This window comes from Azospirillum sp. FG154, assembly GCF_057809575.1.
On the sequence record NZ_JBMDKF010000005.1, the window covers coordinates 223089 to 276453 of the forward strand.

The 53365-nt window shown below is 64.9% G+C and carries 52 protein-coding genes and 1 tRNA gene (1 of these 53 running past the window's edge); 26 read left to right on the plus strand and 27 right to left on the minus strand.

What is annotated here, in order from left to right; genetic code table 11:
• Together ACODS4_RS08330 and ACODS4_RS08335 are read right to left on the minus strand one after the other, a co-directional pair.
• A protein-coding gene (locus ACODS4_RS08330) for a tetratricopeptide repeat protein (protein ID WP_488862563.1) crosses the window boundary here: on the minus strand, positions 1 to 934 show its 5' portion. 32 nt of this gene lie to the left of the window's left edge; 934 of the gene's 966 nt are visible here — the first part of the coding sequence; the start codon lies at positions 932 to 934; its stop codon lies beyond the left edge, outside the window.
• A gap of 96 nt (positions 935 to 1030) precedes the next feature.
• Positions 1031 to 1594, minus strand: coding sequence for a prolyl-tRNA synthetase associated domain-containing protein (locus tag ACODS4_RS08335; RefSeq protein WP_488862565.1), 564 nt, complete (start codon positions 1592 to 1594; stop codon positions 1031 to 1033).
• Positions 1595 to 1756: 162 nt separating this feature from the next.
• On the opposite strand from ACODS4_RS08335, the gene ACODS4_RS08340 reads away from it, so the two are divergent.
• Positions 1757 to 1831: transfer RNA gene (locus tag ACODS4_RS08340), tRNA-Gly, on the plus strand.
• Between the two features lie 187 nt (positions 1832 to 2018).
• Here ACODS4_RS08340 and ACODS4_RS08345 read toward each other — a convergent pair.
• From ACODS4_RS08345 to ACODS4_RS08360, 4 genes are all read right to left on the minus strand, one after another.
• Positions 2019 to 2954 carry an Hsp33 family molecular chaperone gene (locus ACODS4_RS08345; RefSeq protein WP_488862567.1) on the minus strand — a complete coding sequence of 312 codons (936 nt, stop codon included), beginning with the start codon at positions 2952 to 2954 and terminating at the stop codon, positions 2019 to 2021.
• A gap of 307 nt (positions 2955 to 3261) precedes the next feature.
• Positions 3262 to 4179, minus strand: a complete 918-nt coding sequence (argF, locus tag ACODS4_RS08350; RefSeq protein WP_488862569.1) for an ornithine carbamoyltransferase — start codon at positions 4177 to 4179, stop codon at positions 3262 to 3264.
• Positions 4176 to 5333, minus strand: coding sequence for an aspartate aminotransferase family protein (locus tag ACODS4_RS08355; protein ID WP_488862660.1), 1158 nt, complete (start codon positions 5331 to 5333; stop codon positions 4176 to 4178). The genes argF and ACODS4_RS08355 overlap by 4 nt, the downstream gene beginning before the upstream one ends.
• Before the next feature lie 141 nt (positions 5334 to 5474).
• On the minus strand, positions 5475 to 6278 hold the full coding sequence (locus ACODS4_RS08360) for an ABC transporter permease (RefSeq protein WP_488862571.1): 804 nt from the start codon (positions 6276 to 6278) through the stop codon (positions 5475 to 5477).
• 80 nt (positions 6279 to 6358) lie between these two features.
• On the opposite strand from ACODS4_RS08360, the gene ACODS4_RS08365 reads away from it, so the two are divergent.
• Entirely contained in the window at positions 6359 to 6943 is a 585-nt protein-coding gene (locus ACODS4_RS08365; protein ID WP_488862573.1) for a regulatory protein RecX, read from the plus strand.
• A gap of 165 nt (positions 6944 to 7108) precedes the next feature.
• Here the strand turns inward: ACODS4_RS08365 and rpmB are convergent, their stop codons facing one another.
• The 4 genes from rpmB to ACODS4_RS08385 form a co-directional block, all read right to left on the minus strand.
• Complete coding sequence (rpmB, locus tag ACODS4_RS08370; RefSeq protein ID WP_488862575.1) at positions 7109 to 7408, minus strand: 50S ribosomal protein L28; 300 nt, start codon at positions 7406 to 7408, stop codon at positions 7109 to 7111.
• A 202-nt stretch (positions 7409 to 7610) separates the two neighbouring features.
• Positions 7611 to 8336 (minus strand): phasin family protein, encoded by a 726-nt coding sequence (locus tag ACODS4_RS08375; protein WP_488862577.1) that lies wholly within the window; start codon positions 8334 to 8336, stop codon positions 7611 to 7613.
• Between the two features lie 218 nt (positions 8337 to 8554).
• On the minus strand, positions 8555 to 9553 hold the full coding sequence (meaB, locus tag ACODS4_RS08380) for a methylmalonyl Co-A mutase-associated GTPase MeaB (RefSeq protein WP_488862662.1): 999 nt from the start codon (positions 9551 to 9553) through the stop codon (positions 8555 to 8557).
• 354 nt (positions 9554 to 9907) lie between these two features.
• The gene (locus tag ACODS4_RS08385) at positions 9908 to 11800 is read right to left on the minus strand and encodes an ABCB family ABC transporter ATP-binding protein/permease (RefSeq protein WP_488862579.1); all 1893 of its coding nucleotides are present in this window, start codon (positions 11798 to 11800) and stop codon (positions 9908 to 9910) included.
• Between the two features lie 244 nt (positions 11801 to 12044).
• Here ACODS4_RS08385 and ACODS4_RS08390 point away from each other — a divergent pair, with 244 nt between their 5' ends.
• Positions 12045 to 14543 (plus strand): methyl-accepting chemotaxis protein, encoded by a 2499-nt coding sequence (locus tag ACODS4_RS08390; RefSeq protein ID WP_488862581.1) that lies wholly within the window; start codon positions 12045 to 12047, stop codon positions 14541 to 14543.
• Between the two features lie 60 nt (positions 14544 to 14603).
• On the opposite strand, the gene ACODS4_RS08395 is transcribed toward ACODS4_RS08390, so the two are convergent.
• The gene (locus ACODS4_RS08395; RefSeq protein WP_488862583.1) at positions 14604 to 15011 is read right to left on the minus strand and encodes a tautomerase family protein; all 408 of its coding nucleotides are present in this window, start codon (positions 15009 to 15011) and stop codon (positions 14604 to 14606) included.
• 127 nt (positions 15012 to 15138) lie between these two features.
• Here ACODS4_RS08395 and ACODS4_RS08400 point away from each other — a divergent pair, with 127 nt between their 5' ends.
• The 3 genes from ACODS4_RS08400 to ACODS4_RS08410 all read left to right on the plus strand — a co-directional run bounded on the left by ACODS4_RS08400 (position 15139) and on the right by ACODS4_RS08410 (position 16997).
• Complete coding sequence (locus ACODS4_RS08400; RefSeq protein ID WP_488862585.1) at positions 15139 to 16083, plus strand: LysR substrate-binding domain-containing protein; 945 nt, start codon at positions 15139 to 15141, stop codon at positions 16081 to 16083.
• Between the two features lie 70 nt (positions 16084 to 16153).
• Positions 16154 to 16318, plus strand: coding sequence for a hypothetical protein (locus ACODS4_RS08405; RefSeq protein WP_488862587.1), 165 nt, complete (start codon positions 16154 to 16156; stop codon positions 16316 to 16318).
• 31 nt (positions 16319 to 16349) lie between these two features.
• The gene (locus ACODS4_RS08410) at positions 16350 to 16997 is read left to right on the plus strand and encodes a LysE family translocator (RefSeq protein WP_488862589.1); all 648 of its coding nucleotides are present in this window, start codon (positions 16350 to 16352) and stop codon (positions 16995 to 16997) included.
• 18 nt (positions 16998 to 17015) lie between these two features.
• Here ACODS4_RS08410 and ACODS4_RS08415 read toward each other — a convergent pair whose 3' ends face one another.
• Positions 17016 to 17594, minus strand: coding sequence for a tyrosine phosphatase family protein (locus ACODS4_RS08415; protein ID WP_488862591.1), 579 nt, complete (start codon positions 17592 to 17594; stop codon positions 17016 to 17018).
• Between the two features lie 137 nt (positions 17595 to 17731).
• Complete coding sequence (locus ACODS4_RS08420) at positions 17732 to 18433, minus strand: tRNA-uridine aminocarboxypropyltransferase (protein ID WP_488862593.1); 702 nt, start codon at positions 18431 to 18433, stop codon at positions 17732 to 17734.
• A 322-nt stretch (positions 18434 to 18755) separates the two neighbouring features.
• On the opposite strand from ACODS4_RS08420, the gene ACODS4_RS08425 reads away from it, so the two are divergent.
• Positions 18756 to 18926 carry a hypothetical protein gene (locus ACODS4_RS08425; protein WP_298380032.1) on the plus strand — a complete coding sequence of 57 codons (171 nt, stop codon included), beginning with the start codon at positions 18756 to 18758 and terminating at the stop codon, positions 18924 to 18926.
• 162 nt (positions 18927 to 19088) lie between these two features.
• Here the strand turns inward: ACODS4_RS08425 and ACODS4_RS08430 are convergent, their stop codons facing one another.
• A complete protein-coding gene (locus ACODS4_RS08430) occupies positions 19089 to 20150 on the minus strand; it encodes a Tim44 domain-containing protein (protein WP_488862595.1) in 1062 nt (353 codons plus the stop codon).
• A 112-nt stretch (positions 20151 to 20262) separates the two neighbouring features.
• On the opposite strand from ACODS4_RS08430, the gene ACODS4_RS08435 reads away from it, so the two are divergent.
• The 4 genes from ACODS4_RS08435 (at position 20263) to hemN (ending at position 24142) form a co-directional block, all read left to right on the plus strand.
• The gene (locus tag ACODS4_RS08435; RefSeq protein ID WP_488862597.1) at positions 20263 to 20487 is read left to right on the plus strand and encodes a hypothetical protein; all 225 of its coding nucleotides are present in this window, start codon (positions 20263 to 20265) and stop codon (positions 20485 to 20487) included.
• 423 nt (positions 20488 to 20910) lie between these two features.
• A complete protein-coding gene (gene nhaA, locus ACODS4_RS08440) occupies positions 20911 to 22095 on the plus strand; it encodes a Na+/H+ antiporter NhaA (protein ID WP_488862599.1) in 1185 nt (394 codons plus the stop codon).
• Between the two features lie 130 nt (positions 22096 to 22225).
• Positions 22226 to 22657: a DUF4112 domain-containing protein gene (locus tag ACODS4_RS08445; RefSeq protein WP_488862600.1), complete on the plus strand. Its 432-nt coding sequence runs from the start codon at positions 22226 to 22228 to the stop codon at positions 22655 to 22657.
• 69 nt (positions 22658 to 22726) lie between these two features.
• Positions 22727 to 24142 (plus strand): oxygen-independent coproporphyrinogen III oxidase, encoded by a 1416-nt coding sequence (gene hemN / locus ACODS4_RS08450; RefSeq protein WP_488862602.1) that lies wholly within the window; start codon positions 22727 to 22729, stop codon positions 24140 to 24142.
• A gap of 107 nt (positions 24143 to 24249) precedes the next feature.
• On the opposite strand, the gene ACODS4_RS08455 is transcribed toward hemN, so the two are convergent.
• Positions 24250 to 25377 carry an EF-hand domain-containing protein gene (locus ACODS4_RS08455; RefSeq protein ID WP_488862604.1) on the minus strand — a complete coding sequence of 376 codons (1128 nt, stop codon included), beginning with the start codon at positions 25375 to 25377 and terminating at the stop codon, positions 24250 to 24252.
• 254 nt (positions 25378 to 25631) lie between these two features.
• On the opposite strand from ACODS4_RS08455, the gene ACODS4_RS08460 reads away from it, so the two are divergent.
• From ACODS4_RS08460 to ACODS4_RS08475, 4 genes are all read left to right on the plus strand, one after another.
• The gene (locus tag ACODS4_RS08460) at positions 25632 to 26249 is read left to right on the plus strand and encodes a glutathione S-transferase family protein (RefSeq protein WP_488862606.1); all 618 of its coding nucleotides are present in this window, start codon (positions 25632 to 25634) and stop codon (positions 26247 to 26249) included.
• 80 nt (positions 26250 to 26329) lie between these two features.
• Entirely contained in the window at positions 26330 to 27517 is a 1188-nt protein-coding gene (locus ACODS4_RS08465) for a M20 aminoacylase family protein (protein WP_488862608.1), read from the plus strand.
• Between the two features lie 5 nt (positions 27518 to 27522).
• The gene (locus ACODS4_RS08470; protein ID WP_488862609.1) at positions 27523 to 27984 is read left to right on the plus strand and encodes a protease complex subunit PrcB family protein; all 462 of its coding nucleotides are present in this window, start codon (positions 27523 to 27525) and stop codon (positions 27982 to 27984) included.
• A 211-nt stretch (positions 27985 to 28195) separates the two neighbouring features.
• The gene (locus tag ACODS4_RS08475; protein WP_488862611.1) at positions 28196 to 28975 is read left to right on the plus strand and encodes an enoyl-CoA hydratase/isomerase family protein; all 780 of its coding nucleotides are present in this window, start codon (positions 28196 to 28198) and stop codon (positions 28973 to 28975) included.
• A 65-nt stretch (positions 28976 to 29040) separates the two neighbouring features.
• Here ACODS4_RS08475 and ACODS4_RS08480 read toward each other — a convergent pair whose 3' ends face one another.
• A complete protein-coding gene (locus ACODS4_RS08480; protein ID WP_488862613.1) occupies positions 29041 to 30000 on the minus strand; it encodes a hypothetical protein in 960 nt (319 codons plus the stop codon).
• Positions 30001 to 30345: 345 nt separating this feature from the next.
• On the opposite strand from ACODS4_RS08480, the gene ACODS4_RS08485 reads away from it, so the two are divergent.
• Both ACODS4_RS08485 and ACODS4_RS08490 read left to right on the plus strand, forming a co-directional pair.
• Entirely contained in the window at positions 30346 to 31782 is a 1437-nt protein-coding gene (locus tag ACODS4_RS08485) for a DHA2 family efflux MFS transporter permease subunit (protein WP_488862615.1), read from the plus strand.
• 245 nt (positions 31783 to 32027) lie between these two features.
• Entirely contained in the window at positions 32028 to 32918 is an 891-nt protein-coding gene (locus ACODS4_RS08490; protein ID WP_488862664.1) for a LysR family transcriptional regulator, read from the plus strand.
• Positions 32919 to 33335: 417 nt separating this feature from the next.
• Here ACODS4_RS08490 and ACODS4_RS08495 read toward each other — a convergent pair whose 3' ends face one another.
• The 7 genes from ACODS4_RS08495 to ACODS4_RS08525 all read right to left on the minus strand — a co-directional run bounded on the left by ACODS4_RS08495 (position 33336) and on the right by ACODS4_RS08525 (position 41709).
• Positions 33336 to 33653, minus strand: a complete 318-nt coding sequence (locus ACODS4_RS08495; protein ID WP_488862617.1) for a 3'-5' exonuclease — start codon at positions 33651 to 33653, stop codon at positions 33336 to 33338.
• A 164-nt stretch (positions 33654 to 33817) separates the two neighbouring features.
• On the minus strand, positions 33818 to 34660 hold the full coding sequence (locus tag ACODS4_RS08500; protein WP_488862619.1) for a hypothetical protein: 843 nt from the start codon (positions 34658 to 34660) through the stop codon (positions 33818 to 33820).
• Between the two features lie 93 nt (positions 34661 to 34753).
• A complete protein-coding gene (locus ACODS4_RS08505; protein ID WP_488862620.1) occupies positions 34754 to 37477 on the minus strand; it encodes a site-specific DNA-methyltransferase in 2724 nt (907 codons plus the stop codon).
• A gap of 185 nt (positions 37478 to 37662) precedes the next feature.
• Entirely contained in the window at positions 37663 to 38055 is a 393-nt protein-coding gene (locus tag ACODS4_RS08510; protein ID WP_488862622.1) for a GxxExxY protein, read from the minus strand.
• Positions 38055 to 38477, minus strand: a complete 423-nt coding sequence (locus ACODS4_RS08515; RefSeq protein ID WP_488862624.1) for a hypothetical protein — start codon at positions 38475 to 38477, stop codon at positions 38055 to 38057. The genes ACODS4_RS08510 and ACODS4_RS08515 overlap by 1 nt, the downstream gene beginning before the upstream one ends.
• On the minus strand, positions 38474 to 38671 hold the full coding sequence (locus tag ACODS4_RS08520; RefSeq protein WP_488862626.1) for a hypothetical protein: 198 nt from the start codon (positions 38669 to 38671) through the stop codon (positions 38474 to 38476). Before ACODS4_RS08520 ends, ACODS4_RS08515 begins: the two co-directional genes overlap by 4 nt.
• Positions 38672 to 38673: 2 nt before the next feature.
• A complete protein-coding gene (locus ACODS4_RS08525; RefSeq protein WP_488862628.1) occupies positions 38674 to 41709 on the minus strand; it encodes a BPTD_3080 family restriction endonuclease in 3036 nt (1011 codons plus the stop codon).
• 219 nt (positions 41710 to 41928) lie between these two features.
• Here ACODS4_RS08525 and ACODS4_RS08530 point away from each other — a divergent pair, with 219 nt between their 5' ends.
• The 4 genes from ACODS4_RS08530 (at position 41929) to ACODS4_RS08545 (ending at position 43788) form a co-directional block, all read left to right on the plus strand.
• Positions 41929 to 42267: a hypothetical protein gene (locus ACODS4_RS08530; protein WP_488862630.1), complete on the plus strand. Its 339-nt coding sequence runs from the start codon at positions 41929 to 41931 to the stop codon at positions 42265 to 42267.
• Between the two features lie 235 nt (positions 42268 to 42502).
• Entirely contained in the window at positions 42503 to 42796 is a 294-nt protein-coding gene (locus tag ACODS4_RS08535) for a hypothetical protein (RefSeq protein WP_488862632.1), read from the plus strand.
• A complete protein-coding gene (locus ACODS4_RS08540; RefSeq protein ID WP_488862634.1) occupies positions 42793 to 43203 on the plus strand; it encodes a gamma-glutamylcyclotransferase family protein in 411 nt (136 codons plus the stop codon). The genes ACODS4_RS08535 and ACODS4_RS08540 overlap by 4 nt, the downstream gene beginning before the upstream one ends.
• 24 nt (positions 43204 to 43227) lie before the next feature.
• Positions 43228 to 43788 carry a protein-tyrosine phosphatase family protein gene (locus ACODS4_RS08545; RefSeq protein WP_488862636.1) on the plus strand — a complete coding sequence of 187 codons (561 nt, stop codon included), beginning with the start codon at positions 43228 to 43230 and terminating at the stop codon, positions 43786 to 43788.
• An 887-nt stretch (positions 43789 to 44675) separates the two neighbouring features.
• Here ACODS4_RS08545 and ACODS4_RS08550 read toward each other — a convergent pair.
• Both ACODS4_RS08550 and ACODS4_RS08555 read right to left on the minus strand, forming a co-directional pair.
• Positions 44676 to 45011 carry a hypothetical protein gene (locus ACODS4_RS08550; protein WP_488862638.1) on the minus strand — a complete coding sequence of 112 codons (336 nt, stop codon included), beginning with the start codon at positions 45009 to 45011 and terminating at the stop codon, positions 44676 to 44678.
• Positions 45012 to 45229: 218 nt separating this feature from the next.
• On the minus strand, positions 45230 to 46777 hold the full coding sequence (locus ACODS4_RS08555) for a tyrosine-type recombinase/integrase (RefSeq protein ID WP_488862640.1): 1548 nt from the start codon (positions 46775 to 46777) through the stop codon (positions 45230 to 45232).
• Between the two features lie 527 nt (positions 46778 to 47304).
• Between ACODS4_RS08555 and ACODS4_RS08560 the strand changes: the two genes are divergently transcribed.
• Complete coding sequence (locus ACODS4_RS08560) at positions 47305 to 48030, plus strand: TerC family protein (RefSeq protein WP_488862642.1); 726 nt, start codon at positions 47305 to 47307, stop codon at positions 48028 to 48030.
• Between the two features lie 46 nt (positions 48031 to 48076).
• Here the strand turns inward: ACODS4_RS08560 and ACODS4_RS08565 are convergent, their stop codons facing one another.
• Positions 48077 to 48487, minus strand: coding sequence for a CBS domain-containing protein (locus tag ACODS4_RS08565; RefSeq protein WP_488862644.1), 411 nt, complete (start codon positions 48485 to 48487; stop codon positions 48077 to 48079).
• Positions 48488 to 48620: 133 nt separating this feature from the next.
• On the minus strand, positions 48621 to 49832 hold the full coding sequence (locus ACODS4_RS08570) for a YbfB/YjiJ family MFS transporter (RefSeq protein WP_488862646.1): 1212 nt from the start codon (positions 49830 to 49832) through the stop codon (positions 48621 to 48623).
• A 182-nt stretch (positions 49833 to 50014) separates the two neighbouring features.
• Between ACODS4_RS08570 and ACODS4_RS08575 the strand changes: the two genes are divergently transcribed.
• The 4 genes from ACODS4_RS08575 (at position 50015) to ACODS4_RS08590 (ending at position 53192) form a co-directional block, all read left to right on the plus strand.
• Positions 50015 to 50923: a LysR family transcriptional regulator gene (locus ACODS4_RS08575; RefSeq protein WP_488862648.1), complete on the plus strand. Its 909-nt coding sequence runs from the start codon at positions 50015 to 50017 to the stop codon at positions 50921 to 50923.
• An 85-nt stretch (positions 50924 to 51008) separates the two neighbouring features.
• Positions 51009 to 51344, plus strand: a complete 336-nt coding sequence (gene fdxA, locus ACODS4_RS08580; RefSeq protein ID WP_298379989.1) for a ferredoxin FdxA — start codon at positions 51009 to 51011, stop codon at positions 51342 to 51344.
• Between the two features lie 327 nt (positions 51345 to 51671).
• A complete protein-coding gene (locus ACODS4_RS08585; protein ID WP_298379986.1) occupies positions 51672 to 52172 on the plus strand; it encodes a CarD family transcriptional regulator in 501 nt (166 codons plus the stop codon).
• 171 nt (positions 52173 to 52343) lie between these two features.
• Positions 52344 to 53192: a hypothetical protein gene (locus ACODS4_RS08590; protein WP_488862651.1), complete on the plus strand. Its 849-nt coding sequence runs from the start codon at positions 52344 to 52346 to the stop codon at positions 53190 to 53192.
• Positions 53193 to 53365 lie beyond the last annotated feature (173 nt).

Below are 53365 nucleotides of genomic sequence, written 5' to 3' on the forward strand. Positions count from 1 at the left end.
GGGTCTGGACGGTCAGCGGGTCGGTCGGGCCGAAGGCCTCGAAGAATTTGACCAGTTGCTTGCGCGCCGCGTCCTCGTTCCAGGTCCGATCACGGCGGACGATCTGCAACAGCTCCTCCACCGCCGCTTCACGCTTGCCAGCGGCGAACAGCGCCATGGCGAGGTCAAAGCGCGATGCGTGGTCGTTGGCGTCGTGCGCGACCTTTTCCAGCAACTCCGGGATCGGCCCGGCGTTGGCGGCCTGCTCGGCCACCTCCAGCGCGGCGCGGACGTTCGCCAGCTCCTTGTCCTTGGCCATGCTTTCCGGCGCCTGGGCCAGCATCGCCTTGGCGTTTTCCAGATCCTTGGCGGCGATCAGGCAACGGACCATCCCGGCGTAGGCTTGCGCGTTTTCCGGTTCGGCATGAAGGATTTCACCATAGAGGTCCAGCGCGCCTTGCAGGTCGCCCGCCTCCATCATCCCCTTCGCCTGGGCGAAGGCTTCCTCCAGAATGTCGTCGGGGCTGCCGACGCCCGACGCCTTGGCCAGCTTGACCAGCTTTTCGATGAAGGCCTTCAGCTCCGACTCGGGCTTGGCCCCCATGAAACCGTCCACCGGACGCCCCTGGAAAAAGGCGTAGACGGCGGGGATCGACTGCACGCGCAGTTGCGAGGCGATCATCGGGTGCTGGTCGGTGTCGATCTTGACCAGCCGCACCGCGCCCTTGGCGGCGCGGACCAGCTTTTCGATGATCGGGCCAAGCTGCTTGCAGGGGCCGCACCAGGGCGCCCAGAAATCGACGATGACGGGAACGTTGCGCGACGCCTCGATCACATCGACCATGAAGTCGCGGTCGGTGCTGTCCTTCACGACGTCGGAAGCGCCGCCGGGCGCGGGGGCTGCGGCGGACGCGGCGGCGGGCTTCGGGGCTTTGGCGGGCGGAATGGAGAACATGGCAGGTCGATTCCCGTTGATGTCGTCTGGACAGTCTGCGTCATAGATGAGCGCGCGCGGCCCGGCAGGCAAGCACTCTCCGCGCGGCGCGGCGCGTTAAGCCGCGTCGTCCGCCCCGCCAAAGGCGACGATGGCCGGTTCATGGCCGCAGGCGCGGATGAAGCGCAACAGATCGTCGCGGTGAATCGCCGTGGTGCGATCGTTGATGAGCGGGTGATAGTTCAAAATCTCATGCGCCATCATCGCTTCCTGCAACACCACCTTGACCCGGCGTTCGGTGTCGTTGACCAGCGCCAGCGGCGAGACCGAGCCGGGGCGGATGCCCAGATGGCTCCACAGCCGATCCGGCGAGGCGAAGGACAGCCGGGCCGATCCAATGGCCTTGTCCAGCCGCTTCAGATCGACGCGCGCGTCCTCCAGCGCCACCACCAGCCAATGCTGGTCCTTCTTGTCCTTCAGGAACAGGTTCTTGCAATGGCCGCCATGCAACGCGCCGCGCAGGATCTTGCTTTCCTCCACCGTGCGCAACGGCGGGTGGCTGTGGGTCGCGGCGGCGATGCCCAGCGCGGCGAGCCGCGCCAGCAACTCGTCCGGCGAGGTGGGCAAGGGAAGGTCCGGCGACGGAGCGTCCGTTGCGTCAGGGGTCGTGACGGTGTCCATGCCCCCTTTTAACCGTCCGATGGAAAATCGTCCAGCCGCCGAAAAAAGTGAAACAAGACGCTTGCATTGCGCGCCGCGATCCGTATAGTCCGCCGCACGCCGCCGGTTGGACCGGACGCCGACGCGACAGCGACGGAACGGACCAAGCAGCGGACGCGGAGCGCGGGCGTAGCTCAGGGGTAGAGCACAACCTTGCCAAGGTTGGGGTCGAGGGTTCGAATCCCTTCGCCCGCTCCATTTTCCCTCAAAGACTTCGGTCTGGTGAGGTTTGCAGGAAGACCGAGCGGAAACGCTGCGGTCTTTTTTGCGTTTTGGCGCGTGGGCGCTTCGGTGATTTTTGGCGCCAGCCCCTCTCGTCTTGCTCTGCGGCCTGTCCGAACACAGGATTCGGGAGAGAGCCTGACGGCCCCCTCCCCCATCATCCTTACGCGCCATACACCCGATCAAGGTCGGCGTCGGTGAAATGGTAGTCGGTCGAGCAGAACTGACAGGTCACTTCGACCCGCCCGTCGTCGATCTTCAACTCCTGCACCTCGGCGCGCGGCAGGCTGGCGAGCATCGTCTCCACCCGCTCGCGCGAGCAGCGGCAGCCAAAGCGCAGGCCATGCGCGTCGTAGATCCGCACGCCGTCCTCGTGGAACAGACGATAGAGCAGCGTGGACGCGGCCAGATCGACGTCCAGCATCTCGTCGCCGGTGACGCTGGACATCAGCGCCAGGGCGCGCACCCAATCCTCATCCTTTTCAGACGCCTGAACGCCCGGCTCTTGCGGCAAGCGCTGGATCATCACGCCGCCCGCGCGCCAAACGCCGGGCGTGCCGTCCGGGTTCACGGCGCGGTCCACCGACACCGACAGGCCGGTCTGGATCTGCTCCGACTGGCGGAAATAATGCTGGACGCAATCGGTCAGCGTCTTGCCATACAGCTCGACGATGCCCTGATAACGGTCGGTGTCCGGCCCTTGATCGACGGTGAAGGCGATGTAGCCCTTGCCGATCAACGCCGCCGCCGGGGCGATGTCCACATCGCGCTCGGCCTTCGCCACCTCCTCCGCGTCATACTGAGCGTAGGCGCGCACGTCGCCGACCGAAGTGACGTCGGCGACCAGCACCTTGACGGCGCCCTCGCCCTTGGTCTGAAGGGTGAAGATGCCTTCGTATTTCAACATGCTGGACAGCAGCACGGCGAGCGTCGCGGTTTCCGCCAGAATGCGGGCGACGCTGGACGGGTAATCGTGGCGCGTCAGAATCTCGTCGATGGCCGGGCCAAGCTTGACCATGCGGCCACGCAGGCGCGACGCCTCGATTTGAAAAGGCAGAACAAAGTCGTCGGCGAGCGGACGGACGGAAGGATCGTCCATGAAGGCATTCCTTGAGCAAAGACCGGGAAAAACGAACGTCTGCGGCAAGATCGGAGCCGCACGCCGCCAAATCAAGGGCGGCGGGGCTGACGCGCGCCCGGCGCAGCCCGTTTTAAGCCTCTTTTCCTCTCCCGCAAGCGGGAGAAGCCGTCTTTCCCTCTCCCGCAAGCGGGAGAGGGTGGCGCGAAGCGCCGGGTGAGGGGTTGGCAAGAACCAACCGCTTCCCCCGACGAACCCCTCACCCTTCCCGCCGCTGCGCGGCAGGCCCCTTCCCTCTCCCGAAACGGGAGAGGGAGGAAACAGAATGTCAAACGGACTCGCCGATGCACCAGGCGAGAATCGCCTTTTGCGCGTGCAGGCGGTTTTCCGCCTCGTCCCACACCACCGAATGGCGACCGTCGATCACGCCGTCCGTCACCTCCTCGCCGCGATGGGCGGGCAGGCAATGCATGAACAGCGCGTCCTGGTGCGCCAGCCCCATCAAGGCTTCGTTGACCTGATAGGGTTCCAGGATCGCCGCGCGCTCCTCGACGTCGGTGTTGTGCATTGAGGCCCAGGCGTCGGTGACGACGCATTCGGTCCCGCGCACGGCGTCTTCCGGCGAATCGGTGACGACCAGACGGCCCTTGCCCTCCGCCTTCGCCCAATCGAGCAAGGCCTGCGACGGGCCATACTGCGCCGGGCAGGCCAGACGCAGTTCAAAATCGAAGCGCACGGCGGCGTGCGCCCAACTGACCGCCACATTGTTGCAGTCGCCCAGCCACGCCACCGAACGCCCGGCGATGGGGCCGCGATGCTCCTCGAAGGTCATCAGATCGGCCATGATCTGGCAGGGGTGGGTCTGGTCGGTCAGGCCGTTGATGATCGGGATGCTGGCGTGCGCCGCCAACTCATGCACCCGCTCTTCCCCGGTCGTCCGCACCATGACGGCGTCAACGTAGCGCGAGAGAACCCGCGCGGTGTCGCCGATGGTCTCGCCCCGGCCAAGCTGCATGTCGTCGGGCTTCAACACGACGACGCTGCCGCCGAACTGGCGCATCCCGACCTCGAACGACACGCGGGTGCGGGTGGAGGGCTTCTCGAAGATCAGCGCCAGGGTTTTGTCCTGGAACAGGCTGCGGTAGGCCGCCTTGTCCGCCTTGATGGCGACGGCGCGGTCCAGGATGTGGCGCAACGTGGCCGAATCGAGATCCTTGACGTCAAGGAAGTGACGAACCTTGCTCATGCCGTCCACTCCCGCGCGGTCTGGTCGAGGATGGCGATCGCCTCATCCACCTGCTGTTCCCCAATGATGAGCGGCGGCAACAGACGCACGACGTTGTCGCCCGCCGGAACCGACAGCATGCCGTTGGCGCGCAGCTTGGCCACCACGTCGCCCACCGGCGGCGCGACCTTCAGGCCCAGCAACAGCCCCTGCCCGCGCAGCTCCAGGAAGAATCCCGGATGCTTGGCGATCAGATCCGTCAGGCGACCTTGCAGAATCCCGGCGATGCGCTGCACGCCGTCCAGGAAACCGGGGGCCGTCACCAGATCCAGCACGGCGTTGCCGACGGCGGTCGCCAGCGGATTCCCGCCATAGGTCGAACCGTGCGTTCCGGCGGTCATGCCCGACGCCGCGCGTTCGGTGGCCAGGCACGCGCCCAGCGGAAAGCCGCCGCCGATGCCCTTGGCCACCGCCATGACGTCCGGCGTGATCCCCGCCCATTCATGGGCGAACAGCTTGCCGGTGCGGCCCACGCCGGTTTGGATTTCGTCGAAGAACAGCAGCAGGCCGAACTCGTCGCAGACCTCGCGCAGGCCGCGCAGGAACTCAACCGAACCGGCGCGGATGCCGCCCTCGCCCTGGATCGGCTCGACGCAGATGCCGCCGGTTTCCGGGGTGATGGCGTTGCGCAGTTCGTTCAGATTGCCGAACGCCACCTGATCGAAGCCGTCGAGCAGCGGCCCGAATCCCTTCACCAGCTTGTCCTGCTTGGCGGCGGAGATCGAGGCCAGCGTGCGGCCATGGAAGGCCTGCTCGAAGGTGATGATGCGGGTCTTTTGCGGGTTGCCGTTCTCGTAATGATACTTGCGCACCACCTTGGCCCCGCATTCCCACGCCTCCGCGCCCGAATTCGTGAAGAACACGGTGTCGGCGAAGGTCAGTTCGGTCAGACGCTTGGCAAGGCTTTCCTGCCCGGCGACCCGGAACAGGTTCGACGTGTGCCACACCTTGTGGGCCTGCTCGGTCAGCGCCTTAATCAGGTAAGGATGCGCGTGGCCCAGAGCGTTCACCGCCACGCCGGCGGCGAAATCCAGGAATCGTCGCCCATCGGTCGCGTAAAGATACGGACCTTCGCCGCGCTCGAACACAACATCGGCGCGCGCGTATGTGGGCATAACGACGGGAATCACGGCTCTGGCCTCCCAAAACAGAAAAACCCGGCGAGCAACGTACCCGCCGGGAACCTGGCAAATATCCGGGGAACGATAGGTTCTGTCAACGGATAGCAGCGACGACAGGGCTGGAATTCCCCGGCGTCACGCCTTCAACTTGTAACCTGTTTTAAACATTCTCAAGGCCAACCACCACAGACCGGCGTTGACCCCGGCCATGACGATCACGCCCAGCCACAGCGCCCCGTCGGCCCGCCCGACGAAGCCGTACCGGAAGCCGTCGATCATGTAAAAGAACGGATCGGCGTGGGCCACCCACCAAAAGACGCCGGGCAGCGAATCCACCGAATAGAAGGTGCCGGACAAAAAGGACAAGGGCGTGACGACGAAGTTGGTGACGGCGGCGATGTTGTCGAACTTTTCCGACCAGACGCCGCCGATCAGCCCCAGCAACGACAGCAGCATCGACGCCATCAGCGCGTGAAACAGGACGAATCCCGGATGCGGCATGTGCAGCGGCACGAAACACCAGATCGCCACCCCCGTCACCAGCCCGACCAGCAGGCCGCGCGTGACGCCGCCAAAGACAAAGCCGCTGACCAGCTCCATCGGCGACAAGGGCGGCATCAGGATGTCCACGATGTTGCCCTGCACCTTGGCGATCACCACCGACGAGGAGGTGTTGGCGAAGGCGTTCTGCACCATCGCCATCATCATCAGGCCGGGCGCCAGGAACTCCAGATAAGGCGTCTCGCCGACCGTGCGCACCGCCGCGCCCAGCGACAGGGCGAAGACCGCGTAATAGAGCAGCGTCGTCACCACCGGCGCCCAGACGGTTTGCTGGTGCACCTTGACGAAGCGCCGCACCTCGCGGGCGTACAAGGTCCACAAACCGATCCAGTTGACGGGACCGACGACGCGCGGCATGGGAGGAAGGGGATGAGTCATCGCTTCACGATTCACAAAAGGACGGCGGACTTTACGGCCCACCGGCCCGCCGGGCAACCGCCACCACCGCAAGGACAGCCATGACCCGCGACAATCCGTCTCGCCGCCCATCCGGCCCCGCCGCCAAGCCGGTCAAGCGGGTGACGCCGCAATATCTGGAAAATTCGGCCCTGCATTATTTGGAGCGATTCGCCAGCTCCACCGCCAATCTGCGCAACGTGCTGATGCGCAAGGTTCAACGCTCCGCCCAGGCCTACGGCGACGATCCCGAAGAGGGCGCGGCTTGGGTGGACGCGTTGATCGAACGTTACGTCCGCGCCAATCTGCTGAACGACGACACCTACGCCCGGATGCGGACGGAAAGCCTGCACCGGCGCGGCGCGTCCACCCGCGCCATCGCGCAAAAGCTGGCGGCCAAGGGAATCGACCGCGACGGCGCCGACAAGGCGCTGGAGACTCTGCGGGAGGATGTTGGGCCGGATTTGGATCTGACGGCGGCGCTGGCCTTGGCCAAACGGCGGCGACTCGGCGTCTACCGGCTGCCCGAAGCCCGTGCGGCGCACCGCGACAAGGACATGGCGGCGCTGGGCCGCGCCGGATTCGGTTATGATATCGCCCGCCGCGTGGTCGACGCCGAGGATCCGGCGGATCTGCTGGACGAATGATCCCAAACACCACGGTTCAGAAACGACGAAACGCGCGATCTCCTTATCGGAAATCGCGCGCCGCTCTCGACCGGGAGTCGGATTCGTCCTGTAGGCGCCCTAAAACCTGTGTCGGCGGGTAATGCGAACACCACCCGCCTGAGCGCGCCGCCAAAAATCAGGGGATCAGGCGGCGGCCTGAGCCTTTTCCGTGGCCTTGGCGATGCGGCGCTTGGCGCGACGGGCGTCGTCGCTCAGCACCGCGTCCTTCGCGTCGAGCAGGAAGGCGTCGAGGCCGCCCTTGTGCTCGATCGAGCGGATCGCGTGGACCGAGAGGCGCAGACGCACCAGCGAACCCAGAGCGTCGCTCAGCAGCGAGGTGTCCTGGAGGTTCGGCTGGAAGCGGCGACGATTCTTGTTGTTGGCGTGGCTGACGTTGTTGCCAAACTGCGTGCCTTTGCCAGTCACGGAGCACCGACGTGCCATCGGACTAATCCTTTACTTGAACAAATGAAACCCGGTGACGGGCGGTACGCCGCCCGAAGGAGGCCGCTATATAGTCGAACAAAACAGGGGTCGTCAAGAACGGATCCGCGAGAACAAGCCGGAGAATCCTCAAGACGCCCCAGAGTCGAACCGCAAGCCGTCTCTCAACAACGCCAAGAGACGGCGACGCGATGGACTTCGTTCAACGTTGGGCGCCGGGACGACCCGCCGGACGACCGCCGACGCGACGCTGCGGGCCAGCCTTGACCGGCGGCTTGGCGGCGACGGGAGCCGGGGCCTCCGGAGCGGCGGAGACCGGAGCGGCCTCCTCCACCGGAGCGGCTTCCACCGGGGCTTCGACGGGCGCTTCAACCGGCGCTTCGACAACCGCCGCCGGGACCGGAGCCTCCGGAGCGACGGCCTCGACGACCGGCGCGGGCGCTTGAACAACGACAGGCTCAACGACTGGAGCCGTGACCACCGGCGCTTCCACAACCGGAGTCTCGACGACCGGAGCCTTGGCCTTCGCCGGGGCTTCAACCTTCGCGACCACGGCCACCGGCTTCACCAGGACCGGGCCGGGCGCCTTGGCGGCCACCGTCGCGTTGGCGACCGGGAGGGCGGCGACCTCGGCGGCGATCTTGGCCGACACGTCCAGGAAGCCCTGGACGCCTTCGGTCACGCGGGCCTGGGTCGTGTTCAGCCATTCGCGGTGCAGCGCCGCCAGATCGGCGGGCGAGCGGACCTTGCCGAACTCGCCAGCGAAGCGGCCAGCGTCGTTGACCGAGGCGGTGACGCCGTCGAACCAGCGGCGGTAGCCGTCCTGCACCAGCCCGGCGACGCGGGCCGATTTGGCGGCGGTGGTTTCGGCGTTGGTTTTGGCGAGCGAACCGGCTTGGCTGAACAGGCCGAAGAAATTGGCGGTCATGGCGCGTTGTCTCCCGTGGACGAATCAGTGTGGCGGAAACGGAAAGGCCGCTCCGGCAAACCCCAGGAGACTGCGGGCAACCGTTCGCCCAAGCGTCTTTGGCAGACGCCCCTTTCCCGCCTTTGCCAAACTAACCCCACGGGCGTTGCGGCGCAACGGAAATGTTGCGGTGCAACATAAGCGGTTTGACCTAAAGCCGCTCCATCGTCAGGAGGCCGTCAAGGGGCCGCCGATTCGCCCAGGAAACGCCCCAGCAGCGCGCGCGCCGCCGTGGTCGGGATCATCGTCCCCGCCGTGACGTCGGCCTCAAGCCGCGCCAGATCGCCGCGCACCGCCGGGTGGGCGCGGAATCGGTCGATCAGCGTTTCGCGAATCTCGCTCCACAGCCAGGCGCGCGCTTGGTCGGCCCGCCGGGTCGCGCGCTGGCCGTTGGCCTGGGTGATCGCCTTGTGCTCGCCAATCGTGTCCCAAATGGCGTCCACCCCATTCTTGTGAACCGCCGAGCAACTCAGCACCGGCACCCGCCAATCGCCGTGGCGCAGCAGGGTCAAAGCGTGGCGGTAGTCGGCCACCGTGTGGCGCGCGGTGGCGGCCAGATCGCCGTCGGCCTTGTTGACGACGACCAGATCGGCCAGTTCGACGATGCCCTTCTTGATGCCCTGCAACTCGTCGCCGCCAGCGGGCAGCAGCAGCAGCATGAACAGATCGACCATGTCGGCGACGGCGGTTTCCGATTGGCCGACGCCCACCGTCTCGACGACGATGACGTCAAAGCCCGCCGCCTCGCAAATCAGCATCGCCTCGCGCGTGCGCCGCGCCACCCCGCCCAGCGTCGCCCCGGCGGGCGACGGGCGGATGAAGGCGTTCGCCTCGCGCGACAGATCGACCATGCGGGTCTTGTCGCCCAAAATCGAGCCGCCGGTGCGTTGCGAGGACGGATCGACCGCCAAAACCGCCACCTTGTGGCCCAAACCAATGACGTGCAGCCCGAACGCCTCGATGAAGGTCGATTTTCCCACCCCCGGCACGCCGGAAATGCCCAGCCGCACCGAATCGCCGGTGAAGGGCAGCAACGCCGCCAACAGCGCCTCGGCGGTGGCGCGGTGATCGGCGCGGGTCGATTCGATCAACGTGATGGCGCGGGCCAAGGCCCGGCGGTCCCCGGCGCGAACGGCGTCGGCGAGTTGGATCGGGTCGGAGTCACGGAAGTCGGACATGGTCGGGTCGGCAGCCACAGCGGTGATCGTCATCATACCGCCACCCTACCCGCGCCCGCGCCCGCGATAAAGCCCTTGGGTTTGCAGGCGGGCGCGACCAATGGCGCCGCTTGGGTGAGGCGGGGAGTTGCGAAGGGTGTTTTTTTGACACCGATGAACACCGATAGACACAGATGAAGAAAGATAAACGGAGCCGATTCTGGTGATGTCCGCCGTGATCTGCGCGGATGTGTTCGCGATATTTTTTATTAATAGAACAGCCTTGTTCCGCATCGCGCTGAAACGGCAAGCCCAAGCGCTCATTCACGTTCATCTGTGTTTATCTGTGTTCATCGGTGTCAAAAAAATCCCCTCTCACATCGCCACGACTTCCGGCACGGCCTCCGCCACCGGAACCACGCCTTGGCTGGCGTCCTGCTGGCGGGTCCACAGCGCGGCGTAGGCGCCGCCAGCGGCCAACAATTCGGCGTGGCGACCGCGCTCGATGACTTGGCCGCCGTCCAGAACCAGGATTTCGTCGGCGTCGATCACGGTGGACAGGCGATGCGCGATGACCAGCGTGGTGCGGCCCCGGCTGACTTCGCGCAGGTTGGCTTGGATCTCACGTTCGGTGTGGGTGTCCAGCGCGCTGGTGGCCTCGTCGAACAGCAGGATCGCCGGGTTTTTCAGGATGGTGCGGGCGATGGCGACGCGCTGCTTCTCGCCGCCCGACAGCTTCAGCCCGCGCTCCCCCACCATCGTCTGATAGCCGTCGGGCAACCCCATGACGAACTCGTGGATGTGGGCGAGCCGGGCCGCCTGCTCCACCTCCGCCGGGCTGGCGCCGGCGCGGCCATAGGCGATGTTGTAAAAGACGGTGTCGTTGAACAGAACGGTATCCTGCGGAACGATGCCGATGGCCCCGCGCAAGGAGGTCTGCGTCACGTCGCGGATGTTCTGTCCGTCGATCAACACCCGCCCGGCGTTGACGTCGTAAAAGCGGAACAGCAGACGGCTTATCGTCGATTTCCCAGCCCCGGACGCGCCGACGATGGCGACCGTCTTGCCCGCTGGAACCGTGAAGCTGACGCCCTTCAGGATCGGGCGGCGCGGGTCATAGCCGAACTCCACCCCCTCGAACCGCAGCTCCGCCCCATCGACCGCCAGAGCGGGCGCGCCCGGCGCGTCGGCCACCTCGCGGTCCACCCCCAACAGAGTCACCAGGGATTCGATGTCGGTCAGCGATTGCTTGATCTCGCGATAGACGACGCCGAAGAAGTTCAGCGGCTGGTAAAGCTGCAACAGATAGGTGTTCACCAGCACGAAATCGCCCAGCGACATGGTCCCCTGAACGATCCCATTGGCCGCCATGCCCATGACCACGGCCAACCCGACGGAGATGATCGCCGATTGGCCGACATTCAGCAGGGACAGGCTTTGCTGGCTGCGCACCGCCGCCTTTTCATAGGATTGCAGGGCGCTGTCGTAACGCCGCGCCTCATGCTCCTCATTCCCGAAATATTTGACCGTCTCGAAATTCAGCAGGCTGTCGATGGCCTTGGTGTTGGCGGAGCTGTCGGTGTCGTTCATCAGGCGGCGGAACTTGATCCGCCATTCCGACACGAAGAAGGTGTAAAGGATGTAGCCCGCCACCGTCACGAAGGTGGCCAGCGCGAACCAACCGCTGAACAGGCTCCACAGCACGCCGCAGACCAGCGCGATCTCGACCAGGGTCGGCGCGATGGAGAACAGCGTGTAGCGCAACAGCGCCTCAATCGCCCGCGTCCCGCGCTCCAGCGAACGGGTCAACCCGCCGGTCTGGCGCTCCAGATGAAAGCGCAGGGACAGCCCGTGCAAATGGCGGAACACCGACAGGGCGACGCGGCGGATCGTCCGCTGCGCCACGGTGGCGAACACCGCGTCGCGCAACTCGGCGAAGACCAGCGAAACGACGCGGGCCAGACCATAAGCGAGAATCAGGCCCAACGGGATGGTCAGAACCGCGTTCGCCCCGCCGCCCGCCGCCGCGCCGCCTGCCGACACGCTGGGAGTCAGCGCGTCGATGGCCTGCTTGTAGAAAATCGGGATGAAAATATTGGCGACCTTGGCCCCGATCAACAGCAGCATGGCGGCGACCACGCGCAGCCGGGTTTCCAGCGAGTCGCGCGGCCAGATGTAAGGAACCAGGGAGCGGATCACCCCCAGATCCCCCAGCTTGTTGGATTGAAAGGGGCTTTGGTCGGGTGTGGATGGCAGGCTGCGGCGCATGGATCGGCAATCATGTGGTCGGAGATTCGGGAACGCGGCGACGCGCATCCCCTAACCTAGACGCCCCACGCCCATCGTCAAAGGCCGCGCGTCCGTTTCACCTCGGCGCCATTCCCCCCGCCACCCAGTGGTTTTGCCGGATCGTCATGGAACAACCCTTGGCAACGAACTGGAAACCTTCTTACCCTACTGTCGTCCTCGCATCGCAGCGCGCCCCGAACCGCAGATCAAGGCATCACCGACCATGCAAAACGCCAATTTCGCTGGACGCTTCAAGGTGGGAACCCGCATTTACAGCGGCTTCCTGCTGATCCTCGCTCTTCTGGGGCTGGTCGCGGTGTTCAGCGTCCGCGCCTTGACCGACGTCGAAGCCGGGTTTGGCCGTTATTCAAGCATCTCCACCAATTCTCTGCGGTTGAGCGAATTGGACGGCGACGTCTCCGACATGCGCCGCAACGTGGTGAACTACTCCCTCACGGGTCAGGATTCGTTGATCGAGCCGATCCGCGCCCAGTTGAAGACGCTGGCCGTCAAGCTGCGCGGCAACCGCGACGCCGCGACGGACTCCGGACGCCGCGCCAACATCGAGCGGATGCTCCAGCTTCTCGACGGCTACAGCGCCAATTTCGCCAAGCTGGTCGAGATTCGTGAACGGCGCGACGCCCTGGTCGACAAGGAACTGAACCCGGCTGGCACCAAGGCGCGGGAGGCGATCAGCCAGATGATCGCCAGCGCCATGACCGACAGCGACCCGGAATCGGCGGCGACGGCGGGGTTGGTGATGGAAAAGCTGATGCTGGCGCGGATCAGCGCCCAGCGTTTCCTGAATGATCCGAGCCAAAAATTCATCGACGAGGCGAAAGGCCGGAACGACATCCTCCGCACGACCGTCGCCACGCTGGCCGAACGCCAGACCAACCCGGCCCGCCGGAAGCTGGCGGAGGAAGCGGCCCAGCAGAGCGGTCGGTACCTCGACGCCTTCACGCGCCTTGTCACGTCCGTCAACGACGCCCAGGCGCTGGCCTTCGGCGTGATGCCCGCCGAAGGCGAGGAGTTCGCCACCCTGGCCGCGAAAACCCTGGCGTCGCAGACCGAAGCGCGCCAACAGGTTCAGGACGACATGCAAACCAGCATGGAGCGCACCATCGCGCTCGTCACCGGGATTGCCGGCGGCGCCTTCGCCTTTGGCCTGCTGGTCGCCTTCCTGACCGCGCGCTCCATCGTCCGCCCCGTGGTCCAGATGACCGGCGCGATGACCGATCTGGCGGCGGGGAACCTGACCGTCACGGTTCCAGCCCAGGACAATCAGGACGAAATCGGCCAGATGGCCAAAGCCGTCCAGGTCTTCAAAGACAACGCGGTCGAGAAAAAGCGGATGGACGAGGCGGAGCGCGAACGGCTGGAGGCCGAACGCCGCGCCGCTGAGGCCCAGCGCGCCCGCGAACAGGCCATCGGCGAGGAAATCGCCACCCTGATCGACGCGGTGTCGAAAGGCGATCTGGAGCGTCGGATCGATCTGGCGGGCAAGGACGGCTTCTATCGGACCATGTCCGAGGGCATCAACCGTCTGACCAACACCGTGCAAAGCGTCATCGCCGATCTGGGCGAGGTGTTGAGCGCGCTGGCCCAGGGCGACCTGAACCGCCGCGTCACCAGCGACTATCACGGCGCCTTCCAGCAGGTGAAGACCGACGTCAACGCCACCTCGGCCAAGCTGGCGGAGATCGTCGGCGACATCACCGCCGCCGCCGAGACCATCGCGTCGGCGTCCGCCGAGGTGTCGCTCGGCTCGTCGGATCTGGCCGAACGGACGGAACAGCAGGCCAGCAGCCTGGAGGAAACCGCCGCCAGCATGGAAGAGCTGGGGGCCACCGTGCGCTCGAACGCCGAGAACGCTCAACGCGCCAACGTCATGGCCGCCGACGCCCGCACCGCCGCCGAATCGGGCGGCGGCGTCGCCGAATCGGCCATCGAGGCGATGCGCCGGATTGAGAGTTCCAGCCGCAAAATCACCGACATCATCGGCGTCATCGACGAAATCGCCTTCCAAACCAACCTGCTGGCCCTGAACGCCGCTGTCGAGGCCGCCCGCGCGGGCGACGCCGGACGCGGCTTCGCGGTGGTGGCGCAAGAGGTCCGGCAACTGGCTCAGCGCTCCGCCCAAGCCTCGAAAGAGATCAAGGGCCTGATTATGGACAGCGACGCCCAGGTCAAGGACGGCGTCGATCTGGTGAAGAAAGCGGGCGACGCGTTGGGCGGCATCGTGTCGGGCGTCCATCAGGTGGCGACGCTGATTTCCGAAATGGCCTCGGCTTCGGCGGAACAGGCGACGGCGCTGGACGAAATCAACGCGACCGTGGCCAGCATGGACGAGATGACCCAAAAGAACGCCGCCTTGGTCGAAGAAACCACCGCCGCCGCCCAGGCGATGAGCGGACAGGCCAGCGAGTTGAAGGGGTTGATCGGCTTCTTCAAGCTGGCGGGCGCCGCCCGCGCGACCGCCGCGCCGACGCGGACCGCCAACCACCACGCTCCGGCGCCTCTGCACCGCGCGGTGGCCCCCACCCGTCCGGCTCCGGTCCGCAGCGCCGCCAAGGCCGCCCCGGCGACCAAGCCGGTCGCCGCCAAGCCCGCCGCTCGCCCCGCCCTGCGCCCCGTGGCCAGTGGTCCCGCCGCCGCGCCCAACCAAAGCGCGGTGCTGAAGCACAGCGTCAGCGACGACGACGATTGGAAGGAGTTTTGATCGACCGCCCTGTCCGCCGGACGCCTTTGTCCGCGCCCGGCGGACAGGGCGGTTTGCTTCTTACGAATCCTGCCCGCGCTGCTGCGCCAGAGCCATGGCGAAGACGCCATTGCCGACCGACCAATCCGAATAATCATTTTCGTGGACGAAAATGAACAGATCGCGCGGCGACACCCCCGCCGCCGCCTCAAGATTGGCGGCGATCCGCGCGTACAAATCCCGCTTCATCGCGTCGCCGCGCCCCCGCCGCATGGTGATTTCCGCCACCACCAGCCGGTCGGAACGGGCGATCCCATTGAACCGCCGATCATAGAAAAAATCATCGGAGTCATAGCTGGACACCAGATTGAACAGCTCGTCGGCGGGCATGCCGATGGCCTCCACCAAGGCCCGGTGAATTCCATCGACGATGGCTTGCTTGCGGCTCTGGGGGGTGTCTTTGTGAACGGCGGTGCGGACGAACGGCATGACGACCTCTTGACGGACTTGGGGAAAACCGCGCGGCGCCCGCCGCGCTGACCCTCGCTGTTTAGGAAGAATCGCGGATCGGCATAAGCGATTTCCCCGACCGTCCTATGTGCGGTAAACTCACAGAATGAAACGCCGTCTTCCTTCCCTGAACGCCCTGCGCGCGTTCGAGGCCGCCGCCCGCCTGGGGCGGATGAGCGCGGCGGCGGACGAGTTGGCCGTCACCCACGGCGCGGTCAGCCGCCAAATCCGCCATCTGGAAGAGGTTTTGGGCGTCACCCTGTTCGCCGGTTCAAAGGCGAGGCCCGCGTTGACCGACGCCGGTCGGGCGCTTCTGCCCGGTTTGACCGACGGTTTCGACCGGATGGACGCCGCCGTCCGCGCCTGCGTGGACGCCGACAGCGCGACCCTCGACGTGTCCTGTCTCAGCACCTTCCTGATGCGCTGGTTGATTCCTCGGCTGCACCGCTTCAACGCGGCCAACCCCGCCATCGACGTGCGGCTGCGGGCCGCCGACCAAGCCGTGGACATCGACCGCGAACGCTTCGACGTCGTCATCACGGTGGACGAGTCGCCGTCCGCCGCCACGCCGCCCATGACGCTGACGCTGTTCGCCGAGATGTTGGGGCCGGTGGCGGCTCCGTCCTTGCTCCCCACCCCGTCGCCCGACGGGGCGGCGGACCTGCCGTCCCTGCCCATTCTGCACACCAAGACCCGGCGCAACGCCTGGGCCATGTGGTCCGCCGCCGCCAACCTCCCGCCGCCCGACCCCGCCCGAATCGACCCCGCCCGAATATCCACCGAGTTCGAGCATTATTATTACACCCTGGAAGCCGCGCTGGCCGGGTTGGGGGTCTGCGTCGCGCCCTGGCATCTGGTCGCCGACGACGTGCGGAACGGGCGTCTGCTCGCCCCCTGCGGCTTTCACGCCAGCGGTTACGTTTATGTCGCCCAATGGCGGCGGCGCAACCGGAAGACCGAACGATTCTGCGCGTGGTTGGCGGAGGAGGCGGCGGCCATCGCCGCCCCACCGCAACCTTTCCCATCCCCGGCGCATCAGCCACCCCTTTAACGAATCGGTGGCGATTGGCGTGGTCCAATCAAACCCGCGTTCCCTCACGCCCTGGTTCGGAGCCGCCCTGATGACCCGTTTGCTTGTCGCCCTGTCCATGGCCGTCGTCACAACCTGTCTGCTGGCCGGTTGCGGCGTCGTCAGCGGGGCGGCCAGCGTCGCCGGAACCGCCGTCAGCGTCACCGGCTCAGCGGTCAGCACCGCCGCCGACGTCGTCACCGCGCCAATCCGCTGATCGCTCTCCTGGAAAGCCCGAGCCTGCGCCCATGTTCGCCTACGACATCGCCCATTGGTCCGCCTTTCTCGCAGCGGCGGCGATGCTGAACCTGTCGCCGGGACCGGACATGGCGTTCATTCTGGGTCACACGGTCAAAGGCGGGGCGCGGGCGGGAACCGCCGCGATGCTGGGGATTTGGACCGGGGCCTTCGGCCATGTCCTGCTCGCCGCGCTGGGCCTGTCGGCCGTCGTCGCGGCGTCGGCTCTGGCCTTCGCCGTCGTCAAATGGGCGGGGGTGGCTTATCTGTTTTGGATCGGCCTTCAGGCGTTGCGGTCAAAAGGCGGGGCGTTCCTCGCCGAGTCGGCGGAAGCGAAAGAGGCGAACAGCGTCGATCTATGGGCGGTTTACCGGCAAGGCGCGTTGATCGACCTGTTGAATCCGAAGGTCGCCATCTTCTTCTTGGCGTTCCTGCCGCAATTCGTCGTCGCCGGGGCCGGGCCGGTGTGGGCGCAATTGCTGCTGCACGGCGTGCTCATCATCGCCGTCGCCGCCGTGATCGAGCCGCCGCTGGTTTTGTTGGGCGACCGCGTCACCACCCGCCTGCGCCACAGCCAGCGGCTGGCCCTGTGGCTGGACCGGACGCTGGGGGCGCTGTTGATCGGGCTTGGCCTGCGGCTGGCGGCGATGGAGCGCTGACGGAAAACCGCCGCGCGCTCAGTCGATCAGATCCTCGACCTCGCGGATCCGACCGTTGTCGATCATGAACTGCACCAGCTCCGGGCGCTGTCGTCCCACGGTCTGGTGACGGGCGCGAGCGGCGGCGATCAGATCGCCGTCGCGGCCCAGAAGCTCGTCGGCGAACTCAATCATCCGCAGATTCGGCCACGCCTTGCTGCGGATCGCCGCGACGACGGCCATCGCCTCCGCCGCCGGACGCTCGGGCCGGGCCTGGGCCAGAATCATCGTCAGCGCCGCCGTGGAGCGGGAAATGCCCGCGTGGCAATGGACCAGCAGATGGCGACAGTCCACCGGCTCAGCCAACAGATCGCGGCCAAAGGCCAGGATGCGCTCGACGTCGGCCTTCTCCGGGGCGATCTGGCCACGCGTCAGGTCGATGACGTCGTGGAAGCGCAGTTCCAGCCGTTGGTGCTCGCCATAGGCGCCGAAGGCCGTCGGCTCCGGATGGTCGGGGTCGAGGATGGACAGCACATGGCTGACCCCGGCGGCGCCGAAGCCGTCCAACTCGTCAAGGCCGCACACGGTCAAACCGAAGGGAACAAAATCGCTGGCCATGATGCTCTCTCTTGCAGACTCATCCGAAACAGCGCGCCGCAACCGGAACGGGCGGGGCGGCGGGAAGACATTTGGCGCTCCCCGCCCGCCCACCGTCAACCGGGGAACCGTTCGTTCACAGACAATTCATCCCGGTCTCACGCCGTCTCACCGCCCTCGTCAACCTCCGGCGCGGCCTCGGGCGCCATCTGACCTGGACGCGGGCGCGGCGCGCGCACCTTCTTCAGCAGCAAGGCGAAGGGCTTCAACGCCCGGTCCATGATCGTCGGGTCGGCCTCCAGCCGCGACAGCAGGAAGGCGCTCGCCTCCAGCGTGGACACGCTGTCGCGGCGCGGCTCCTTGCGGGCCTGTCCGTACAGCGAGGTGAAATTCGGGTTCAGCACGATCCGGCGGCATTTCAACAGCCACGCGTTGCGCCACCACAGGGTCTTGGCCTGGCTCCAGGTGCCGTCCAGCACGATGACGCCCTCCAGGCCGCCCAGCACCGAATCGCTGTCTTTTTGCGGCGCGCCGGATTTGTCGACCACCGCCACCTCGCGCGTCGCCTTCGGCGCGTCGGGCTTGACCGGGCCGAGGTACAAAACGCCCCAGCGCTTGTAATCGACTTCGCGCCCTAGAATGCGTTTCAGATTCGGCCAGCTCAAGCCGACCTTCAGCGCCGAGTTGGGAAATTGGAGATGGGCGATCTGCGCCGTTCCCAAATTTTCGCGTTTTTCCTGCGGGTGTTGCAAAACGAGAAGGAAAGTGCGAGTCCGGATCGGCTCCACCGCCTCGCAAACGCACAAATGCTGAAGTTTTAGGCAAGTGGGGCAGGTTTCAGGGGCGATGGCGCTGGGCATGGGACGAACAGGATCCTTGAGAACAAGAGCAGCCGCAGGTCTGGGCTGAGGCGACTATGGGTTGGAATGGCGCGGAAGGGAACCACATCTCATCACCGGCGCGGCAAAAGCGCAGCATCGCCTTTATCGGGCCGGGGCGACGTCCCCCAGTCCGCATAAACCGTTTGTAGAGGATTGCTCGTGTGTCATGGACTCGTGTGACGCTCATCACGGCTGGCCTGGAACTTGCGAGTTAGGGTTCCAGGCAAACAGGACGGGGAAAACCAAGCTCGACCACAGGGTCGATCCCGGACTTTCCCCGGCGCTCAAAAGGAGACCTGCCATGCTGCCCGCACATTTGGCCGACCGCTTGTTGAAGCAGCGCCGCGACGCGGACACTGCGGAGTTCGCCCGGCAATTGCCGCTCCACGCGGAGGATCCCCGATGGTTGACCGACCCGGAAGACGAGTCCATGGCGGCTCGCCGCGAACCGGATTGGGCCAGCCGCTACTGAGCCGCAGACGTCCGCGCTTGGTCGGAACGGTCGCCGTCGCGCGTCGGACGGCGGTCGGTTTGTTCCGTCTCCGACAAACCGACCTGACAACAAACCGACCACAAAAAAACACCCCGGCCTGACAGCCGGGGCGTTCTTTTTTCAACCCTATCCCTGCGCGCGTCAGCGGGTCTGCTGGATCGCCGACAGATGCCAGGCGCCGCCCAGCGGACGGATGAAGGTCCACAGCTCCGTCGCCTCGGTCGGGCGGCTGGCGTCGCCCTCCACCACGCGGCCCGACGCGCGGTCCAACGTGACGTCGATCAGCGAGAAGCGCATCGCCACCGTGGCGTACTCAACATTGCCCTCGCGCCAGGCTTCCGACAGATCGCCCTGCAACAGCGTGACGTCCGACACCTTGTTGACGACGCCCTTGGCCTTGTTGTCGGCCAGATCGCCGCTGAAATAAGACAGCATTTCCGGCGTCGCCAGACGGCTCAACCCATCGACGTCCTCGCGGCCATAGGCGGTCTGAACGCCGACCAGCAGCCGCTCGAACGCCTCATAATCCGCAGGCTGGACGCCGATCTCATCGGGTTGGCGCGACGCGGCGCGGCCAGCCGGACCAGCCCCAAGCCCGCCGCCAAGCGGGCCGCCGCCTTGCTGCGGGTTGAAACCGGCTTCCGTCGCGTCGCGATTGAGCGGGCCGCCGGCGTAGGCCGGGATCGGGCCGGACGCCTGCGCCGAGCGGTTGCGGAAAAACCGCATGGCCAGACGGACCAGGAAGACGACCAGAACGATCTGAAGGATGAAGCCGAGAATCCCGGCGAAGCTGCCCAGGCCGCTGAAGAAGCCGCCGCCAAACAGCATCGCGCCGATGCCCGCGCCGATCAGGCCGCCCATCAGACCGGACATGAAGCCGCCGCCCCGGAAGAAACCGCCGGATTGGGCCGGAGCCGCCGCCGAAGTGGGCGCGCCCGGTTGCGTGGCCGGGGCGGTCGTCCGCTCCATCGGCTTGGCCGTCGTCGGCGCGGTCGCGGTGGCCGCCGGGGCGCTGGTCGTGCGCTCTCCACGGCTGCCGGACGACGTGCTTTTCGCGGCGCGGGCGTCCGCGCTTCCCGCCGACAGCGCCATCATCAAGGCAACCGCCACGGCGGTCAAACGCCGGGCGCCCGACGCTGAAACGCCGCTGGTCGGCGCGACAGACGTCGAGGAAACGGTGGTAGGTCGGGTGTTCTCAGTCATGATCGCAGCAACCATCAGGTCTCGGGATGCGTCAGCACATGGGGATGCCGAGGCGCCCATTGAAGAGGGGTATGCCGGATTTTCCGGCGCCGGACCAAAGAGCATGGTCTCAGTGACGGAATCATTTCAGATCGACCGTTTCATCCTGCCCCGCAGCGCCGCCGCGTTTCAGGCGACCCGCCGCCCCGCGTTCGCGCGCTCCCACTCCCACACAGCCGACGGCTGGCTGGCGTTGGCCGCGCCCGGCGGGTTGACCGTTTGGGCGGACGGCGGGGCGACCGCCAACCAGGCGCGACGCCGCGCCGCCATCTGCACACGGCAATCGCGCGAGCAATAGCTTGGCGTCGGCCCGCGCAAAGACAGGCGAGAAAACGGACGCCCACAACAGGCGCAATAGAGATCATTCATGATGGTCCTCCCAGGCATGAGGCGGCGGTCGCCCCAACCATCCCGGATGCTCCACCACAGCCAATCGGCGAAACGCCAAGGGCCATGGCGGCGGTCTTCTTCGGCTGTTGCGGTATATTCTGATTTTCTTTTAAAGCCGACGCGACCCGACAAACCGCATAGACGCAGCCGCACAATGAACGGCTCTGGTCGGCTTGATCGTTGAAATCATTTCAAAAGCAACCAACATGAGCGATCCGCGCGTCAATTCGACGCTGCCCCCTGTTCCACCGTCAAAGCGCCGGTTCCGCTTTCAACCGACGGCGATCCACCTTACACCCAATCAGCCCCTTCCCAACCAGAGGCACGAAAAATGAGCCTGTCGCGCATTGGCGCCTTCCTGAAAACCGAGAGCGCCAGCGGCGTGGTTCTGATGATCGCGGCGGCTCTCGCCCTGATCCTGGCGAACTCGTCCGCCGCGCCCCTGTACGAGGCGGCGCTCGCCATGCCCGTCACCGTGACGGCGGGCGGGGTGGGCTTGGACAAGCCGCTGATCCTGTGGATCAACGACGGCTTGATGGCGATCTTCTTCCTGCTGGTCGGGCTGGAGATCAAGCGCGAGGTCTTGCAGGGCGAGCTGTCGAGCCGGGCCAAGGCGATGCTGCCCGGCATCGCCGCCCTGGGCGGCATGGCGGCCCCGGCCCTGGTCTATTGCGCCTTCGCCCAGAACGAGCCGGGGGCGTTGCAGGGCTGGGCCATTCCGGCGGCGACCGACATCGCCTTCGCCGTCGGCGTTCTGGCGCTGCTGGGGGCGCGGGTTCCCGCCAGCCTGCGCGTCTTCCTGCTGGCGCTGGCGATCATGGACGATCTGGGCGCCATCGTGATTATCGCCGTGTTCTACAGCCATGGCTTTGTCCCGGTCGCGCTGGGTCTGGCGGGGCTGGCCGGGCTGGGCCTGTATCTGCTGAACCGGGCCGGGGTGCGGTCGCTGACGCCTTACATGCTGCTGGGATTCATCCTGTGGATCTGCGTGCTGAAATCGGGCGTTCACGCCACGCTGGCCGGGGTGGCTCTGGCCTTCGCCATTCCCTTGCGCGATCCCGTCCGCAGCGCGCCGCGCGCGCTGGGCGAGGCCCCGCTGCTGCGGTTGGAGCACGCGCTGCACCCCTGGGTCGCCTTCGCCATCATGCCGGTTTTCGCCCTGGCCAACGCCGGGGTGCCGCTGGCGGGGATCACCCCGGCGAGCCTGCTGGCCCCGGTGCCGCTGGGCATCGCGCTGGGCCTGTTCATCGGCAAGCAGGTCGGCGTTTATCTCGCCGTCTGGTTGGCGGTGCGGTCTGGTCTCGCCCGTTTGCCCGCCGGGGCGTCCTGGGCGCAGGTCTATGGCGTGGCCGTGCTGACCGGCATCGGCTTCACCATGAGCCTGTTCATCGGCACGCTGGCCTTCCCCGACCCAGCCCACACGGTGGCGGTGCGGTTGGGCGTGTTGACCGGCTCCATCGCCTCGGCCCTGGTCGGCTATCTGCTGCTGCTGGGGGTCGGCGCCGCGCGCCGTTGACCGCGCCCCACGCCCCCGCCCCCGCCATTGCGCCTATGCGCCTATGCGCCTATGCGCTTGCGCGACATTGGCGCGTCGGCCCGCGCGCGCCATCTTGTTCAGGTTGCTCCGCCCCCGTTCGGTGTCGCCGATGAACATCACCCGCGCCCGCCGCCGCGCCGCCGCCGGTTTTCCCGCCGACCGGCCCCGCCCGCCGATGGCCGTCGATTTTCGGCGGCTGGAGCGGTTGCGTTGGCTGGCCCGCCTGATGGACACGCGTTGGCGGATTCCCGGCGTTCGCGTGCGGATCGGCCTGGATGGGTTGGCCAGTCTGGCCCCGGTGGTCGGCGACACGCTGACGGCCTTCGTCTCGCTGTGGATCGTCTATGAAGCGACCCGCTTCGACGCGCCGAAATCGCTGATCCTGCGGATGCTGCTGAATGTCGGGATCGACTGGCTGTTCGGGTCGGTCCCGGTGATCGGCACGATCTTTGACGTCGCGTTCAAGGCCAACCGGATGAACGTCAATCTGCTGCACGCGCATCTGGAGGAACGGCTGGGCGGACGCCCGCCGGATCCATAAAAATCCTCCCCGCCAAAGCTTGACGTGGATCAAGGAAAGAACCGTCCCGCCTGCGGCACTCTGTCGCCCATGAACGCACTCGCCCCCTCCCCCGCCGCCGCCCGCTCCCCGGCCCGTTCCTCCGCCGCGTCGGTGGACGCCGCCCTGCTCGCCAAATATGACGGGCTGCGGGTGCCGCGTTACACCAGCTACCCGACGGCGCCGCACTTCACGCCCGCCGTGAACGCCGACGTCTATGGCGGCTGGCTGGAGGCGATGGACCTCAGCCGCTCCGGCTCGCTCTATCTGCACATCCCTTTCTGCCACCAGATGTGCTGGTACTGCGGCTGCCACACCAAGATCGTCGCGCGTTACGCCCCGATCGCCGAGTATCTCGGCCATTTGCGCCGCGAGATCGCCATGGTGGCCGACCGCATCCCCGGTCGGCTGGCGGTGCGCCACATCCATTTCGGCGGCGGCACCCCGACCATGATGGCGCCGGAGGATGTCGGGCCGCTGTTCGACCTGATGCGGAGCCGCTTCGACGTCGCCGACGACGCCGAACTCGCCATCGAAATCGACCCGCGCACGTTGACGGCGGCGATGGCGGCGGCGCTGGGCCGCGCCGGGGTCAACCGCGCCTCGCTGGGCGTGCAGGATTTCGACCCGACGGTGCAGGAGGCGATCAACCGCGTGCAGCCGCGCGAAACCACTGAACAGGCGTTGGGCTGGCTGCGCGACGCGGGCATCGCTAACGTCAATCTGGATCTGATGTACGGCCTGCCGCACCAATCGGTGGAAAGCGTCGCCCGTTCCGCCGAAATCGCGCTGGAGATGGCGCCGGACCGCCTGTCGGTCTTCGGTTACGCCCATGTCCCGTGGATGAAGACGCACCAGAAGAAGATCGACGAATCGGTTCTCGCCGACACGCTGGGCCGCTGGGAGCAGTTCGCCGCCATCGCCGACACGCTGGACGCCGCCGGATACCGCGCCATCGGGCTGGACCATTTCGCCCGCCCCGGGAACGAACTGGCGATCCAGCAGGAGGAAGGGCGGCTGGGCCGCAATTTCCAGGGCTACACCACCGACGACGCGGAGGTTCTGTTGGGCTTCGGCGCGTCCTCCATCGGGGCGCTGCCGCAGGGCTATGTCCAGAACGCCGTGCCGTTCGATCAATACGCCACGGCGATTGACGAAGGCCGCCTGCCGACCGCCAAGGGCATCGCGCTGACCGACGACGACCGTCTGCGCCGCGATCTGATTATGCGGTTGATGTGCGACCTGTCGGTCGACGCCGGGGCCGTCGCCAAGGCCCATGGCCAGGAGGAAAGCCTGTTCGACGCCGAATTGGCCGACATGGCCGATCTGGTCGCCGACGGCGTTGCCGTGATCGAGGGCCGCCGCGTCCATGTGCCGGAGGCCGCGCGCCCGCTGATGCGGATCGTCGCCGCCCGCTTCGACGCCCATCTGGCCAGCGGCGCCGGACGGCACAGCCGGGCTGTGTAAGGACAAGGCGCCGGACGGTTGACGCCGCAAGGAACAGCAAGGGCGGATGGTGAAGCACCATCCGCCCTTTTCCGTTCGCCCTTCCAAAACCGACCAACCGAACCGCGTTACGCCGCGACTTCGTTCATGCTGTTCATCAGAAAGCGCAGGGTGTCGCTGCTCAGGCGGCTGGATTTCACGCCGCTCTGCTGGCTGGTCGATCCGGTCGCGCCCGCCAACCGCTCTTCCGCCGACACGTAACCATCCTGGTTGGTGTCCAGCGGGTCATAGCTGGTGGACGAGCTGGCCGAGGCGGTGGACGACGCGCTCGACGTGGACGACGTGCTGGAGGTGGAGGACGAGTCGCTCGACGCCGTGTCGCTCGACGATCCGGCGTCGTTGGCGGGCGGCGGCCCCATCGGCGGCGGCGGACGCTGGCTCTCGGCGGCCTTCAGGGCGCTGCTCAACTCATCCTGCGACACCGATCCGTCGCTGTCGCTGTCCAGGCTGCTGAACAGATCGGACGACAGCGCGCTGCTGTCGGTCGAGGAGGATTGTTCGGAGGAGGACAGGTAGGACGACACCGCCGAACTCAGCTCATCCTGGCTGACTCCGCCGCTGCTGTCGCTGTCCAGGCTGGAGTAAAAGCTCTGGAACGGATCGGACGAGGTGTCCGACGCCGAGGTCTGATCGTTCGCGGGCGGCGGGGGCGGCGGCGGGCGTTGGCTTTCCGCCGCCTTCATCGCGCTGCTCAACTCATCCTCCGACACCGATCCATCGCTGTCGCTGTCCAGGCTGCTGAACAGATCCGAGGCCGCCGTGCTGGAGGAGGAGGAGGACGATCCCGACGAGGACAGGGCCGAAGAGAGCGCCGAACTCAACTCGTCCTGGCTGACGCCGCCGCTGCTGTCGCTGTCCAGGCTGGAGTAAAAGCTTTGGAAACGCTGCTGGCCGCTGGCCTCTTGCGCCGCCAGCAGCGTGCTGCCGCTGCTGTAATCGAACTGGCTGGCGAAGGAACTGAACTCGGTCGAACTGAGCGAGCCATTGGAATCCGAATCCAGGCTGCTGACCAGATCATCGACCGCCGACGTCAGCTTGCCGCCGCTGGCGCTCGTGGTTTTGTCCGATTTGCTGAGCGCGCTGACCAACTCGTCCTTCGACAGGGACGAATCGCTGTTCGCGTCCGCCTTGGAGAAGAACTTCTGGAGCATCGACGTCGTGCCGCCGCTCCCGTAACTGCCGAGTGAGGAAATCATGGCCGGATGCCCCCCGGAAAATGGCCTGGCGTCCGGCGGCGTTGACCGAAAGGCGCCCTGATATCCAGACATACGGAGGGGACGGGGGGAGTCCTGCGCGCTCTCGCACAGGATTATTCGACATTTTATGAAAATATATCCTTACCGACGCGCGTCCATTCCCCAGCGGCGCCCTCTGGCGTTGCGCCGACAAATCGGCCAGAGTGACGCATGCAGCCGCGTCACCCTGTTCGCGGCGGGAGGAACCGGCTCCGATGATTACGCTCTACACCTTCCCCACGCCCAACGGGCGCAAGGCGTCCATTTTGTTGGAAGAACTCGGCGTGACCTACAAGGTCCACCGGGTCGATTTGCAGGCGGGGGAGAACAAGCGGCCCGATTTTCTGGCGATCAGCCCGATCACCAAAATCCCGGCGCTGGTCGAGGAACTTCCCGGCGGCAAGGTCCGGCGGATGTTCGGATCGGGCGCCATCATGCTGCATTTCGCCGAACGCACCGGACGCCTCATTCCCGACAATCTGGACGACAAGGCCGAAGCGATGAGCTGGTTCATGCTGGGCATCAGCGATCTGGGGCCGACGGCGGTGGACATGCTGCGCTTTTCCGTCCGCGCCCCGGAAAAGATCCCCTACGCCATCGACCTCTACAAGGGCGAGCTGATGCGCTGTTACGGCGCGTTGGACGAACGTCTGGGCGCGGTCGAGTATCTCGCCAACAGCTTTTCCATCGCCGACATCGCCTGTTTCCCCTTCATCGCGGCGGCGGCGGTCGCGGGCGGCAGCCTGCTGGACCGTTTCCCCAACCTGAAGCGCTGGCACGACCTTGTCGCCGCGCGTCCGGCGGTGCAACGCGGCATGCAGGTTCCCGACTGACCAGCGCCCCGACTGACCTGCGCCCGCCTGAAAACCGGGCCTTACCCACACAAGAATCCGAAAAAGAAGCGTTTCGAGACATGCCCATCATCGACAAGATCGCCGCGCTCCAGACCGACATGACCGCATGGCGGCGCGACATCCACGCCCACCCCGAATTGGGGTTCGAGGAAAACCGCACCTCCGACATCGTCGCCGCCAAGCTGGCGGAGTTCGGCAACATCACGGTGCATCGCGGTCTGGCCAAAACCGGCGTCGTCGGCACCCTGAAAGGGTTGGAAACCGGCAGCGGGCGCGCCATCGGCCTGCGCGCCGACATGGACGCCCTGCCGATGCCGGAGGCGAACGAGTTCGATTACGCCTCGCGCCATCCCGGCAAGATGCACGCCTGCGGCCATGACGGCCACACCACCATGCTGCTGGGGGCGGCCCGCTATCTGGCGGAAACCCGCAATTTCGACGGAACCATCCACTTCATCTTCCAACCCGCCGAGGAAGGCCAGGGCGGCGGCCGCAAGATGATCGAGGACGGGCTGTTCGAGCAATTCGACTGCGAGCAGGTCTATGGCCTGCACAATTGGCCGGAACTGGCGGCGGGCAAGATCGCCGTCCATCCCGGCCCGGTGATGGCCGCCGCCGACCAGTTTGAAATCATCGTCAGCGGCCACGGCGCGCACGCCGCCATGCCGCACCGGGGCGTCGACCCGGTTCTGGTCGCCGCCCACATCGTCACGGCGGCGCAAAGCCTCATCAGCCGGGGCACCGACCCCGCCGACAGCGCCGTTTTGTCGATCACCGTGGTGGACGCCGGAACCGCCTACAACGTCATCCCCGACAGCGCGGCGCTGCGCGGCACCATGCGGACCTTTTCCGAACAGACGCGCAGCCGCATCAAGACCCAGCTCGCCCATCTGGCCAGCGGCATCGCCGAGGGGTTCGGCGCGAAGGCGGTGGTGAACATCCGCCCCGGCGGCTACCCCGCCACCATCAACACCGAGCCGGAAGCCCGCCGCGCCGCCGAGATCGCCGCCCAGGTGGTGGGATCGGACAACGTCGTCTGGGCGCCGCCGCCGACCATGGCGGCGGAGGATTTCGGCTACATGCTTCAGCAGCGGCCCGGCGCCTACATCTGGCTTGGCCATGGCGGGCACAACGGGCCGGGCTGCCGCCTGCACAACCCGCATTATGATTTCAACGACGCGATTTTGACCACCGGGGCCAGCTATTGGGCTGCCCTGGTCGAAACGCTGCTGCCCCGGAGCGCCTGACCCGCATGATCCGCCGCCGCTCCTTCCCCCTTCTGTTGCTCGGCGCGCTGTCCTTGACCGCCTGTCAAACCAGTGGATCGGATCGCGGCGCGGATCTCGTCGTTCCCGCCGACGCCCCCGCCGGAACCTATTGGCGGGGCGACCGCAGCCTTGCCGCCGAACGCGCCCAGATCGTCGCCCGCACCGCCCAGGAGTGGAACGACCTGTGGGCGCGGGTGGGCGAGGCCGCGCCGGTCAGCCTGCCCGGCGACCGCATGGCGGCGGCGGTCTTCCTCGGCCCGCGCGACAGCGCCGGGTTCGGCGTCGTCATCGACGGCGCCCAGACGGTGGAGGGCGGCCTGCGCGTCGGCTACCACGAGCGGGTGCCCGGCCCAACCGAGGCGGTGGCGCTGACCCAGACCAGCCCCTACGCCATCCGCCTGCTGCCCCGCGCCGAGGGCAAGGTTTTGTTTCAGCGAAGGAAGTAGGGGGCAAGCCTTGCCCCCTCCCCAGCCCTCCCCCGCTTCGCGGGAGAGGGGGCCTTATGGAAAAGCGCCGTTCATCCCCTCTCCCGCCTTGGCGGGGGAGGGTTAGGGAGGGGGCAAGGTTTACCCAACCAAACCGCATCGACATCCCCCTTGACGCCGCCCCGTCCCGTGTGGTCAGCCGTCCATACGGGAACGCATGGAGGAACACCGCATGGTCGGCGCCGTCACCTTGAACCGCGAGGGCGTGGTCGCAACCCTCACCCTCACCAACCCCGACAAGCTGAACGCCGTCGACAAGCCGATGTGGCATGACCTGATCGGCCATTTGGCGGCGTTGGAGGCCGACGAGTCCGTCCGTGTCGTCGTGATGCGCGGGACGGGCGGGCGGTCCTTCAGTCCCGGCGCCGACATTTCCGAATTTGAAAGCGAACGCAACAGCCCGGAGCAGGGCGCCGCCTACGGCGTTTTGATGGACGAGGGGTTGGACGGGCTGCGCCGCTTGCGCCATCCCGTGATCGCCGCGATCAACGGGCCGTGCTGCGGCATCGGGCTGGCTCTGGCGTTGGCCTGCGATCTGCGGATTTGCACCGACAACAGCCGTTTCGGCGTGCCGGTCAGCCGGTTGGGCATTTCCATGGCCCTGCCGGAACTGAAGCTGGTCCACGACATCGCCGGTGGCCCCGCCGCGATGGAGATCCTGCTGGAAGGCCGCGTGTTCGACGCCGCCGAAGCCAAGGACAAGCGGCTGGTCCACCGCATCGTGTCCAACGACGATTTTGAAAGCGAAATCGTCGCGACCTGCGACCGAATCGCCGCTGGCGCGCCGCTGGCCGCCACGCTGCACAAACGCTTCGTCCACCGCCTGTCCAACCCGGCGCCGTTGACCGAGGCCGAGATCGCCGAATGTTACGAGTGTTTCGGCACGGAGGATTTCCGCGAGGGCTATCGCGCCTTCCTGGACAAACGCAAACCCGTCTTCAAAGGCCGCTGACCGCCGCCCTGTTTGGCCACCCCCCGTTTGACCCGGCGCAAGCCGGGCCAAACGGATTCCCTGGCTCAGGTCAACGCGGTGTAGTGCGGCTCGAACTCCGCGATTTTGATGTATCGTGAGCCGCTTTGTGTCCAAACAACCTGCAACAGCGCCGCATGCTGGCCGTCCGTCTGACGGGCGACCATTCTGGCGGACGGGGCTGCGGCGGCACTGGCGTCCTTGATAACGCCGCTGCCTTCGACCTGAGTGTTCATGACAACCTCGCCACGAGCATCCATGCCAATCTGGTGATAGTTCAGTTTCGCATCAGAAGCGCCAACCCAAAAAACATACCCAATGCCAACAGACTGAATGACGATGGCCGGCGCATAGTTGCTTGATATATCTTTGAATATTACCTTGTTATGGAGATCGAAATTGATCGTGTTCTTTGGCGCGAGCACGATGTTGAGGTGCTTGTTGTCGTCAAAATAGGCCATGATTGGACGACCGCCGATGGTGGCAAGGGCGGGGCCGGCGTTTGCCTTCTGGTCAAGCTGGGTCTGCGACCAAGTGGGCATGATTTTTTTCCAAGGCTGGATCTGGGTCAGACACACATGCTTGTGCTGGTTCCGCCATGCCAGGTTGATGACCAACTGCCCATTCTGGGTGGTCAGCGTCGCCGCGATGATCCCATCCAGACTGATGGCGGACGTCAACTCCGTGCTGCGGTCATCCAGAACCAACTTGCCATTGGCGTCTCTCTTCACCTCTGCGTAGAGAATTTGATAGCCATCATCAATTTTTGTTGTTCCGGTCCAGAACAGGTACCCACTGTCTCCAGTTGGAAACATAACCAAAGTGGGATCTTTGTATGTTTTAAATTTTGTCGGCGAGCTTTTAAAATCAAACGTATCCATCGGAGAAGATGATATGTTTATTGCATAGTCCATCCCAGTCCAAACCAGGATATTTTGATCTTTACCAAAAACAATAGAAGGCCTTTTTTCAGTCATTTCGGTCGTTGTGATGATTTCTTGCGGCATATTATGCTCCAGATGAAGATTGTTGCGGCATTTTCATTGGCGGTATCGCCAATCAAAAGTCGATTGATGCGTCATGTTTTACCAAAAAGACGAGATAATGCGCCTATAGTCAATGCATTAAATTGTGTTTTTTGTTGTCATAGTTGATATAAATTGTGTAATTTTGCGGTTAAATTCTTAAAATTGAACATGCTCGTTTTCCCTCAAGCACCCTCGCCGACCAGCGGCATCGCCCCCATTATCCACCGCGTGCGCGCATGTCTGGGTCATGGCATCGGCGATGGTCATTGCGGCGAATCGCCTCAGATTGGGAAACAACGCTCCGTTGCCGTCGGTCTCCCCGCCATGCCCCGCGCCGCCTCCCCCCGCGTCATTCCGCTGATCGTCGCCTGCGCCTTGTTCATGGAGAATTTGGACGCGACGGTGATCGCCACCGCGCTTCCCGACATCGCGCGGTCGCTGGGCGAGGATCCGTTGCATCTCAGTCTGGCCATGACCTCCTACATGCTGGCTTTGGCGGTATTCTTGCCGCTCAGCGGCTGGGCGGCGGACCGTTTCGGGGCGCGGACGGTGTTCGCCTCGGCCATCGCGGTGTTCATCGCCGGGTCGGTGCTGTGCGGCCTGTCCAACGGCTTGGCGGAACTGGTCGCCGCCCGCGTCCTCCAGGGGATCGGCGGGGCGATGATGGTGCCGGTCGGGCGGTTGATCCTGCTGCGCAGCGTGCCGAAAGACCAACTGGTCGCCGCCATGGCGCGGATGACGTTGCCCGCGCTGATCGGCCCGGCGCTGGGGCCGCTGGTGGGCGGGGTCATCAGCACCTACGCCTCCTGGCGCTGGATCTTCTTCATCAACATCCCCATCGGCCTGTTGGGGCTTGGCCTGGTCCTGAGCCTGATTCCCAACCATCGCGAGGAGCGCCGCGATCCCTTCGACGGCGTTGGTTTCGCCTTGAGCGGCGTCGCGCTCGCCACCTTCCTGTTTGGTTTTGAGAATGTCGGGCGCGACCTGCTGCCGCCGTTGGCGGTGGCCGCCCTGTTGGCGGCGGCGTTGACCGCCAGCCTGCTTTATCTGCGCCACGCCCGCCGGGTGGAGCGCCCGGTGCTCGACCCCTCCCTGCTGCGCCTGCCGACCTACGCGGCGTCGATCTTCGGCGGGACGCTGTTCCGCGTCGGCATCGGCGCGGTTCCGTTTCTGGTGCCGGTGATGCTGCAAATCGGCTTTGGCCTCAGCGCCTTTGAATCCGGCGCGCTGACCTTCGCCGGGGCGGCGGGGGCCTTGACGATGAAGGCGCTGGCCGGGCCGATCCTGCGCCGCGCCGGGTTCCGCCGCGTGCTGATGGTCAACGCCCTGGTCAGCGGCGTCATTCTGGCGGGCTATGGCGCCTTCCGCCCCGACACGCCGCACGCGCTGATTTTGGCGGCCTTGCTGGCGGGCGGCTTTTTCCGCTCCCTGCAATTCACCGGCATCAACAGCCTGACCTACGCCGAGGTTCCCAGCGACAAGACCAGCCGCGCCAACACGCTGGCCCTGGTGATGCAACAGGTCTCGCTCAGCCTGGGCGTCGCGGTGGGGGCCAGCGCCCTGCATCTGACCCTGCTGTGGAGCGGCGGACCGTTGAACGCGGCGGCCTTCGTTCCCGCCTTCGCCGTCGTCGGAACGCTGGCCTGCGTCTCCAGCCTGTTTTTCTGGCGCCTGCCCGCCGACGCCGGGGCGGAGATCAGCGGCCACCGAATCGGCAACGACAACGCCGCCAAACCCCGCCTGACCGACGCGGCGGACTGAGTCGGTCGGATTTCGCCCCCACATTTCTCATCGCGGCGACAGTTGGCCCAACGCTCGGCAATTCTGTAAAGGTTGCGGGTTCGGATGAGAATAACTCCGGCGATCATGATTAATTTTCGTGCGAATCCCGCGCGGTAGAGCGTGCGTTCCGGGCGCGTTCCCGCTATAAAGATGCATGGCGGCTATGCGCCGCCTTCAAAAAATGGGAGGCTCTCCGTCATCGCGCGCGAGAGCGGGACAGTATGATGGATTGGGACAAGCTTCGCGTCTTCCATGCGGTGGCCGAAGCCGGCAGCTTCACGCACGCCGGTGAGACCCTGAACCTCAGCCAGTCGGCCGTCAGCCGACAAATCAGCGCGCTTGAGGAAAGCCTGGGCGTTCCCCTGTTCCACCGGCACGCCCGTGGCCTCATCCTCACCGAACAGGGCGAGTTGCTGCACCGCACCGCCCGCGACGTCTTCGCCAAACTCTCGATGACCGAGGCGATGCTGACCGAAAGCCGGGAGCATCCCAAAGGGCCGTTGCGGGTGACGACGACGGTCGCCTTCGGATCGACCTGGCTGACGCCGCGCATCAACGAATTCATGTCGATCTACCCCGACATCCAACTGACGCTGCTGATCGACGACGACGAGCTGGATTTGGCCATGCGCGAGGCGGATATCGCCATCCGCATGAACACGCCGCGCCAGCCCGACCTGATCCAGCGTCATCTGATGTCGATCCGCTTCCACCTCTACGCCAGCCCGAGCTACCTGAAGAAACGCGGGACGCCGAAGCTGCCGAACGATCTGGACAGCCACGACATCATCGCCTACCCGCCGGACGTGCGGGCGCCGATCCCGAACGTCAACTGGATCATGGATGTGGGCGAGCCGTCGGCGGCCCGCCGCCCGATCCTTCAGGTCAACAGCGTCTACGCCATCTACCGCGCGGTCGAAAGCGGCCTGGGCGTCGCCGCCCTGCCCGACTTCCTGGTCGATGGCCAAGCCAAGGATCTGGTGCGCGTTCTGCCCGACGTGGATGGGCCGAAGGTGGACGCCTATTTCGTGTATGCCGAAGAATTGCGCCATTCCAAGCGCATCGCGGTCTTCCGCGACTTTCTGGTCAAAAAAGTGGCAGAGACGCCCTTCTGATCCTCCGCCTTTTCGCCCCCATGGCAACAGCATTGCCGAAATCAACCCAGCGCCGACGTCTTTCCAACGTCCGCCGGGTTGGTTTCGGCATTTTTGTTCGCAGATTCAGACCTCTGCAAGCCATGCGCGACGCGCATGGTAGTTTTCTGTATTTTTGCCTGGAAACTTGGCAGGGAAGTGGTCAAATTTCGATCATTGGATGTTGCGACGCAGCATTCGATGTTTCGTCCCGGGGGCATCCCCTCCGGGGTTGGGTCTCCCGACCCAGCGTCTCCCAGACGTGAAGCCTCCCTGTTCAACTCGCCGCTAATCCAATGGGTTAGCGGCGGTTTTTTTGCCCGCGTCCAACGCCATGGCACACGCCGTGGCACATCAGGGCCGAACGTGCCACGGCCCATATGCCGATGGGCACCCTACCTACCGGCCACCGTCACCCACCATGTCCATCAGAAACTCCGACGCCGGATCGACTCCGGTGACCAGCAGTTCGTCGCAGGCGCGCGTGCAGGCGACGCACAACAGGTGCCGTTCGGTGTCGTAGACATCCTCCAGATCGGCAGCGTCGGCAACGGCGGCGATGCGCTGCTGCGAGGGGATCACCTCGTCATCGCAGGCCATGACCACCACCGCGCAGAACTCCAACCCCTTCGCCTCATGCATGGTGCCCACCAGCACATCCGCCCCCGCCTCCGCCACGGCTGCACGGGCGCGCTTCAACTCAGCATCCGAGCGCACGAAGACTGCGATCTCATCCGCCGCGACACCATCCCCCAAACGTTCGGCGATCCACAGCGCGACGGCGTCTAAGTCATTTCCCCTGCGCCATGCACTCCTTTTGGTTTAATTCTTGCGGCCTTTCGCCGCCATGGAAGCGGATAGGACGTTTCCTGTCGGTCGCGTCACCAGTCCCGCCCCGCCGCCCGCAACACCGCGTCGATGCGGGGGGAGCGGATCGGCGTGGGGGTGAGACGCACCGGGTCGGTGTCGTCCGTGAGGTCTTCCCACTCGGCATCCCAGGCGTCGCGTTCGGTCGAGGCGAACGTCCAATGCATGTGGGCGCAGGCGAACGCATCGCTTTCCCACAGCGTCACCAGCGGGCAATAGAGGCCCGCCAGCAGGGCGATGCGGTCGATGCGGATGTCCAGCGTCATCGCCCGACCATATCCCCCCTCCTCCACGACAAAGCGGACGCGGTCGCCCTCGGGGAATCCATGGAAATCCACATACCACCCCTCGACATCCATGGAGATGCGGCCAAAGCTGCCCCCGGCCAACCGCTCCAGCCAGTCGAGAAGGGCGGGAATGGGATCGAAAACCTCGCTCATCGAGAACGCGATGACGCACTCCCCGGCCCGGATCGTGGTGTCGATCCAGCCGAATTCGGGCAGCGCATAGGTCACGTCCAGCCGGTCCACGGCGATGGTCGGGCCGGGAAAGCGCCGGTCGCGTTCATGGGGGGCGTGCCAGCAATCCGCCGCCGCGTCATGCCCCCAGCCCGCGCGGTAGGCGGTGCCATGAAAGCAGTTCTTGGGCGTGAACGGTTCGTCCGCCGGGACACGGAGCGTCCAGCGTTCGATTTCGACCAGTTCGGCCACCGCCACGCCGCGTTGCGCCAGCGCTGCCCGGAAACCGTCCGCGTCCTGGGTGCTTTCCTCCAGATGCCAGCCGTCCCGGCCGACGATCCGCGCGGCATGAAGCCAGACCGCCACCTCCTGATCGTCTCGCCAAGGCTGCCGGGTCATGCCGATGTTCCCTTGTTCAACCACCAAGACCACGAAGATCACAAAGAACAAAACAATCTTGGTGGTCTTCGTGATCTTCGTGTTTCACCCCCCTCACCCCACCGAGAACACTTTCATCACCTCGTCGCCCAGGTGGTTGATGACCTTCACCGCGATGCGGCCGGACGACGGTTTGTCAAAGGGGCGGCTGGTGTCGCTGTTCAGGGACGCCCAGGCTTCGGCGTCGATTTCCGCCTTCAGGGTCGTGCGCAGGGATTTGTACGGGTCGGACGCGCCCAAAAAATAGGCGTGGCGGACGAAGAAGCTCTCCTCGTTGTAATCGGTGTCGATGAACCAGACGGCAATGGTGTCGGGGCCGCCCGATTCGATCTCGCCGGTGGAGGGGTGGAAGACGTCGATGCCCTTGATCTTCACCCGCAGGCGGCCATCGGCGTCCTTCAGGATGTCAAGGTCGGGTTCGCCGAACACGACGAACAGGTTGCCCGATCCCGTCGTCTTGAGGTCGCCGCCCATGTGCAGGTCGGGGTTCATCCGCGCCTTCAGCACCGGGATACGGCCCAGCTTCTCGAAATCGGCGGATTGGGCGTCGTAGTTGAAGGCGCAGGCCACCACCACGTCAAACCCGGCGTCGCCCGCTTCGCGGGCTGCCGCCACCAGATCGGCGCGCGACACCGTGCCGAACTCCGGCCCGATCAGGATGCCCGCGCGGCGTTCGCGCTCGCCCTCCATGTAGCGGCCCTCGGCGGCGATGAAGTCGCCCGGCCAGGGGGTCAGCGATGTGAAGGCGATGCGGTCCTGCTTGTGCGCCTGCTGCACCCCGGCGGCCCGCAGATTGTCGAGGATCATCGCCGCGAAGTCGTCGGGTGCGAGGTCGGACGGCTTGCGCTTGCCTTCCGCCGCGTCGAGCAGGTCGACCAGTTCGTCGTCCTCATCCACCGCCAACACGCGGTGCGGCGACAGGCTTTCCACCGTGAAGGGACCGGCGACGCGGACCTTGTCCTTGTCGACATAGGGCTTGTCGTAAAGATACTCGAACTCCGCCTTGGCGGCGATTGAGGCGTCGATGTCGCGCTGGCGCTTGATGCGGGCGGCCCAGAACTCGGCGTGCAGCCGTTTCGCCGCGTCGGGCCAGTTGGGATCCGGTTCGCGCGGAACCTCCCATTCTTCGAGCGTCTGCGTGTCCTTTGTGGTCTTGGTGTTTGAGGCGTTGGTTGAAACACAAAGCGCACCAAGATCACGAAGAAGGGGGGCGATGGTCTTCTGCGCCTCCTCCCAGATCACGTCGATCTCGGCGTTGTTGGCGATGGATTTCAGGGTGATGTGGGGCACCCGGTCATAGACGAAGCCCAGGCGGATGTCGCCGCGCGTGGGGGCGTCCTTGGGCGGGGTGCGGGTGATCTCGCCTTCCTTGATCTGGCCCTCGCGGCTGTCGGCCAGCAGGTAATAGGGATAGCGCGCGCCCATGATGCGGGCGCGGGCCAGCGCCAGCGCCACCCGCGAGGTGTCGATGGTGATCCATCGCCGCCCCCACTGCTCGGCGACATAGGCCGTCGTCCCCGACCCGCAGGTGGGATCAAGCACGAGGTCGCCGGGGTCGGTCGCCATCAGGATGCAGCGTTGAATAATTTTCTCGTTTGTTTGAACTACATAAGTTTTATCTCGCGTACCCATCGAATCAAGCCACACATTAGTCTGTGGCGCATACCCGAAATCTGAACGAAACGCTCTATATCTAATGCTGCTTTCTTTTGGCAATAGCCTATCAGATTTTATGAGACGATCAATCCCAATTCTTGCAGTCTTCCAGCTATTATTTTTCGCAGGTTTGAATTCGCGCCCTTGATATTCAATGGTAAATACCTGTGTAGCGAACGTACCACCCCCAGTCAGCGGATTCGCGTTTTCTTCGTAATCATCTTCTTTTTCTATAAACAGAGATCTATATTTTACAGAACTAGAATTTTTTGAATAAAATAGAATATAATCGCAGATTGGCTCAAGCGTGCCGCCTTTTTGATTTCCTGTAGTGCGGTAGATAATTGTTGTGACACAATTCTCATCCCCAAACACCTCGTCCATCAGCGCCCGCACGCGATGCACGTTCTCGTCGCCGATCTGGACGAAGATCGAGCCGCTGTCGGTCAGCAGGTCGCGGGCGACGGTCAGGCGGTCGCGCAGATAGGTCAGGTAGGAGTGGATGCCGTCGCGCCATGTGTCGCGGAAGGCGCGCACCTGCTCCGGCTCGCGGGTGATGTGGTCCTTGTTGCCGTCCTTCACGTCGCGGCTGGTGGTGGACCACTGGAAATTGCTGTTGAACTTGATGCCATAGGGCGGGTCGAAATAGATGCACTGGACCTTGCCGCGCAGCCCCTCGCGCTCCGCGAGGCTCGCCATCACGGCAAGGCTGTCGCCCAGCACCATGCGGTTGGTCCAATTGGAGTCGTGCCGGTAGAACTCGGTCGCCACATCCTTGGCGGGCAGGCCGTTGAAATCGGCGAACAGGTCGAAATTGCTCCCCTTGGGCTTGTTCGCGTCTGCCCGCGCGCGGGTTTCGCGCTTCAGGTCTTCGATCAGAACCTTCGGATGAACCTTCTCCTGGATGTAGAGCGGCGGGGCCTGGACGATCAGGTCCGACCAATCCTGGTCATCCTTGCCGCGCCACACCAGTTGCGGATCGAGATCGCGGTTGCGCCGTTCATAGGCGACGCGCACGGGCGCCTTGTCGGCCTCGTCCATCACCGACTGCAACTCCGCCGTCGGGATCAGCCGCCGCTTGGCGTCGGTGTGACGGATGGTCTCGATCTTCTTTTCGGCCATGTTCGATTCCCGTTATGAAACACGAAGACCACGAAGGGCACCAAGATTTCTTATTCTTCGTGATCTTTGTGGCCTTCGTGTTTAATCCCCACTCAGCATTTACGATATGAAACACGAAGATCACGAAGGGCGCTAAGATTTTTCATTCTTTGTGATATTTGTGGCCTTCGTGTTTAATCCCCTCTTCACAGCACCATACGCTTGATGCCGTTCTTGAAAAGCTTGACGTTGAAGGTCATCAGCAGTCCCAACCGGACGCCAGACAAACGCATGTAGGTGAGAAGCTGCGCCTCGTGGATCGGCAACAGCCCCTCTGCCGCCTTGACCTCGACGATGACGCTGTCTCCAACCAGAAGGTCGATCCGATAGCCAGCGTCCAACTCCTCGCCATCGTACCGGATCGGCATAGGAACCTGTCGCCGCACGGTAATGCCACGCTTTCCGATTTCATGGGCAAGGCAATGTTCATAAGCCGATTCCAGAAGTCCCGGCCCAAGCGCCGAATGGACCCGAAATCCACTGTCGACCACTTCACGGGCGATGCGTTCGACATGATCCGGGATTAGGGTGGGTGTCATCAGGTTAACCACGCGCGCGTCGCCAGCAGCTTGCGCGATTTGTTGCCGGTCACCGTCCAATCGCCGTCGCGGATGACGCTTCCCAACCGCAGGGCCATCTTGCGCTGACGGCGCAACCCGTCGAACAGCCCCTTGCGGAAGGTCGCCAGATCGCTCTGTCCGAAATCGATCTGGCGGTTCATCAGCGGATGGTGAGCCTGCCCGGTGTACGGAGAGGCATCATAGAAGTAGATCCGGTAAAGATGCTGCTGCCACAGCTTTCCGTCATAGCCGGTCAGCATGCGGATGTGGGTCCGGCACATCCATTTGATGCAGGTCAGCACCCGTTCCGGCGTGTCGCAATTGTGCGGGGGAACGATCTTCGGCAGGCGCTTCAAGAAGTAGCCGCCGTCGATCAGAATGGCGATTCGGCGCAGGCTCATGACCGGGAAGCTCCGGTGGACAGCGCGCCGACGATGCCGGAAAAACAAAAGCCCCAGGGTTTCGGCGCACGCTCTGAATCATCGAGCAGGCCTACTCCCAAGGGGCGGATGTGAGTCACATATAGCGCGGGAATCCGCGTGCGGCAATCGCCATGTGAAAGTTCGGCCCGAATTGCCACCATTTCGTGCTGCATGGTTACGCCATCTCCGTCCGGCCGACCGATTCGACCAGCGCCGCGAACGCTGTTTCCATCTCATAGACGGCGGTGAACTCGACGAAGGCCCAGCGGCCGAAGCTGCCCAAATTGTTCACCCCCGGCACCCAATAGGCGCGCATGGTGTCCGCCTTGTCCTTGGCGTCCTCGCCGCGATAGCCCTTCACCTCGACGATCAGGTTCAGCGGGTCTTGCGCGCCGCGCCCGTCGTCGATGCGGACGATGAAGTCCGGCAGGTAGCGGCGCGGGGTGGAGCCGTGGCGATACGGCACCTCGAAACCCAGGACGTGGTTCTTGACATAGGACAGGACGCGCGGATGGGCTTCCACCACCCGACACAGTTCCGCCTCCCAATCGCTGTCGCAGACCACCCAATTGATGTGACATTTGCGCGGGTCGGTCTGCCAGCGCGTGGTCTTGGACGTTGTGAAGCTGACGAAGGCGGTGGAGCCTTTGGGGTTGTAGCTGTCGAGCACCGCCTTGACCGGCCGGTCGCCGACATGCGCCAGCGTGATGGCGGCGGTGATCCGCTCCGCCGCCATGTCGGCGATCTCCCGGTAGATCACCTGCGCCGGATAGGTGCCGCCGGTGCAGCGCAGATAGCCACCGTCGAGCCACTGCTTGGTGATCCGCTTCAACTGGCCGAACAGGTGGAGCTTCGGCTCGGCGCCCGGATCGCGGAATTTCTGGAACAGCAGGTGGCGGGCCAGATGGAACAGGATGGTGGACTGGCGCATGTCCTCCAGATGGGCGACGGTCAGGTCCACGCCCTCGCCGATGATGCCCTGGTTCTTGGTGACGGACGGGCCAACCAGATCGGGGTTGAGGTCGAGCACCGAGTCCGGGCCGAAGGCGGCGGTTAGCCGCTCCTCCGGCAGTTCGACGCGGTAGCCCTCGACGCGGGGGAAGGTGATTTCCAGCGCGTCGCGGTCGGGGCGGACCGCCTGGACCGTCACCGTCTCGCGCGGTTTGGCGGGCGGGGCGATGACCGGCTTGGCGTTGAAGTTGAAGGGCACGCCGAGCACGTCGGCGTATTCGACATTGAACAGCCCTTCGCCGTTCAGGTCGTAGGACTGGCGCCGCAGGGCGCGGCCGACCACCTGTTCGCAGAGCAACTGCGTGCCGAAGGCGCGCACGCCCAAAACATGGGTGACGGTGTTGGTGTCCCACCCCTCGGTCAGCATGGAGACGGAGACGACGCAGCGGATCGACTCGCCGAGCTTGCCCTTCTTGCCGACGGTGTTCATCACCTCGCGCAGAAGGTCTTGGTCGGTGATCGCCTCCCCCCTACGGATGTCGCCGGTGCGTTCGACGATCTCGCGGCGGAACCGCTCGATCTCGTCGCCCGCCATGGCGCGAAAATCCTTGTCCAGCGCCTCGCCCGATTCCAACTGCTCGCTGTCGATCAGCAGGGTGCGTGGCCGGGCCAGCCGGTTGCCGAACTCGTCGAAATTGCGGAACAGGGGCAGACGCCCGTTCTCCAACGCCTCCGAACCATCGGGGTTGGGCCGGTGGAAGCCGGAGATGTAATCATGCACCAGCTTCGAGGTGGCGGTGTTGTTGCAAACGACGATGAAGACCGGCGGCACGCCGATCCCCGCCTGTTCCCACAAATCGAAGGTCTTGGCGTAATGGCCGTAGAGCGCTTCCAGCGCGGTCTGAAGCTCCACCGGGATCGCCAGCGGGTCGAGCGTCTTGCCAGCGCCGCGCCCGGCCTTGGGCATGCGCTTGCCGATGTGGGTCCACAGGTCGCGGAACTTCGGCACGTCGGCGCCGGGGATGTTGTCGGCCACCGGCACGCGGGGCAGCTTGACGATGCCGGACTCGATGGCGTCCATCAGCGAAAAGTCGCTGACCGTCCAGGGGAACAGGGTTCCCTCGGCATACCCGGAGCCATTCAGGAAAAAGGGCGTGGCCGACAGGTCGTAGACGGCGCGCAGGCCCAGCTTGCGCTTGACCGTCTCCAGCCCGGAAATCCACAGACGGGCGGCCTCGTTGTTGCGCTTGGCCTCGTCCTTCTCGTCGCCTTTCAGCGCGGCGACGCCATCGGTGCCGCCCTCTTCCGGGGGTTTCTCGCGGTAGCAGTGGTGGGCCTCGTCGTTCAGCACGACGATGGATTTCAGGCCCATCAGGTCCGGCATCACGCGCTGGATCATCTGGCCTTCGGTTTCCAGCGTGTCCAGATCGGGGCCGCGCCCCTTCAGCAGCGCGCGACCGACCTTGGAGACGTCCAGGCGCTCACGCCGCTTGAAGGCGTGGTAGTTCGTAATAACGATCTTGGCCCGCTCGATGTCGGCCAGCATGTCGCCGGGTACGATCTCACGATTGCGGTAATAGCTCTCCGGGTCGTTCGGCAGCAGCACGCGCAGCCGGTCACGGATGGTGATGCCGGGGGCGACGATCAGGAAGCCGCGCGAGAAGGACTTGGCGTTCGGGTGTCGGACGGCGTTGACAGTCTGCCACGCGATCAGCATCGCCATGACGGTGGTCTTGCCCGCGCCGGTGGCGAGCTTCAACGCCAGCCGCAGCAGGTCCGGGTTCGCCTGCTGGTTGGCGCCCTTGATGTGCTGCCAGATCTCGCCGCGCTGCGGGGCGACCTCGGTCAGCCAGATCGCGGTCTCGACCGCCTCGATCTGGCAGAAGAAGGGACGGACGCCCTGGAATGGATGGTGGCGCCAGTGCTGGAGCAGGCGGGCGGTTTCCGGCGTCACGCCCCAGTCGTTGGGGTTGGGCAGCCGCCGCCAGGATTCGACCTCGCTGCGGATCTTGTTGATGTAGGGGGTCGGATTGTACTCCTGCCCGTCATGGGTCAGGTCGGCGGTGCGGTCGAGGTCAAGGTTCGCCTGGGTCGGGCTGCGACGCTTTTTGGTCTTCGGGATCGGGCTGATGAGTTCCGAGCGGCGGCGATGCTCGACGATCCGGTTCGTCGGCTGGCCGTCGGCGTTCAACTCCCAATGGCGGGCAGGGTAGGCGTAGGGCGAGTTCAGGATCGGCCGCTCGAAAAACGCTTCGCTCATGCCCTTGCCACCGGATTAGCCAAAATTGCGGCTGGAGCATGCCACCGCAGGAACTGCAAGAGCAAGTGCAACCGGCTGGTGCAGTTCGCGCCTCGGTCGTTGCGGCGCGCGTCGGCATGGCCGCCTGATCCGGTGGATGGGCTGTCTGCGCCAACCTATGGCGGCGGAGTGCAGGACACGCTCGGATAAATACCGGAAACAGCCACCGGGACACCGCCCATGACTCTTTCCGAAATCACCCGCCACATCGCCACCCGACACGGCCTCCGTCGAGGGTTCGTCAACGACCTGGATCGGCAGGCAACGCCGCACACGGTCGATCAGATCGGCCTGTCCTTCGACGCGATGGGATACCGTTTCGCGCGAGCGCATGGCGCGCGGCTGGGCTGGTGCCGGACATTCATCGACGCCGAATGGCACGTCGAACCGCTCAAGCGTGTCCATGGGGAGGACGTTGGCCGCCGCTTCCGCTTCGAGCGTGAAGAGGATGCGCAACGCTTTCGTCGCCGATTTCCCCTCCTTACAATGCCTGACGCCACACCGGCGGCATGTCGTTGAACTGTCACCACGCGGAGACGCATTCTCTGTTTTGGCATTGAAGTGATATAGCGCAACGCCCGGATGCCTTTCCCGACGAATATTGAAGGATTAGGCACGATATGGTACACTCATCGCCATGATACCTTCCGGCCCACTTCAATATCCCCCCTCTTCACCAAAGGCATCGGCCCCCGACGACCGGATCGAGCAGGCGGTTAAGGCTCGCAACGATCTTCGTCGGGGTGTTCTCCCATTGCTCGATGAGCAGACCGAGATCGCTCGGGCGCAAGCGGTGATGCGGCGACAGGAGTTCGAGGGGGTGAAGGAGGCTCATCGTCCGGTCCTCGATCAGTTCATGCGCGATACGCTCGCCGAGTTTCGCCGTGAGCGCGGCCCCCGGTTTGGTGACAGTTTCGGCGCGCACTACCTCGTGTCGCTCATCGCCCACCGGCGCTTTGACGAGTATCTGGAACTGCACGGAATTCGGCTCTCCGAGGGTGGCGACGGCGCGGTGAACGGGAAGCCTTCCGACGGAGAACCAGCATGACCGCTCAGATTGAACGGGTGTTCGTCTACGGCTCGTTGAAGCGAGACTTCCACAACCACCATTTCCTTGAGGAGGCGACCTTCCTGGGCGGGGCCACGACGGCGCGCAGCTTCGACCTGTGGTCTTTGGGAGCCTTCCCGGCGGTGACGCAGCCGGGTCGGTTCCACGTTACCGGCGAGTTGTATGGCGTCGACCGCGACACGCTGTCCGAACTCGACCTGCTGGAGGGGGAAGGCACCCTGTACAAGCGCAAGGCGACGGAGGTTTCCATTGAGGAACGGGGCACCCTGCGAGCCTGGATCTACGTGCTGCTGCACCGCGAGCCGGGAATGCGGCCAATCCAGCCGCTTGCGTGCGGGATCACCAAGGCATGGAGCGAGCGGCACGCCATCCTGCTGTCGGCGTGACCTTCAATCAGAAGGTTGACTGTGATGATCGTCACGCCGCGCACCAGCACGTCTCATCCACTGGAAATCGCGACAGTTGTCGCACCGAATGGGGGTGCCGTCGGTTTTTCGATGTGTCCAGGCCGCCAGGACCGCGACCCGATCAACGGCGGTTGGAACCGGGATATCGACTTGGATCTGGCGCAGATCACCCATTGGGGTGCGACCATGGCAATCGGCCTTTTGGAAACCCGCGAGGTCCGATGCCTCGGGGTTGGGCGCATACCGGATTTGGCCGAACGGGCAGGGATCGCCTTCCTTTGGCGGCCGGTCCCCGACGGAGGCATCCCCCAGGACGACGAACCGCAATGGTCCCACATTGCGGAGCGCTCCCGGCGGCATTTGGGCCATGGCGGCCGGGTGCTGTTCTTCTGCCGTGCTGGACGCAGCCGCAGCGCGATGAGTGCCGCCTGCCTTCTGACCGACCTTGGAATGCAAGCTGATGACGCCGTCGCCGCCGTCCGAGCCGCACGCCCCGGCGCGCTGCAATCGGCGGAGCAGGTCGAGTATGTTCATCGAACGGCAGGCGCTTTCGCATGCGTCTGATCTTGGCCGGTCAATGCTCTTGCGAAGTAAATTGACCAATCGACGACGTGTTGAGTATAAATACTTGTGTCCATGGGAAATGACCGCATCCCAGCGGTAAAACGCAGACCGGGTTGTTGGACCGGCGAGTATGAGGCAGGACAGCCGACAAGTCGGACTTACACGGGTCATGACATCCGAGGTAAGAAACGGCCGCTTGGCGAAGCAATTTTCGCGAAAGGCAAGAAATCAAGAGGATAGTTCTGTCTTCGCTTTGACAACTATCCGCATGCGCGTGGTCCTTCCATCGCTGCGCGCATGAGCTTGCGATCCAATCGCATTACCGTTTGGCAACAACGTTCACCGAGGCGCAAGGCCCCGGCCGACGAGCGGCGTCCACCATTTCCATGGTCCGACCGCCCGGCCGATCAGCCCCGAGCCTCCACGACAACCTGGAACGTGCCGAGAGCGGGCCGTCACACGCTGGTACCGGGAAACCACCAGCACCGCCATAAACGCGGTCGCGGCTGATGGAACAACTGACAAACTCAGGGTGCAAAGTTCTCCCCCGCTGCTGAACCATGACGAGTGCGTTCAGCGCGGGGGGATAGAATGCAACATAAATCTAGGGTGACAGGAGAGATTTATTACACAGAATGCCAAACAAGACAATTCACGCGACGTCGAGCGAATGCGAGCATCGCGAGCATTCCGCGAAGACGAAGCGTGAATTGTAGGTGGACGCGAGCGAGCGTGCGAGCGAGTGGACGCCTCCTTGACATGCAGATGTGGTCATCATGTGGTGATCTGATCCACCAGATCAGAAACCAATGAGAGATCGCTCCGTCCGCGACATCATTCGGCGATCTGGGCATGGAGCGCTGGAAACACCCCATGCCCGATGCACGTCAATGGCGTGCTGCGTGCGCCTCCACATCTCCGCTGGACCGGCGCGATCCACCAGGACGCCACGCGGAGGGATCCCGATCTGGAACCAGCGGCGCGACATCTGGAGAGATGGTCTTGCGCGCCAGTTCGCGTTCATGCCACGCCGCCACCTCTTGAAAAGGCCAATACCGGCGGCCTGTTTTGGTGTGCCGGTGAGGGCGCGGAAACGGGTTCTCCGACATCGGTCGGTTCAGGTACCGGTGGAGCGTGGTGCGGCTGGCCACGATGCCACGCAACTTCAGTTCGGTGCTGTCAACCCATCCGCTCTCCGCTTGGATGGTCTGGTTCATGCTCATGTCAAATCCCGGCGGCAATGTACCGCATCAGGGTTTCGGTGCCTCGCGGCTCCGGCGTCTGCGGCCGCCCTCCTCCAATGGAGCGAAAGCATTTCTGGCCTGTCCGCCGCCATTCGGCAGCTTCGTCTTCCAACCGAGGAGGACTCACAGCGGCCACGGGGGTCGCTGGGGGTGGAACGCAAGTGGACTGTATCACCCTCCATCCCTAAAACACAAAATCATTCGCTTACCCGAAGCCCCAAGATGCTCGCCTCGACTGAGCCGCCCGATTCTTGTCTTCGACGCCGCAGTTCAGTCTCAACCTCCTCAAGGATCAGATCCTGCCACTGTGTCAGCAGAGCCAGCATTGGCTCAATCCGGCGGCTCTGGTCATACCGCCACGTCACGCCAAGCTGGTTCTCCAAGGCATGCGACAGAAGACGGCTGACGATGCTCGGTTCGGCGTTCAGGCGATCACCGACCTCCGTTGCGAACGCCGTCCGGAAGTCGTGGATGTTCCAGTTTTCCGGCAAGCCCTGACACCGCTCTCGAAGCCGCACCATCAGCGATTGCCAACCCGCGAAAGACGTGCGCCCGGCGGTGACGGAAAACACGAACTCTCCGCCCACGCCCTTGAACGTCTTCATTTCTTCCAACATCGCGACCGCCGACAGTGGCAGAGGCATCATCTGCGGTCTCTTGCCTCCTTTCATACGCTCCGCCGGGATATCCAGCCTTGGCCCGGTGAACGCCGTGACGTCGAACTGAACGACATTCGACCCGGTATCCAATCCGTTCACTTCGGGCCAACGCAAACCAGTCATCTCTTCCCGCCGAAGCGGCAACAGCACGAGCAGACGGGTCAAATTCCGCACATGCGGTGGCTCGTCAGTAACCGCAATCCAGATGCGCGCAAGATGCCCGACCCTCAGCACGCGCTTGGTCCCGGCATTCAAGCGCACTTTGCTCGGTTCGACGGGAATTGGGCGCCTGACCAGCGGTGCGGCACCAGAGGGCAACACCCCTTCTTCCGTTGCCCATCGCAGAAGGCTGTTGATCTGTGTGTAGACGCGGTTCGGCATCACCGACACGCGCCGTTTCGTCCCATCATGCTGCCTGTTGCGCCCGTTCGGTGCTTTTGATGACCTGCGCTCGACCACAGGCCCGTCCGCTTTGGCCGAAGCCTTCTTCTTCAGGGACGCAAGCAACTCAGACAGATCCTTCTGCGTCACATCGATCAAGCGGTGCTGACCAAGCACCGGCAATACGTGATTGCGGAACATGCCTTCCACGTTCTTCACGTAGGCCGCTTTCCGACCGATCCCGGTAAGATGGTCCACGAACTGCTTCACCGCCTCGGCGACGGTGGTCGTGGACATCGGGGTGAACGCCGCACTCGTCACGGTGGGATCGCGACCGATGCTGACCTGTGCCGCCGCCTCCGTCGCTTTCCGCCGAGCCTCGGCCACGTTCGACGCATCAAGCCGCATCGAACGGAAGCGGCGTTTCCCTCCGGCCTCCGACTTGGGACGCCACTTGAAGTAGAAAGACCGGCGCCCATTCGGAAACACCCGAGCGACCAGACCTGCCTGTTTGGAATCCGTAATGTCAACTGGGCTGACCAAATGCTTGGCTGCAAGATCATCCAGCTTGCGATCCGTCAGGTTGGTTTTCCTCTCCATCCGTGGAAGCCCGCCCGGCGTCAACGCTTTCGTCCCGTTCGCTCCATCGATACCGGCTGGGGATTGCATCGTGTCGTCGTCCACCGGGAGATCGCTGCTCTGCATGTGTTTTGTCCGAACCTGCCAGGGTAGAAGCTCCGTGGCACAGGTTGTGGCACATCAGAGCCACGCACACGGTCGCATTCCACACCTGTATCGCACAAGCGTCATCCAAGAACCAATATTGATTTCAATCTGTTGAGAAGAACACGGGAATGCGGGCGAGGCGTCGCCGGTACACATCTTTCAAGTCTCCCAGACGTGAAGCCTCCCTGTTCAACTCGCCGCTAGGCCACCCGGCTTAGCGGCGGTTTTTTTGTGCGCAGGGATTGCGCCGCAAAAAGAGGCGGCAGCGCTTTTGCCCAAACCAGCGGCGCCCCGTCGCGCTTGATTGAAAACGCGCCACGGTTAAAATTGCCTGCGCAGAGCGCCATCGCGTGAGAAGGCCGTCGGTCTGAATCTGTCGGGTGATCGCGGAAATTCTTCCGCGCCCTCTTGCAGGACGGCCAACGCGCCCTCATCTGGTCGCGGTCTGGGAACGCCCTTCGGCGCCCGCTCACCATCCTCCCGCGTTTCCCGGAGCTGCCCGCCCCATGTTCGACCTGCTCGCCGACCCGAATGTCTGGGCCAGCCTTCTGACGCTGACCGCGTTGGAAATCGTGCTGGGCATCGACAACATCATCTTCATCTCGATCATGGCGTCGAAGCTGCCCGCCCACCAGCAGCACAAGGCCCGTCAGGTCGGTCTGGCGCTGGCGCTGCTGACCCGCCTGATGCTGCTGGCCTCCATCGCCTGGGTGGCGCAACTGACCCAACCGCTGTTCACCATTCTGGGCTGGGCGGTGTCGGGGCGTGACCTGATCCTGATTGGCGGCGGCCTGTTCCTGCTGGCCAAAGGCACGCTGGAGATTCACCACACGGTCGAAGGTCATGAGGAGGCGGGGGCGGCGCCCAAAATCGCCAGCTTCCGCTCCGTCGTCATCCAGATCATGTTTCTGGACATCGTGTTCTCGCTGGACAGCGTCATCACGGCGGTCGGCATGTCCGATCATCTGCCGGTGATGATCGCGGCGGTCATCATCGCCATGGCGGTGATGCTGTTCGCCTCCGGCCCAGTCGGCGATTTCGTCAACCGCCACACCACGGTGAAGATGCTGGCGCTGTCCTTCCTGCTGCTGGTCGGCGTCGCGCTGGTCGCCGACGGCATCGGCTTCCACATCCCCAAGGGCTATCTGTATTTCGCCATCGCCTTCTCGGCGCTGGTCGAATCGCTCAACCTGATGGCGTTGACCCGCCGAAAGAAAGCGGCGGGGCACTGAGGCCCCGCCGGGTTTCGATCCAATCCCGTCAAAAGCAGGCGACGGTTCAGGCCGTCGCCTGTTCGGCCATCAGATGCTCATACGCCACCTTGAACAGGTCGCGGATCGACACGATGCCGACCGCGCGTTTGCCCTGGGTGATCGGCAGATGCCGGTAATGCTTGGAATGCATCAGACTCAACGCCTCGTCCGCGTCGGCGTCGGGCGGCAGGGTGTCGGGGTTGCGGGTCATCACGCTGGCGACCTCGACCGTCGCCGGATCCAGATCCTTTGACAGAACCTTGTTGTTCAGGTCGCGCTCGGTGACGATGCCGACCAGCGCGCCGTGATTGACCACCAGCACCGCGCCGATGTTGTTGTCGGCCATCATCTTCGACACGGTGGCGACCGAGGTGTCTTCCGACACCAAAATTAGTTCCTGCGATTTGACGACGTCCGGGACGAGTTTGCGCTTCATGATTCCCCCATTTTGTTGTCCCGCACAGTCGGTTGTGCGGTGCGGGGGAACTGTAACCAAAGCGGATGATCGGCGGAAGCGACGGCCGGTTATGGAAATGGACGCGTATTGTCGCAGGTCCGCGCCTGCCCCGTTACGACGCCGCGCCCATTGACGCCACCGCCCTCACCCGCGCTTGCCGTCCGGCGATCCAGGCCCCCAGCGCCAACAGCAGCGCGCCCAAAACCACGGCGGCGGCGGCCCCCAGCAAGGCGGAGTCAAAGCTGCCGGTGCGCGCCACCACCAGCCCGGCGGGCAGCGGTCCGATGATCTGCCCGACCCCATAGACGGCGGTCAGCGCCCCGACCACCCGCGCCGACCCGCCGCTCGACAGCGAACGGCCCAGCGCGAAGGCTTGCGAAACGATGCCGACGAAGGTGCCGCCGAACAGCAGGGCCGAGACCACCGCCGCCGCTGGCGATCCGGTCATCGGCAGCAGGATGCCGACGGTCTGCGCCAGATGAGCCAGGATCAGCGCCCACCAGGAGCCGAAACGGCGGGCCACCGCCGCCCAGAACACCCCCGCCCCCATGGCGCCCAACCCGACGACGATCCAGGCGGCCTGACCGACGGCGGCGGTTTCCGGCATGGTCTTGAGGATCGACACCAGGAAGGTGCCCGACACGATGTAGCCGCCTCCCTCCAGAAAATAGGCGACGGTCAGCAGCAGCAAGGGAAGCGACAGCGCCGCCGCCTTGCCGCCGTCCGCTCCAGCCTCGGCCACCTTTGGCGCGGCGACCGGCGGCGGGTCCGTCACCCACAGCGCGGGCAGCAACCCGGCCACCGCGCAGATCCCACCCAACGCCAACCAATCGCCATGCCAGTCCAACCGCCCCCCGATCAGCGCCACGAACAGACCCGACGCGGCGATGCCCACCCCGACCCCAGTGTAGAGCCACCCGGCCCAGCGCTCGCCCTGCGCGCGGACCAGCGTGTCGAGCACCATGGCGATGCCCAGAATGAAGATCCCGGCGCTCGACACGCCGGAAACGAAACGCAAGACGCTCCAGGGCGGCATCGCGGACGCCGCGTCGCCGAAATCCAGCCCCATCGCCGCCGTGCTGCCGACGCTCAACGCCAACGCCGCGCGGAAGACGGCGGTGCGGATGGGACCACGCGGAACCAACCCGGCCCCCAGCGCGCCCAGGAAATAGCCCAAATAGTTGAGTGAGGCGAGAAAGCCCGCCCCATCGGCCCCCAAGCCGGTCGCGGCCTGCATCGCGGGCAGGATCGGGGTGAAGGCGAAACGCGCCACCCCCATGGCGATGGCGAGCGCGATGACGCCGCCGATGAGCACGCGAAACATGGTGGGATCCGCCCGTGGCCGTAAGGAAAAACTTGGTGTCGCCAGCCATCATGATCGCGGCCCGTCGCTCATTTCCAATGAATTGTTCTGATGATACACTCCACTCTTAGTGATGGGAGACATGCGCAAAAAGCAGGCAATTCCATCGGCGGCGGGGCGTGGGCGGCGGAAAGGAAGCGGGCATGGATCTGGCAGGACTGCGCGTCGTCAAGGCGGTGGCCGACACCGGCAGCGTCAGCCGCGCGGCGGAAACGCTGCATTGCGTCCAGTCGAACGTGACGGCGCGAATCAAGCGGCTGGAGGAGGATCTGGGCGTCGATCTGTTCCTTCGGATGAGTCGCGGCATGGCCCCGACCCCGGCGGGGCGGGTGCTGGCCGATTACGCCGACCGCGTGCTGCGGCTGGTCGCCCAGGCGCGCGACGCGGTGGCCGACGCCGCCGGGCGCGGCGGGCGGCTGACCATCGGCGCCATGGAATCGACGGCGGCGGTGCGTTTGCCGCCGATCTTGGCGCGCTATCACGCCGACCACCCGACGGTTGAGTTGACCATCGCCCCCGGCCCGACCGAGACGCTGTTGATTGAGGTTCTGGCCGGGCGGATCGACGGGGCCTTCGTCGGCGGGGCGGTCGATCACCCCGATCTGATCGCCGTTCCGGTCTTTGATGAAGAGTTGGTGCTGGTCGAACCCGTCTCGGGCCTGACCAGCGAGTCCGGGCGCCACACGTTGATCGGCTTCGCGCGGACCTGCGCCTATCGTGGGCGGGCGGAGATGGCGATGCGCGACGCCGGGCGGGTGCCCTACCGGATCATGGAATTCGGCTCGCTCGACGCCATATTGGGGTGCGTGGGGGCGGGCATGGGCGTCACCGTCATGCCGCGTTCGGTGGTGGAGCGCGAACCCTGGCGCCGCACGCTGGCCTGGCGCCCCCTGCCCGACGCCCTGGCCCGGATGCCCACCCTGTTCGTCCGCCGCGTCGACAGCGTCGAGACGGCCAGCCTGCGCGCCTTCCTGGACGCGGTGTCCGAACATCCCGCGACGCAAGCGCCCACACCACACACAGGGTTGAAGAGCCTCGCGGCGGCGTGCTAGGGAGGCGCGGGTTGGCAATCCGGCGCGGCTTCCTCGGATAAGACGGATCCGAATCGTTCGGCTGGAACAGCGGAGAGAGAACATCATGCCTTACGTCGTCACCGACGATTGCATCAAGTGCAAGTACACCGACTGCGTCGAGGTCTGCCCCGTGGATTGTTTCTACGAGGGTGAGAACATGCTGGTGATCCACCCGGACGAATGCATCGACTGCGGCGTGTGCGAGCCGGAATGCCCGGCCGAGGCGATTGTCCCCGACACCGACGACCGCGCGACCAAGTGGCTTGAGCTGAACCGCGACTACGCCGCGAAATGGCCGAACATCACCCGCAAGAAGGACGCCTTGCCCGACGCCGACGAATGGAAGGGCAAATCCGGCAAGCTCGACCTGCTGTCGCCCAAGCCGGGTTCCGGCGCCTAAGTACGGAGTCGCGGGGGTTTCGCCCCCGTTGGCCAATTATGTTGCCATGCAAAATGGGCGGGTCGGCCATGGCCGGACGGTGGATAAAACCGTCCGGCGACCTGCGCGTTCCCTTTGTAACTTGGGCGTAACATCGCTATAATGCGCGCCCGGAGCCGGCCTTCGCGCCATTGCCGGTTTTCCCAACGTCCAAGGACCGAACCGATGTTTGCGATCGTCGTGGATGGATCCCATCCCCACGGCGCCACAACCGTCTCAAGGTCTTTTTTCGCTCCTTCCACCGGGGCGGCAAAATGGCGTGATCGCGAGAAGTGAGAGCCAACCCACATGTCGAACAAGCTTGACTTCGAGGCCGGCGACTTCGTCGTTTATCCGGCTCATGGCGTCGGTCGAGTCGAAGGGATCGAAACCCACAGCATTGCTGGCCTTGAGGTTCAGCTTTACGCGATCACGTTTGAGAAAGAGCGGATGACGCTCAAGGTTCCGGTGCCGAAGGCCCGCAACTCCGGCCTGCGCCGCCTGTCCACCAAGGACCGGATCAAGGTCGCGCTGGAAACCCTGCAAGGCCGTTCGCGCGTTCGCCGCACCATGTGGAGCCGCCGCGCCCAGGAGTATGAAGCCAAGATCAATTCGGGCGATCCGGTCTCCATCGCCGAGGTGGTGCGCGATCTGTACCGTGGCGCCGACCAGTCCGACCAATCCTACAGCGAACGCCAGATCTATCAGGCCGCGCTGGAGCGTCTGGCCCGTGAACTCGCCGCCGTCGAAATGATCGACGAGATGAAGGCGACGGAACGTCTGGAATCGGTGCTCTCCAAGGCCGCCTGATCTTAGGCGGTCTTTGCGTCAAATGCGTTGAAAACCGGCGCGGCCCGACCCGATGGATTGTGTCGCTAAGCCGCGCTTCCGGTTTCTCTTTTCAGCTTTGTTTCTGTCATGCAACGCGCCTACACTCCGCTGCGGAATCTTCCCCGGCGACGTGTGGGCGTTTGCACAGGCATGGCTGACCAGCAAAAAGTTGCCGACACCCGCTTTGCCGTTCTCGGGCGTCCTCGGCACATCTGGGCCATCGGGGCCATCCACGCCCAGCCCGATCATCTGGACGCGATGCACCACGCCATCGCCCAGCGTTTCCGCCCCGGCGACCGTCTGGTCTATCTCGGCAACATGATCGGTCGCGGCGACCGGGTGATCGAAACCATGGACCGACTGCTGGCTTTCCGCTGCGCCCTGTTGGGCGTGCCGGGCATGTTGGCGTCGGACATCGTTTATCTGCGCGGCGCGCAGGAAGAGATGTGGCAAAAGCTGCTGCAACTCCATTTCGCCCCCGATCCCCGCCATGTGCTCGACTGGATGCTGAAGCAGGGGCTTGGCCCGACGCTGGCCGCCTATGGCGGCACGCCGGAAGCGGGCATGGCCGCCGCGCGCGGCGGCGCGGTGATGCTGGGCCGCTGGACGCGCGAGCTGCGCCAAGCCATGCAGGCCCATCCTGGCCATGACGCGCTGTTCAACGCTCTGCGCCGCGCCGCCTACACCGGCAACGCCGACGGCTCCGACGCGGCGGCGGGCGGCGACGGCGGCGTGCTGCTGGTCAGCGCCGGTCTTGACCCAGCCCGTCCGTTGGGGGAGCAGGGCGACGCCTTTTGGTGGGGCGGCGGCGGCTTTTCCCGACTTGTCAGTCCCTATGGCGCCTTCAACCGGGTGGTGCGCGGCTTTGACCCGGCCCAACAGGGCGTGTCCGCCGGAACCGTCGGCGTCACGCTGGACGGCGGTTGCGGCTTTGGCGGTCATCTGGTGTGCGCCGGTCTGGATTCCTCCGGCGCCGTGCTGGAGCTGTTTCATGTCTGACCAGCGCGTTCCCGCTCAGCGCCCGGTGAAGTGGGCCGGGCGCTTTTCCAGGAAGGCGGACATCCCCTCGCGGATGTCCTGGGTGGACGCGACGCGGGCGAACTGGCTGGCCTCGACCGCCAAGCCCTCGTCAATCGACAGATTCAGCCCCCGCGTCGTCGCCGCCAGACAGG

What these genes read in the sequence shown, in the direction of transcription:
- ACODS4_RS08335 (WP_488862565.1), bottom strand. Translation starts at nt 1,594, where the DNA reads ATGGACACCGTCACGACCCCTGACGCAACGGACGCTCCGTCGCCGGAC.
- ACODS4_RS08345 (WP_488862567.1), bottom strand. Translation starts at nt 2,954, where the DNA reads ATGGACGATCCTTCCGTCCGTCCGCTCGCCGACGACTTTGTTCTGCCT.
- argF (WP_488862569.1), bottom strand. Translation starts at nt 4,179, where the DNA reads ATGAGCAAGGTTCGTCACTTCCTTGACGTCAAGGATCTCGATTCGGCC.
- ACODS4_RS08355 (WP_488862660.1), bottom strand. Translation starts at nt 5,333, where the DNA reads ATGCCCACATACGCGCGCGCCGATGTTGTGTTCGAGCGCGGCGAAGGT.
- ACODS4_RS08360 (WP_488862571.1), bottom strand. Translation starts at nt 6,278, where the DNA reads ATGACTCATCCCCTTCCTCCCATGCCGCGCGTCGTCGGTCCCGTCAAC.
- ACODS4_RS08365 (WP_488862573.1), top strand. Translation starts at nt 6,359, where the DNA reads ATGACCCGCGACAATCCGTCTCGCCGCCCATCCGGCCCCGCCGCCAAG.
- rpmB (WP_488862575.1), bottom strand. Translation starts at nt 7,408, where the DNA reads ATGGCACGTCGGTGCTCCGTGACTGGCAAAGGCACGCAGTTTGGCAAC.
- ACODS4_RS08375 (WP_488862577.1), bottom strand. Translation starts at nt 8,336, where the DNA reads ATGACCGCCAATTTCTTCGGCCTGTTCAGCCAAGCCGGTTCGCTCGCC.
- meaB (WP_488862662.1), bottom strand. Translation starts at nt 9,553, where the DNA reads ATGTCCGACTTCCGTGACTCCGACCCGATCCAACTCGCCGACGCCGTT.
- ACODS4_RS08385 (WP_488862579.1), bottom strand. Translation starts at nt 11,800, where the DNA reads ATGCGCCGCAGCCTGCCATCCACACCCGACCAAAGCCCCTTTCAATCC.
- ACODS4_RS08390 (WP_488862581.1), top strand. Translation starts at nt 12,045, where the DNA reads ATGCAAAACGCCAATTTCGCTGGACGCTTCAAGGTGGGAACCCGCATT.
- ACODS4_RS08395 (WP_488862583.1), bottom strand. Translation starts at nt 15,011, where the DNA reads ATGCCGTTCGTCCGCACCGCCGTTCACAAAGACACCCCCCAGAGCCGC.
- ACODS4_RS08400 (WP_488862585.1), top strand. Translation starts at nt 15,139, where the DNA reads ATGAAACGCCGTCTTCCTTCCCTGAACGCCCTGCGCGCGTTCGAGGCC.
- ACODS4_RS08405 (WP_488862587.1), top strand. Translation starts at nt 16,154, where the DNA reads ATGACCCGTTTGCTTGTCGCCCTGTCCATGGCCGTCGTCACAACCTGT.
- ACODS4_RS08410 (WP_488862589.1), top strand. Translation starts at nt 16,350, where the DNA reads ATGTTCGCCTACGACATCGCCCATTGGTCCGCCTTTCTCGCAGCGGCG.
- ACODS4_RS08415 (WP_488862591.1), bottom strand. Translation starts at nt 17,594, where the DNA reads ATGGCCAGCGATTTTGTTCCCTTCGGTTTGACCGTGTGCGGCCTTGAC.
- ACODS4_RS08420 (WP_488862593.1), bottom strand. Translation starts at nt 18,433, where the DNA reads ATGCCCAGCGCCATCGCCCCTGAAACCTGCCCCACTTGCCTAAAACTT.
- ACODS4_RS08425 (WP_298380032.1), top strand. Translation starts at nt 18,756, where the DNA reads ATGCTGCCCGCACATTTGGCCGACCGCTTGTTGAAGCAGCGCCGCGAC.
- ACODS4_RS08430 (WP_488862595.1), bottom strand. Translation starts at nt 20,150, where the DNA reads ATGACTGAGAACACCCGACCTACCACCGTTTCCTCGACGTCTGTCGCG.
- nhaA (WP_488862599.1), top strand. Translation starts at nt 20,911, where the DNA reads ATGAGCCTGTCGCGCATTGGCGCCTTCCTGAAAACCGAGAGCGCCAGC.
- ACODS4_RS08445 (WP_488862600.1), top strand. Translation starts at nt 22,226, where the DNA reads ATGAACATCACCCGCGCCCGCCGCCGCGCCGCCGCCGGTTTTCCCGCC.
- hemN (WP_488862602.1), top strand. Translation starts at nt 22,727, where the DNA reads ATGAACGCACTCGCCCCCTCCCCCGCCGCCGCCCGCTCCCCGGCCCGT.
- ACODS4_RS08455 (WP_488862604.1), bottom strand. Translation starts at nt 25,377, where the DNA reads ATGATTTCCTCACTCGGCAGTTACGGGAGCGGCGGCACGACGTCGATG.
- ACODS4_RS08460 (WP_488862606.1), top strand. Translation starts at nt 25,632, where the DNA reads ATGATTACGCTCTACACCTTCCCCACGCCCAACGGGCGCAAGGCGTCC.
- ACODS4_RS08465 (WP_488862608.1), top strand. Translation starts at nt 26,330, where the DNA reads ATGCCCATCATCGACAAGATCGCCGCGCTCCAGACCGACATGACCGCA.
- ACODS4_RS08470 (WP_488862609.1), top strand. Translation starts at nt 27,523, where the DNA reads ATGATCCGCCGCCGCTCCTTCCCCCTTCTGTTGCTCGGCGCGCTGTCC.
- ACODS4_RS08475 (WP_488862611.1), top strand. Translation starts at nt 28,196, where the DNA reads ATGGTCGGCGCCGTCACCTTGAACCGCGAGGGCGTGGTCGCAACCCTC.
- ACODS4_RS08480 (WP_488862613.1), bottom strand. Translation starts at nt 30,000, where the DNA reads ATGCCGCAAGAAATCATCACAACGACCGAAATGACTGAAAAAAGGCCT.
- ACODS4_RS08485 (WP_488862615.1), top strand. Translation starts at nt 30,346, where the DNA reads ATGCCCCGCGCCGCCTCCCCCCGCGTCATTCCGCTGATCGTCGCCTGC.
- ACODS4_RS08490 (WP_488862664.1), top strand. Translation starts at nt 32,028, where the DNA reads ATGGATTGGGACAAGCTTCGCGTCTTCCATGCGGTGGCCGAAGCCGGC.
- ACODS4_RS08500 (WP_488862619.1), bottom strand. Translation starts at nt 34,660, where the DNA reads ATGACCCGGCAGCCTTGGCGAGACGATCAGGAGGTGGCGGTCTGGCTT.
- ACODS4_RS08505 (WP_488862620.1), bottom strand. Translation starts at nt 37,477, where the DNA reads ATGGCCGAAAAGAAGATCGAGACCATCCGTCACACCGACGCCAAGCGG.
- ACODS4_RS08510 (WP_488862622.1), bottom strand. Translation starts at nt 38,055, where the DNA reads ATGACACCCACCCTAATCCCGGATCATGTCGAACGCATCGCCCGTGAA.
- ACODS4_RS08515 (WP_488862624.1), bottom strand. Translation starts at nt 38,477, where the DNA reads ATGAGCCTGCGCCGAATCGCCATTCTGATCGACGGCGGCTACTTCTTG.
- ACODS4_RS08520 (WP_488862626.1), bottom strand. Translation starts at nt 38,671, where the DNA reads ATGCAGCACGAAATGGTGGCAATTCGGGCCGAACTTTCACATGGCGAT.
- ACODS4_RS08525 (WP_488862628.1), bottom strand. Translation starts at nt 41,709, where the DNA reads ATGAGCGAAGCGTTTTTCGAGCGGCCGATCCTGAACTCGCCCTACGCC.
- ACODS4_RS08530 (WP_488862630.1), top strand. Translation starts at nt 41,929, where the DNA reads ATGACTCTTTCCGAAATCACCCGCCACATCGCCACCCGACACGGCCTC.
- ACODS4_RS08540 (WP_488862634.1), top strand. Translation starts at nt 42,793, where the DNA reads ATGACCGCTCAGATTGAACGGGTGTTCGTCTACGGCTCGTTGAAGCGA.
- ACODS4_RS08545 (WP_488862636.1), top strand. Translation starts at nt 43,228, where the DNA reads ATGATCGTCACGCCGCGCACCAGCACGTCTCATCCACTGGAAATCGCG.
- ACODS4_RS08550 (WP_488862638.1), bottom strand. Translation starts at nt 45,011, where the DNA reads ATGAGCATGAACCAGACCATCCAAGCGGAGAGCGGATGGGTTGACAGC.
- ACODS4_RS08555 (WP_488862640.1), bottom strand. Translation starts at nt 46,777, where the DNA reads ATGCAGAGCAGCGATCTCCCGGTGGACGACGACACGATGCAATCCCCA.
- ACODS4_RS08560 (WP_488862642.1), top strand. Translation starts at nt 47,305, where the DNA reads ATGTTCGACCTGCTCGCCGACCCGAATGTCTGGGCCAGCCTTCTGACG.
- ACODS4_RS08565 (WP_488862644.1), bottom strand. Translation starts at nt 48,487, where the DNA reads ATGAAGCGCAAACTCGTCCCGGACGTCGTCAAATCGCAGGAACTAATT.
- ACODS4_RS08570 (WP_488862646.1), bottom strand. Translation starts at nt 49,832, where the DNA reads ATGTTTCGCGTGCTCATCGGCGGCGTCATCGCGCTCGCCATCGCCATG.
- ACODS4_RS08575 (WP_488862648.1), top strand. Translation starts at nt 50,015, where the DNA reads ATGGATCTGGCAGGACTGCGCGTCGTCAAGGCGGTGGCCGACACCGGC.
- fdxA (WP_298379989.1), top strand. Translation starts at nt 51,009, where the DNA reads ATGCCTTACGTCGTCACCGACGATTGCATCAAGTGCAAGTACACCGAC.
- ACODS4_RS08585 (WP_298379986.1), top strand. Translation starts at nt 51,672, where the DNA reads ATGTCGAACAAGCTTGACTTCGAGGCCGGCGACTTCGTCGTTTATCCG.
- ACODS4_RS08590 (WP_488862651.1), top strand. Translation starts at nt 52,344, where the DNA reads ATGGCTGACCAGCAAAAAGTTGCCGACACCCGCTTTGCCGTTCTCGGG.